Below are 44,596 nucleotides of genomic sequence, written 5' to 3'. Positions count from 1 at the left end.
CCGGCGAAGACCTGGGCGAAGACCGGGAGCCGGGTGAGCAGGTCGCGGCCCTGGGTGATCAGCGTGCAGGCCCGGCCCCGGCTGATCCCCAACTCCGCGCCGAGCTCGGCGGCGACCAGTTCCCAGTCATCGACGATCAGATCGTCGAACCCATGCCCCAACTCGGCCATCCGGGCCAGGGCGAACCGGCCCGCCGCGAGCACCTTCGCCGCCACCGCGGTGCGTTCGGCGAGCAGCTGACCGCGCGCGGCATCGAGGTGGTCAGCGACCACCATCCCCGGTCCTTCGAACTGGTGTTCGATCACCTCTCCGAGGTTACTCCGCACCTCTGACACGTCGGCCCGCCAAACGTCGCCTACGCCAACCCGTCCAAGAACTCCTGCACCGCCGCGGCCATCAGCTCTGGTGCGGTCATCATGGCGAAATGAGAGTGCTCGGCCCACACCACGCGCCGCGCGGCAGGTAGCGCCGCGCCCAACGCTTCCATCCCGTCGGGCAGCGGAGCCCAGCTCTGACCGCCCTGCATCAGCAACACCGGAACATCGATCGCTGCCCAGCGATCCACGCGTGCGTCGTCACCGGCCATCGCCTCCAGATCGGCAAGCGCGCTCATCGCCGCGACGGGGTCATCCGGAATGGGCGGCCCGTCGGCCAGTACGTCGGCGGGGATCTGCGCCGCCTCGCGCAGAAACAGTTCCAGGGCATCGGCGTACCGCACCGTGGTGAAAAGTCGCTGATAGCTGTCGATCACGGCCGTCAGATGCGGACCCGTCATCAGCACCGGCGGCTCGAACAACGCCAGCGAGGCGATGCGGCTGCTGTCGGCCAGTGCCGCATGCAACGCCACGGTCGCCCCGTAGGACGCCCCGACGACGTGAGCTCGGCCGACGGACTCGAGCACCGCCTGCAGATCGCCGGCCTCCGCGCCGAAACTGTTCGGTGCCGGACCGACCCCGCTGGGTGGATGGTTGCGCCGGGCGTAGCGGATCAGCTGATAGCCGCTGAGGCGGCCGGCGATATCAGCCCACGAATTCAGATCGCCGTTGGATCCGTGGACGAAGACGACCGGCGGCCCCGATCCCGTCACCTCGGCGACGAGTTCGGTGCCGTCCGGTCCTGCCAGTGTGGTGCTCACAGGCACCGATTGTTCAGGAAACAGCGTCTCGGATCGACCGGCGGGCCACCGCGATGCGGGCCTCGACGGCTTCGCGGACCGATACGGCGGTGGCGTTGAACTCGCTCCACTCCTGGTCGATCACGTCACGGACGTCACCGCGCCTGCCGACGGTGACGGCCACCTCGAACACGCCGTCCACCGCCGAGGACACCAGCTCGCCCTGGCCGCGCACCGTTGCTGCGGCCACCTCTGCGGCACCGACGATCACGGCGTTCGGCAACGGTGCCTGCTGATTGACAAAGGCACCGACAGCGGTGCGGATTCGGCTGCCCGCCATCAGGACCGCCTCCTGGACGGCCTCGTTGGTCTCGCCGAGCGCGGCGGGCAGCGTGGCGCCGCTGCGGATCGCCGCGATCACCTTGGCGGGCGACTCCGCCACCGCAGCGGCGGCGTCGGTGGTGGCCTCGATCAGGTGGGTGCTCAGATCCTGGCCCGCGTCGAGTTGCCGCTCGAGGACATCGCCGGCGTGACGACCGGTGTCGGATTCGGCCACCGGAACGATCTCGGCGTCGATGAAGGTATCTGCGGTGGATTCGGTGTTCTCGGGGGTGACGGTGTCGGTCATGGGAGGCCATTCAACGCCGCACAGCCGACAGCGCGGTGGCGTCGAGGTGACCGCCGGATGACGCTGACGGATCAGTCAGCTGACGCGGTTACACCCAGTACGGGACGCGCGCACGGTACTGCCGCATCGCGAACGCCGCACAGAGCCAACCCACCGCCGTACACGCCAGCACGACGATCCAATGTCGCAGCTCCTGATCGGCACCGAGCAGCGGTGCGCGGACGATGTCGACGTAGTGCAGCAACGGATTGAACTCGATGATCTTCGCCCAGCCGCCGGCACCCTGCCTGCGCAGCGTCTCGTCGTTCCAGATGATCGGGGTCATGTAGAACAGCAGCTGCGCGAGGCTGAAGAGCAACGGGCTGATATCGCGGTACCGGGTCGCGAGAATGCCGAAAACGATTGCCACCCATACGCAGTTCAGCACGATAAGGAACAGCGCGGGAATGAACGTCAGATCGGTCCACTTCCACGGTTGCGGGAAGATGATCGCGATGATCACGAAGATGATGATGTTGTGCGCGAACAGCAGGACCTGGCGCCACACCAACCGGTAGACATGCACGCTCAGTGGCGTCGGAAGCTGTTTGATCAGACCCTCGTTGGCGACGAACACGTCGGCGCCCTCGATGATCGCCGCATTGATCAGGTTCCAGATGATCAGGCCGAGAGTCACATACGGCAGATGCTCGGACAGTTCGAGATTGAACAGCTTGGAGTACAGGCCGCCGAGGGCCAGCGCCATGGTCCCGGTGGCGATGGTGATCCAGAACGGGCCGAGCACCGAACGCCGATAGCGCTGCTTGATGTCCTGCCACCCGAGATGCAGCCACAGTTCGCGCTTGCCGAACCCGCCCCGCAGATCACCCCAGGCGCGCGCCATCGTCTTGGACTGGGCCGCCGCGTCGACGATCGTCATGCGCCCCGCCTCTCCGCCTCAGCCTGATATCTCGAAAACTTCTCGTGCCTGCCCAGTTTGCGCAGCCGCAGCCACTCCCGCAGAGCCGCCGGATCGCGCCGGGTCACCAGGAAGAACCACCCGAAACGCACCCATTCCTGGGGTATCAGTCGGCGTAACCCGCGCTGCGCCTGCAGGTAACCGCGGTTGCGGTAGGTGAAGAACCGCTTCACGGCGTCATCGGGATACTGCGTGTGCATGCGTCCGCCCAGGATCGGCTTGAATTCGTCGGCGCCGTCCGGATGCAGATACGACGCGTCCAAACAGGTGCCGAATGGCAGACCGGACAACACCAGTCGGCGGTGCACATCGGTCTCGTCGCCGCGGATGAACAATCTCAGGTCGGGCACCCCGACCGATTCCAGTGTGCTGGCGGCGAACAGGGCGCCGTTGAACAGTGACGCGATGCCCGGCAGCAGGTCGTCAGAGGCGTCGACCTTCAGTTCCGCCACATGCCTGCGCCATGCCACGCCCCGGCGCAGCGGGAACGCCAGCCGAGAGGGATCGCCGAGATCGCACACCATCGGCGATACCGCGGCGAGCGCATGCTTGTCGGCGCAGACGAGCAGCGTCGCCAGCACGGAGTCGTCGGCAGGTCGGCCGTCGTCATCGGCCAGCCAGACCCAGTCGGCGCCGAGCGCCAGCGCGTGCAGCATGCCGAGCGCGAAACCACCTGCACCACCCAGGTTTCGGCGGGAGCCGAGATATGTCGTCGGTATCGGTTGGGTGGCCACCAACTCGGCGACCGCCGGATCGTCGTCGTTGTCGACGACGATCAGATGGTCGGGCTTGCGACTCTGACCGGACACCGCCGTCAGCGATACCGTGAGGGCCTCGACGCGGCGGTGGGTGACGATGACCGCGACAACACGTTGCTGAGTCGCGGCGTCAGCCATGTCGTTCGTTCTCCTCGAGCACCTCACGTACGTGCCGGGCCGCATCGGGGCCCTCGTAGGCGCCGACGACCTCCTCGATCCCGCCGGTCATCCGGATGGTGCCGTGATCGACCCACATCGCCGTCTTGCACAGCTGGGCCAGGAACTCGTTGGAGTGGCTGGCGAACACCAGGATTCCCGACCGCGCGACCAGGCTCTGCAGCCGGGTGCGGGCCTTCTTCATGAACTCCGCGTCGACCGCGCCGATCCCCTCGTCGAGCAGCAGGATCTCCGGGTCGATGCTGGTGACCACACCCATCGCCAGCCGTACCCGCATACCGGTGGAGTAGGTGCGCAGCGGCATGGACAAGTAGTCGCCGAGCTCGGTGAAGTCGGCGATCTCATCGACCTTGGCCAGCATCTGCTTGCGGGTCTGACCGAGGAACAGGCCACGGATGATGATGTTCTCGAAACCGGAGATCTCCGGGTCCATGCCGACGCCGAGATCGAACACCGGGGCCACCCGTCCGCGTACCGTCGCCGACCCGCGGGTGGGTTCGTAGATGCCCGACAGCAACCGCAGCAGCGTCGACTTTCCGGCACCGTTGTGCCCGACGAGGCCGACGCGGTCACCCATCTGCAGGGACATCGTGATATCGCGCAGCGCCTCGATGACCACGACATTGGCGTCGTTACGGCCGATGGTGCCGCCGGCTTTGCCGAGGAAGGCCTTTTTCAGGGACCGCGATTTGGCATCGAAGATCGGGAACTCCACCCACGCGTTCTGAGTGGAGATGAATGGACTGTCGGTCACGGGCGGCTACAGGTACTGCCCGGTGCCCGGGTGCGTCGGTCCGCGTTGCCCCTGCGGCGCCATTCCGGGAGGCAGCTGACGCATCTGCTCCAGCTGCGCGCGGGCCGCCATCTGCTGGGCGAACAGCGCGGTCTGGATCCCGTGGAACAGGCCCTCCAGCCAGCCGACCAGCTGGGCCTGGGCGATCCGCAGCTCGGCATCGGAGGGCACCGAGTCGTCGCTGAACGGCAGCGTCAGGCGCTCGAGTTCTTCCCGCAGCTCCGGCGCCAGGCCCTCCTCGAGCTCGCGGATGCTGCTGCTGTGGATCTGGGCCAGCTTGCTGCGGCTGGCCTCGTCGAGCGGAGCCGCCCGCACCTCTTCGAGTAGCTGCTTGATCATGGTGCCGATGCGCATGACCTTGGCCGGTTGCTCGATCAGGTCGGTCAAGGCCTTGTCCTCGTCCGCGCCCGACGGGGCATCGTCGCCGGTGAGGATCTCGACGTTGTCGTCATCGCCGGAGTGGATCGTCATAGTGTCCGACACTAGTCCTTTCCGGTCCCGGTGAATCGGCCCGGCCATACCGGAGTTGCTCCCGCACATACCAGCAACAACGGGGGTGATTGGCACCACGGGCCGCGCACGGCCTGCATTAGTATGGCTGCCGAAGTGATCCGGGCCGGGTCCCTGCAACGCGGCAGGCCCCGTAACCCGATGTGTGTCCGTCTGTGCGATTCACGGACGTTCTAAGGTGGCTGACATGGTCTATGACGTTGCCCGGGTGCGGGGGTTGCACCCGTCGTTGGGCGACGGCTGGGTACATCTGGACGCCCAGAACGGGATGCTGCTACCGGATTCGGTGGCCACCACCGTGTCGACGGCGTTCCGAGGTTCCAAGCCCATCACCACCGGACCGCACCCGTCGGCCCGCCGCAGCGCGACGGTCCTGGCCGCCGCCCGGCAGGCCATCGCCGATTTCGTCGGTGCCGATCCGGACGGTGTGGTGCTCGGCGCCGACCGGGCCGTCCTGCTGACCACCCTGGCCGACGCCGCATCGGTCAAGGTCGGGCTGGGCTATGAGATCGTTCTTTCCCGGCTCGACGACGAGGCCAATATCGCCCCCTGGCTGCGTGCGGCCAACCGGTACGGCGCCAAGGTCAAGTGGGCCGAGGTCGATATCGAGACCGGTGAGCTGCCCACCTATCAGTGGGAGAGCCTGATCACCGCGCCGACCAAACTGGTCGCGCTCACCTCGGCGTCGGCGACGCTGGGAACCGTCACCGATCTGACTCCGGTCACCAAGCTCGTCCACGAGAACAGCGGACTGGTGATCGTCGATCATTCGGCCGCCGCGCCCTACCGGCTCATCGACATCGACGACATCGACGCCGATGTGGTGGCGCTCAACGCCGTCGCCTGGGGTGGCCCGCCGATCGGCGCGCTGGTCTTCCGCGACCCGGCCGTCATCGACCAGTTCAGTTCGGTCTCCCTTGATCCGGATGCCACCGGCCCGGCCCGGTTGGAGACAGGAATCCATCAGTTCGGGCTGCTCGGCGGCGTGGTGGCGAGCATCGAGTACCTGGCGAACCTGGACGAGGGTGCCACCGGTTCGCGCCGGGAGCGCCTCGCGGTGTCGATGGAATCCTCGGCCGCCTACCTGGACCGTCTGTTCGGTTACCTGCTGTCCTCGCTGCGGTCGTTGCCGCTGGTGATGGTGCTCGGAAATCCGGTCGAGCGGATCCCGGTGCTCAGCCTTGCGGTCGACGGGGTGCCCGCCGAGCGCGTGATGCAGCGGCTGGCAGACAACGGCGTGCTGGTGAGCCGGAGCAAGCACTCGCGGGTGCTGGAGGCTTTCGGCGTCAACGATATCGGCGGTGCGATCAGCGTCGGGTTGTCGCACTACAGCACCGCGGCCGAGGTCGACCAGCTGGTCCGGGTGCTGGCCTCGCTGGGCTAGCTGTCGTCGGACACCTTCAGTAGCACCTTGCCGGCGACATCGCCGGAGGACAGCAACGCATGTGCTTTGGCGGCGTCCTGGACGGGTAGCTCCGCACCGATCAGCGGGCGGACCCGGCCGGCCGCGACCATCGGCCAGACGTTCTCGGTGACCTGCGCGACGATCGCGCCCTTTCCGTCCGGGCCGTCCACCGGACGGGAACGCAGCGCGGTGGCCAATACACCGGCGCGTTTGCCGAGCAGTTTGGCGATGTTCAGTTCGGCCTTGATGCCGCCCTGCATCCCGATGATGACCAGCCGTCCACCGGGCGCCAGCGCATCGATGTTCCGGTCCAGGTACTTGGCGCCCATGATGTCGAAGATGACGTCTGCGCCGCCGGCTGCGGACACCCGCTCGACGAAGTCCTCGTCGCGGTAGTTGATCGCGATCTCGGCGCCCAGTTCGGTGCACAGCGCCAACTTCTCGGCCGAGCCGGCCGTCACGGCCACCCGCACGCCGAGTTCGCGCGCGACCTGGATGGCGTGTGTGCCGATGCCGCTGCCGCCGCCGTGTATCAGCAACAGTGCACCCGGGGTCAGGTGTGCGGTCATCATCAGGTTGGACCACACCGTGCAGGCGACCTCGGGCAGCGCGGCTGCCTCGTGCAACCCGATACCGTCGGGCACCGGCAGCAACTGCGCGGCGGGCACCGCGACGTACTCGGCATACCCGCCACCCGCCAGCAAAGCGCACACCCGTTGACCGATGGTCCACCCGCGTACCGCGTCGCCGATCTCGGTGATGGTGCCGGAGACTTCGAGGCCGAGGATGTCGCTGGCACCCGGCGGCGGCGGGTAGTTGCCCGCGGCCTGCAGCAGGTCGGCTCTGTTGACTCCGGCCGCGGCCACGCGGATCACTACTTCACCCGCTTGAGCTGCGACATCAGGAACTTCTTGCCATGTCATACGTTCGGGTGAAACAACTGAAACGGCCTTCATTGAAGCTAGGCTACGCTGCCGTGCGAACGTAGGATTGGGCGATGGAAGCGTTGATGGGGGGGCGTACGGCGAGCTCGATGCCGGGCCTGGATATCGCCGAGCAGAAATCGTGGCAAAACTTTCTGGACTCGGCATTGCGGCTGTACGCAACATTGAACCGGTCGTTGGCCGACAGTCACGGACTGACGCTCAACGACGTGCGATTGCTCGACATCCTGGACAGTTCCGACAGTGGTTCGGCGCGGATGGGGGATCTCGCCGAAGGACTGATGTCACTGCCCAGTCGGGTCACCAGGCAGATCCACCGGCTGGAGAAGCTGAACCTCGTCAACCGGGTCGCCAGCCCGGACGACCGGCGCGGGGTGCTGGCGACCATCACCGACGAGGGCCGTGCCCTGCTGGCCGACGCCATGCAGACCTACGGCTCAGAGGTGCGCAGCCACTATCTGAACCGGTTGTCGCGCTCACAGATCACCGCGATGGGCGAGAATTGCCGGCGTATCAGCGCCGGTCTACAGGCCGATGGGCGGGCCGCGAAGCTCGGACGGGTGTAGACCGCTTAGGCTGTCGGACGGTGGCGTGGCAGAGCGGCCTAATGCACTCGCCTTGAAAGCGAGAGACGGCTAACACCGTCCGGGGGTTCAAATCCCTCCGCCACCGCCAAAAGGCTATGAGCTCGGTGGCGTCGGTGATCCCATGGGGCGACCGTAGTTGAGTTCGACCTGTGGGCGTAGCTCCAGGTCTTGGGCTTGTTTCTGCGCTTGCGATATCCATTTCTGGGTCACCATGGGCAGGTAGTAGGTGGCTGGTGAGCCCAGGACGTACTTGACGTTTCGATCGACGTACACCTGATTGTTCGGGTCGTTGAGCCCGATCATGCCGTAGTCCAGGTGTACAGCCTTGAGCTCTCCCTTCCCGCCGACGGAATTGGCCGCGTCTCGGTTTTTGTCTGCCGGGGAGCCGCTGATGAGGGGGTTCGGGCAGTCCGACCAGTAGTCGTATTGGCGGGAGATCACGGTCACGTTGTATCGGGTGTCGTCGGGAAAGCCCGGGCCGGTGAAGCCACCGGGGGCGTCATAGCTGTGGTAGATGAATTTGCATACCTTCTTGTCGGGCTCGGTGGGAGTGGGTGCGGGGACACGTGTGCACCCGTTGAACCTATGCTCTGGGTCGCCGGTGAGGATGAATTGCACTGTGGCGGGATCGATATCGCTTGTCGGGCCGTAGCGGCGTAGCCAATCGTCTTGGACTTGCGCTCCCTCGCTGTGGCCTAGGACGATCTTGGGGCCGGCAGTAGAGTGCAGCAGATCGTCGAGAAGGTCGGCACCCTTGTGAACGTTGGCAGCTGCGGGAAAGTTGTTGTACGGCACTTTGACTGTGGTGTTGGGTGCGGCGAAGAGTTCACCGCGTAACCAGTTGCCCGGCAGCGGGAAAAATGCCGGCGCCAACGTGAGGACCGTCGCTCCAGCAGGTTCCGCGTGCGCCGATATCGGCGATAATAGGCACATGCCGAACGCCACGGACATTGCGATCGAGGCCGTTTGGCGTAGCCGTCTGGTAACCCTCATGTGAAGCTCCCTCCCCAGGATGAATCGAGATTCGAGAGCAACAGTGGCCTGCCGACCTTTCGCCTGCGGCATGTAGATGTCGAATCGCGATATCCCAGGATCTCCCCAGTGGGTCGCCGTCACATCACCGTTGGCGCAATCGATGTCGACGTGAGACCGGATCGATGCCACGCCATCCATCGTCAACTGCGCGGTGTGAATGGACGGAAAGTATGGTGGCAAAGGCCACCGCGGCGGCCGTGTTCGCACGGTCGACCATTCGCTGAATGGTCGAAAATTGTTCTACCGCTGCCATTTTGCCAAGTTCTCGCCAGAAATCAGCTAACGACTGAGAATCTCGTACGCCGCGGCAATGAGTTCGGCATTACCCGGTGCCGTCGACCCATCGGGTAGCAGCACGGTGTCCTCCAACCCGACGCGGGTTTGAACTCCCCGCGCGCCGGCGTGCGCGAGCAGCGGCCAGCAGCTGGCGTCGAGGCCGTGCAGCAGCGCCGGCGCGTGTGACCCGGCCCGGCTCACACGCTCCAACACATCGTCGGCGGTCTCGATATCGCCGTCGGGCCCCAGCTCGACCATGACCCGTAGGCAGCGGGCAGCCAGGGGCGAATCCGCCCAGGACTCCGCTGCTGCGGCGTGGAAGATCCCGGCCTCCACCCCGATACCCCGGCTGAGCAATAACTGCGCCAGTTCTTCGGCGCCGGGTTCATCCCAGTTGACCGAGGCGAAATCTGGCAACACTGTCCAGGCCTCCACGGTGCGCAACCGCCGCTGCGGATCGGGCAGCGCCCAGAACCCGGTCGTCACGCCCAGTGGCAGGCCCGGCACCGCCTGGCGCACGGCGCTCACGGCCGCGGCGACAATCGCCGGTTCCAGCGAATCCACGCCGTCGGCGGTCTTGGGGTGGAGGTGTACGGCCTTGGCGCCGGCACTTTGCGCGGCGACGGCGGCGGCGGCCAGCTGCGCGGGTGAGACCGGGAGCCCGGCGTGCTCGTCGGGGGTGCGGGCGCCATTGATGCAGGCTTTGATGTACGGGGTCGAGGCCATACGTCATTTTGGCGGGTTCATCCCGAGACGCGTTTCGTCTCGGAAGTGACCGAAAGACTTCTCATCCGCTCCGCCACGAGCGTCTCCTGTGTGCCGGACCATATTGACGCGAGCGCAGCATGCATGTCATGGTCTTCGGGAATGATCTTGATGTGTGCTCGGCAATGTCTGATCCGCCGAGTTGATCATCAGATGACCAGTTCAGTCATTTGTCGGGAGCCTTGACGATGCAGTCAGCTATAACCAGCGGATTGCTGTGGTTGATTGCGGCAACCTTGGTGGCCGGAGCCGTCGGTGCCGTGATCGGCGCCGCGCCTCGGCGGTCCGGCTCCCGGGCTCCGCGCGCCTGCCCGTGTACCCGAGGTGACTGCTCCTCATGCCCGGCGCGGTGGTCGCTGTGACACCGGGCCGCTCGGAGCGCGGCGCACTCACCCAAGGCTGAACTGCCGCGGCCCGCTGCTGGCTAGGCTGTCGCGCATGTGCACCCGAGTGATCTGGCCGGACGCCGACGGAGCCGTCCTGGTGGGACGGAACATGGACTTCCACAAGGACCTGATGACCAACCTGTGGAAGCAGCCGCGCGGGGTCACCCGTGACGACGGCGTCACCGGCAAGCTCACCTGGACCTCGAAGTACGGCAGCGTCATCGCCACGGCCTTCGACATCATCTCCGTCGACGGTCTCAACGAGGCCGGTCTGGCCGGCCACGTGCTGTGGCTGGCGGAATCCACCTACGGACAACCCGATTCCGGGCGCACACAGCTCAGCCAGGCGATCTGGTTGCAGTACTTCCTGGACAACTTCGCCACGGTCGCCGATGCGGTGGCCTGGATCGCCGAGTCCGATGTGCAGGTCGTACAGATGGACGACCCCACGGGTGGGGTACCGCCGGCCATCCATCTGGCCCTCGACGATGCCACCGGCGATTCGGCGATCATCGAGTACATCGACGGCAAGGCGAAGGTCTATCACGACCGCGCGTACCGCGTGATGACGAACTCGCCGACCTTCGACCAGCAGCTCGAACTGGTCAAGGCGTTCACCGGACTGGGCGGAAGCGAGCCGCTGCCCGGCTCCACCGAGGCCGCCGCCCGCTTCGCGAGGGCAAGTTACTACGCGAGCCGCCTTCCGCAACCGGCCGGTCAGGTCGAGGCGATCGCGGCGATGCTGTCGGTGATCCGCAACGCCGCCCAGCCCTTCCGGGTCCCGGACCCGGGTAAACCCGATGCGTCGCAGACGATCTGGCAGGTGGTGTTGGATCTGACCAGGAAGCGCTATGTCTATGAGTCGACCACCCGACCCAATATCGTCTGGGTGGATCTGGCCGATCTCGACTTCAGTGCAGGCAGCCCGCAGCTCAAGCTCGACCTGATCGGTGAGCTCGCGGTGCAGGGTGGCATCGCGGGCAACGTCTCGCACAGGTTCGAGGACAAGGGTCCGATGACGTTCTTGTCCATGCAGCTGCTGGATCAGCTGAAGGGCTCGGCTACTCCCCGGTGAATTGAGGGGCGCGCTTGCCGAACATCGCGGTGACTGCCTCGCCGAGATCCTTGGACGGCAGGAACGCCGAATTCCACGCCGCCACATAGCGCAGGCTCTCCGAGACCCGGGCGATGCGCTGTTGGTCCAGGACGTCCTTGACGCCGTGCACGGTCAGCGGTGGGTTGGCGGCGATCTCGGCGGCGGTGGCGTGCGCGGCGGCCAGGGACGCGTCGGCATCGGCGTGCACATCGTTGACCAGTCCGATCTTCTCGGCGCGCGCGGCGTCGATGTCCTTGCCGGTCAACGCGAGTTCGCGCAGATGCCCGTCGGACACGATCAATGGAAGCCGGGCCAGCGAGCCCACATCGGCGACGATCGCGAGCTTGACCTCACGGACCGAGAACTTGGCATCGGCACTGGCATAACGGATGTCGACCGCACTGATCAGGTCGACCCCGCCGCCGATGCACCAACCGTGCACCGAGGCGATGGTGGGGGTGCGGCAATCGGCGACCGCGCTGATGGCCTGCTGCATTGTCAGGATCGTCTTGTGGAACTCATGCCGGGCCTTGGCGCCGGCATCCAGCCCGGGCAGGGTGGCACCCATCGCCGCGAGGTCAAGCCCGTAGCTGAAGTTCTTGCCGGACCCGGTGAGCACGATTGCGCGAACCTCGGGGTCGGCGTCCAGGGTGGCGAATACCTCGGGCATCTCGGCCCAGAAGGCGGGCCCCATCGCGTTGCCCTTGCCGGGGCCGATCAGTGTCACTCGGGCGACGTGATCAGCGATGTCCACGGTCACGGATTCGTAAGCCATGCGTGCAGGCTAACCCCGGGTGCGGATGCCTAGGGGACGGGGCCACCCAGCAGCACTTCACGCACTGTGCTGCCGGTCAGGAACTGGCACACCGCATCGGCGAGCGACGTGGCGATCTCGATGTTGTCCGGGCCCAGGATCGACTGCTCGCCCTTGAGGATCGCGTTGACGACGGCCTTCTGGTTGGCCTCGTCGAGCTGGTTGTAATCCGCGCACGTCATCGTCAGGGCATCGGGTGGCGGCGGGACATCGGGGACGTTGGAGCCTCGGGTGGGGAATCCCGGGATGGTGATATCGGGCAGGCCGGGAATCTCCGGCAGACCAGGGATGACCGGCGGACGGGCACTGGTCGTGGTGGTCAGCGGCGGACCGGGCTCGGTGGTCATCGCGACGGTGCCCTCGGTGGTGCGTCCGCAGCCGGCCAGCAGCCCCAGCGCGATCAGCGCACTGCCCGCCACCTTCGTCGCCCGCCTGGTCGCCCGCGTCACGACCGCTCACCTCGGATCCACTGCTGGGCGAACGCGAGGAACGCGTCGTTCTCGTGCGGTGCGGCCACCGTCACCCGGACGCCGTCCTGGCCGTAGGGCCGGACCAGGAGCCGATTGTCGGCGGCGGCGTTGGTGAAATCGTCCGTGCGCCCCGGGATGACCAACCAGACGAAGTTGGCCTGCGAAGGCGGCAGTTCATAGCCCATCTCCCGCAGTGCCGCGCTCACCCTTGCCCGTTCGGCCACCACCGCGTCGGTGCGGGCCAGTAGTTCGTCGGCGGCGTCCAGCGATGCGATGGCCGCGGCCTGGGAGATGGTCGTGGCGGTGAACGGCACGTACACCTTGCCCAGCGCGGTGACGATATCCGGGTCGGCGACGGCATAGCCGATGCGCAGGCCCGCCAGCCCGTAGGCCTTCGAGAAGGTGCGCAGCACAACCACATTCGGGTAACGCTTGACAAGGCCGAGGCTGTCGGGCAGCAGGCCGTCGCGGATGTACTCGACGTAGGCCTCGTCGATGACGATCAGGATGTCCGAGCGGACGGCGGCCACGAAGGCCTCCAGCGCGTCAGGGTCGACGACGGTCGAGGTCGGGTTGTTCGGATTGCACACGAAGATCAACCGGGTGCGGTCGGTGACGGCGGCCAGCATGGCGTCCAGATCGTGGGTCTGGTCCTTCAGCGGCACCGGCACCGGCGTCGCACCCGCGGTGCGGATCTGCAGCGGGTAGATCTCGAAGCTGCGCCAACCGAAGATCACCTCGTCGCCGACGGTCGAGGTGATCTGGACGAGCTGCTGACACAGGCTCACCGACCCGGCGCCCACCGAGATGTTCTCCGGGGCGAATGCCCCATCGTCCACGTGCTTGGCCAACCGCTCACGCAGATCGAGGTAACCGTTGTCGGGATAGCGGTTGATACCGGCGGCGGCGGCGCTGATCGCATCCAGCACACCGGGCAGCGGACCGTCGACTGTTTCGTTGCTGGCGATCTTGATGGCGCCGGGCACCGTGCGACCGGGGGTGTAGGCGGGGAGGTCGGCCAACTCGGGTCGCAGACGGGCGGTCACCCAGCCATTCTAGGGGTGCGCGTACTCGCGCTTTGCCTTCCGCCGTGCAGCCTGTGTAATCTGTGCGCTCGGCGGTTCCGGGGGTCCGGTACCCTCAGATCGTTCAGGAGGCGTGCCAGAGCGGCCGAATGGGACTCACTGCTAATGAGTTGTCCCCCTTACCGGGGACCGGAGGTTCAAATCCTCTCGCCTCCGCCGAGTTTGACCAGCAGTACCGAATTGAATAGCACGACCAGGCGCCCGTAGCTCAACGGATAGAGCATCTGACTACGGATCAGAAGGTTAGGGGTTCGAATCCCTTCGGGCGCACTCAGGCAGTATGCAGGCATGTGTTCTCCGCATCTGGAACGTTGGATCGAGTTCATGACCGACCACGACCCCGCGGTCCTCGACGACCAGCTCGCCGACGATGCCGTCTTCTACTCCCCGGCGGTGTTCACCCCACAACGGGGCAAGGCGCTGACCGCCACGTATCTGAACGCCGCGGCACAGCTTTTCGGGGGTACCGACTTCCGCTATGTCGAGCAGTGGGAGAGCGACCGTTCGGCCATCCTCGCGTTCCAGGCCACCGTCGACGGTGTGACGGTCGACGGTATCGACATGATCCACTGGAACGACGAGGGCAAGATCGCGTCCTTCAAGGTGATGATCCGACCGCTGAAGGGGCTGCAGGCCGTCATACCGCGGATGGCGGAGCTTCTTGGGCAGGCCCGGTGATACCGCGCTCGGTCACCGGCAACTCCTCGGCGTAGACCGCCTCGCCGAAGTATGTGCCCTGGGCCACCGCGCAACCGTAACCGCGCAGCAGCTCTGCGGTATCGGCGTCGGCGACCCCTTCGGCGACGCTGGTGATGCCAAGGGTGTGGGCGAGCGCGACGATGGAGTGCACGATGGCCGCCGCCCTGGTGTTGCTCAGCATCGGCGACACGAAGTGCCGATCCAGTTTCAGCTCGTCGACCGGGAGGTCGCGCAGGTAGCTCATGGTGGCGTAGCCGCTGCCGAAATCGTCGATGGACACCCGGAATCCGGCCGCCCGAAGCTGTTCGATGACGTTGCGTGCCTGCCGCACATTGGCCAGCAGGTAATGCTCGGTGATCTCGATCGTCATCGACGTCGGGGTCAATCCGTGCCGGGCCAGCACCGCGCCGATGCGTTCGGGCAGCGTGGCGTCGTCGAACGACGGTGCGAACAGGTTGACCGACACCGGAATCTCCCGACCACCGAGCCGATGCCAGGCCGCCGCGTCGCGGGCGGCCTGCTCCACCACCAGGTCGGTCATCGCTCCCATCAATCCGCTGCGGCGTATCAGCGGCAGGAACTGGTTCGGGGTGAGAACCCCGAGTTCAGGATGTGGCCAACGCACCAGTGCCTCGACACCGATCATCTCGCCCGTGGCCAGGGATATCTGCGGTTGATAGGCCAGGCGCAGCGCCCCACTGTCGACGACCCGGCGCAACTGTCCGAGCAGGGTGATCTCCGGCACCATCCGGGTCGGCGCGGTGTCCTCCTCCCAGCGGGTGCCGGCGTCGGCGAGTTCCATTCCGGCGGTGTACACCTGCACGCCGCCGATGCCGGAGCGCTTCGCCACGTACATCGCGATATCGGCCTGCCGAAGAAGTTCCTCGGTGCCGACGGGAACATCGTCGGTCCGGCTCGCCACGGCCAGGCCGATGCTGGGTCGGATGTACACCTCGTGCCCACCGAGATCGAACACCTCGTCGAAGGCGTGGACCACCGCCGCGGCAACCTCTTCAGCAGATGGCGAACCGTCCTCGATGATGACCGCGAACTCGTCACCACCGAGACGTGCCACCGTCTGGCCGGAAGGCAGACAGGCCACCAACCGTCCGGCGATATCGCGCAGCAACTCGTCTCCGGAATGGTGACCCAGGTTGTCGTTGACGAGCTTGAAGTCGTCGAGGTCCAGCGAGAGCACCGCAGTGGGGCGTCCGCCGCGGCGTTGCCCGGCGACGGCCTGTTCGAGTCGGTCGGTGAACAGCAGCCGGTTGGCCAGTCCGGTCAGCGGGTCCTGGAACGCGTGGGCGGCCACCTCGTCGAGCAGGCGGCGGTTTTCCACCAGGACCGTCAGTTGCCGGATCAGTGCCGATATCACCAGGATCGTCGAGCCGAGCAGCACCGGCCGGATGTCGGGGTCGGGCCACAGGTGTGCCACCGCCGCGATGACCGCGAAGGGCATGGGCGCGTAGGGCAGCCAGATGATGGTCATCGGTGACGGGCGGGGGTCGTCGCGGCGCGGTGTCCGGATGTCCTGGGCCGACATATAGGCGCCGGCCGAGACCATCAGCAGCCCGGTCACCTTGCTGATGATCGGGAACACGCTGGTGGCGTCGACGTCGTCGTGTATCTGGACGTACAGCTCGGCGACCTCCCCGAGGGCGATGGCGGCCAGTCCGGTGGTGAACAGACCGAGCACCTGACGCCGCCCGGGGCGAACGACGGTCAGCACCAACATCGACAGCGTCACCATGGTGAGCGCTGAGATGGGGTAGACGGCAGTGAGCACGGCGTCCACGGTGCTGCGCTCACCGATGGTGAAGAGGCGGTCGAGCACCGCCACCCACACCACCACGAACAGCGCCGACGCGATCACCAGACCGTCCATCAACTGACGGAACATCGACAGCGGGTCCGTGGTGGTGCGCAGCAGCCACACCACCACCACCGACAGCGGCAGCGCGAGGTATCCGATATCGGCGATAGAGGGGAACGGTGGCGCCTGGTGGAGGAGCACCTCGTAGTAGGCATCGACGGTACTTCCGAGGACCCAACCGAGGAAGCCGACGGTCATCGCCGACCATGCCAGCCGGATGCTGCCGCGGCCGGATATGGCCGCGGCAACCGTACACGCGCACGTTGCTGCACAGAACGCAACGAAGCCGAGCGACCCGACGGTTGCCGTTACCTGCGGTCCGCCCCAACCGAGAATCAACCAGCAAACGAACAGCAGGTAAACCGCCACACCTGTGGCGTAACCGAAGTTCGTTCTGGAAGTGGGCATTACATGCAGTTTAGAGCGAGTTTTGGCTGTTGAGACGGCATTTCGTGGCAGTCCCTCCAGCAACTCGCTTCACGCGCGTTGCGCTACCCTCGTACCGGTGCGGCTGCTGCTGATCTCAGACACCCATCTGCCCTCCCGCGCCCGCGATATGCCTGCCGAGGTGTGGGCCGCGGTCGAGGTGGCCGATGTCGTGTTCCATGCCGGGGACTGGATCGAGGTCGAGCTGTTGGACCGGTTGTCCGACCGGGCACGGCAGCTGATCGCGTGCTGGGGCAACAACGACGGCGACGAGTTGCGGGCGCGTTTGCCGGAACGCGCCGATATCGTCCTGGACGGATTGCACTTCACCGTGACGCACGAGACCGGTGCGGCGGCCGGTCGGGACAATCGCATGGCGCGCGCCTATCCCGATACCGACGTCCTGGTGTTCGGACACAGCCACATCCCCTGGGATACCACCGTCGACAGGCCGGGCGGCGGGACGCTGCGGTTGCTCAATCCCGGCTCACCCACCGACCGTCGACGGCAGCCGCACTGCACCTATATGACGGCCGAACTGGCCGACGGTGTGCTGGGCCCGGTCGAACTGCACAAACTGGTTCGATAGCGCTCGCACGCCGCTACTGCGTGGCAGTCTCACGGGCATGAACTCCAAGCCGCCCAGCGATCTCATCGCCGCCGCCAACCGCGCGCACCGGGACACCCTGCCCTTCGAGGACAACCGCGATTTCGCGGACGCCGACCGCGGCTTCATCGGCGCGCTGGAACCCGGTGTGGTCACCGGAGCCGGTGGGAAGGTCGTGTGGGACAACGACAGTTACGGGTTCCTGGCGGCCGATGCGCCCGACAGCGTGCACCCCAGCCTGTGGCGGCAATCCCAACTCTGTATCAAGCAGGGGCTCTACGAAGTGGTCGAGGGCATCTACCAGGTGCGCGGGCTCGACCTGTCCAACATCAGCTTCATCGAGGGCGACACCGGGGTCATCGTCATCGACCCGTTGGTGTCGACCGAAACCGCTGCGGCAGCCCTGGCGCTCTACCGTGCGCACCGCGGCGAGCGCGTCGTCACCGCGGTCATCTACACCCACAGTCACGTCGACCACTTCGGCGGCGTGCTCGGGGTGACCAGCCAGGCCGACGTCGACGCCGGCCGCGTCCAGGTGCTGGCGCCGGAGGGGTTTGTCGAACACGCCGTGCAGGAGAACGTGTACGCCGGCACGGCGATGACCCGCCGGGCGGCCTACATGTACGGCGCGGTGCTGGCGCGGGGGCCACAGGGCCAGGTGGGGTGTGGTCTCGGGCAGGCGCCCTCGCTCGGCGAGGTGGCCCTGATCGTTCCCACCATCGACGTGCGCAGCACCGGCGAGACCCACACCGTCGACGGTGTGCAGATCGAGTTCCAGATGGCACCGGGCACCGAGGCCCCCGCCGAGATGCATTTCTACTTCCCGCAGTTCCGCGCGCTGTGCATGGCCGAGAATGCCACCCACAATCTGCACAACCTGCTCACCCTGCGCGGCGCCCTGGTGCGCGATCCGCACGGTTGGGCCGGGTACTTGACCGAGGCCATCGACTCCTTCGGCGACCGCACCGACGTCGTCTTCGCATCCCACCACTGGCCCACCTGGGGGCGCGAGAACATCGTGGAATACCTTTCGCTACAACGAGATCTGTACTCCTATCTGCACGACCAGACGTTGCGACAGCTGAATAAGGGGTTCACCGGTATCGAGATCGCCGAGACGTTCCAGCTGCCGCCTGCGCTGGAGAAGGCGTGGCACACGCACGGTTACTACGGTTCGGTCAGCCACAACGTCAAGGCGGTCTACCAGCGTTACATGGGTTGGTTCGACGGTAACCCGGCCCGGCTCTGGCAGCACCCGCCCGAGGCCGCCGCCCCGCGCTATGTCGAGGCGATGGGTGGGTTGGACCGGGTGGTCGACATCGCGCGTACCGCTTTCGAGTCCGGAGATTATCGTTGGGCGGCAACCCTTCTGGACCATGCCATCTTCGCCGATGAACACCATGCGGCGGCGCGCGAACTGTATGCCGACACCCTGGAGCAGTTGGCCTACGGTGCCGAAAACGCGGTATGGCGGAACTTTTTCCTCTCCGGGGCAACCGAATTGCGCGAGGGCAACTTCGGCACCCCGACCACCACGACGGCGCCCACCATGCTGGCCCAGCTGACCCCGGAACAGATCTTCGACACCCTGGCCATCAACATCGACGGACCGCGCGCCTGGGATCTGGACCTGACGCTGGACGTGACGTTCGTCGACCTGGGCGCCGATTACCGGCTGACATTGCGCAACGGGGTGCTGGTGTACCGGCGCGTTGCGGCCGACCCGGCGACCGCAACTGCCACCGTCACCTTCGCGACCAAGGCCAGGCTGCTGGCCTTCGCCGCCGGCGACCGCGACTCGCCGGGGGTGGAGTTCACCGGCGACGCCGGGGCGCTGGGCACCCTGCTCGGGGTGCTCGACCGACCGGACCCGAACTTCGACATCATCACCCCATAGCCGTCACCGGGTGGTCGGGGCCGGGTGACGGTCGGTCGGATCGTCGACGGTCGCCCGCCATATGGTGTCACGGTGCAACTGCTTCTGGTCCGGCACGCGCTGCCGTTACGCAGCGAGCCCGGTGCGGGTTCCGATCCCGATCTGTCCGCCGACGGTATCGCCCAGGCGGCGCGACTGCCCGAGGCGCTGAACCGTTTCCCGATCAGCCGGCTGGTCAGCAGCCCGCAGCGGCGCGCGCAGCAGACCGCACGGCCGGTGGCCGACGCGCTAGGGCTGGGTATCGACATCGACGAGCGACTCGCCGAGTACGACTACGGGTTGTCGCACTACACGCCGATCGAACAGGCCTCCGAGGAGGATCTGCAGCGGTTGATCAACGGCCAGCTACCCGGTGACGTCGATCCCGACGCATTCCAGGCCAGGATCTGGGCGGGCATCGAGGACATCATCGCCGGCTCGGACCACGACGACACCGTCGCCCTCTTCAGCCACGGTGGCGTCATCAACGCAGTGGTGCACCGGGTCATGAAGACCGAGCGGTTGTTATCGGTCCAGGTGGACTATGCCGGCGTCACCCGGGTGCTGTCCTCGCGCAGCGGCCGACTGTCGGTGGCGGCGATCAACAGCACCGAACACGTATGGGATCTGCTGCCGCGAAATGCGCAGTGGTAAACATTTCGCGTGACCAATCTTGACGGCCTGGACCTGGACGCCCTTGATCGCCACCTCCGTGCCGAGGGCATCGCCCGCGCCGGTGAGCTGCGCGCCGAACTGCTCTCCGGTGGACGGTCGAATCTGACCTTCCGGGTCTGGGATGACGAGTCCGCCTGGGTGCTGCGCCGTCCGCCGCTGCACGGTCTGACCCCGTCCGCCCACGATATGGCCCGCGAGTACAAAGTGGTCGCCGCGCTGGCCGGGACCGCCGTGCCGGTTGCCCGTGCGGTCACCATGCGCAATGACGACTCGGTGCTGGGCGCACCGTTCCAGATGGTCGAGAATGTCGACGGCAACGTGGTCCGTAGCGCGGCGGAACTGGAGGCGCTGCAGCAGACCGGCGGAGCCGGCGTGATCGACGGCTGTGTGACGTCGTTGATCACGGCGCTGGCCGATCTGCACGCCGTCGACCCCGAGGCTGTCGGGCTCGGTGACTTCGGCCGTGCCGAGGGCTATCTGGAACGGCAGGTGCGCCGGTGGGGGTCGCAATGGGAGCATGTCCGCCTCGCCGACGACACCCGTGACGGCGATGTCACCCGACTGCATTCGGCTCTGGCGGAACGCATTCCGGTCAGCCCGCGGGCGTCCATCGTGCACGGGGACTACCGCATAGACAACACCATTCTGGACGCTTCGGATCCCACAGTGGTGCGGGCTGTGCTGGACTGGGAGTTGTCCACACTCGGTGATCCGCTCTCGGATGCAGCCTTGATGTGTGTGTACCGCAACCCCAATTTCGACGATGTCCTCGGGATGCGCGCGGCATGGACGTCACCGCTGCTGCCGTCGGCCGACGAGCTCGCGCAGCGGTATGCGGTGGCCAGCGGCCAGGAACTGCAGAACTGGGATTTCTACATGGCTTTGGCCTACTTCAAGATCGCCATCATCGCCGCGGGCATCGACTTCCGTGCCAGGGAGAGCGGCGATACCCACGGCGGTGTCGGTGCGGCCGTGGGTCCGCTGCTGGCCGAAGGACTGAAACTTATCTAGGTCACGCGCCTGGCGGCTTTGAGGTTCTTTCGGGCCGCGATGCGCAGCTGCACGATGCGCGCCGCGCCCACCAGGACCGCGAGCAACCCGCCGCCGACCGCGGCGAGCAGCAGCGCCACCCCCAGAGGCAGCGTCCAGTTCCAGCCGAGGAAGTGGAAGGTGCCCTGATCGGTGTTCTGGGCGATGAAGATCAGCAACACGATCAGCACCAGGAAACCGATGATCAGCGAGGTCCACAGGGCTGCCGCCCTGGTGAATTTGACGTTGTCCTCGGGAGGCGGGACCGGCTCCGATGCGCCAACGGGTTGGTGCGCCTGCTCTGGTTCGTATGGCAGTGCGTTCGGGTCGGTCGTCATGGTCTTATCTTGCCCCTTACGCGGCGTTGGCAAACCACCTCACGGTGAACCAAAGCGCGGCATGTCGTGCCGACGCCGGTTAATGTCGAAGGAATTGCCAGGCGTCACACAGCCACCTGAGGGGACGGTATGCGCTGCAGGAAACGGTTCGCTGTCTTCATCGCAGCATTGCTCACCCTGGTGAGTGCCGGTTGCGGAAGTTCCAATCCACTCGGCGGTGGACAGATATCGGGGGATCTGAAGACCATCGCGGTCGGCTCGGCCGATTTCACCGAGTCGAAGATCATCGCCGAGATATACGCACAGGCGCTGGAGGCCAACGGCTTCGCCATCAGCCGGCAGTTCGGCATCGGCAGCCGGGAGACCTACATCCCGGCCGTGCAGGACCACTCGATCGATCTGATCCCGGAGTACACCGGCAATCTGCTGCAGTACTTCGACAAGGATGCAACCGCCACCACCTCCGATGAGGTGCTGCTGGGATTGTTGCGCGCCCTTCCCGGTGATCTGGCGATCCTCTACCCGTCGCCGGCCGAGGACAAGGACACCCTCGCGGTGTCCGAGACCATCGCCAGGGAATGGAATCTCAAGACCATCGCCGATCTGGCGGCCCGCTCGCCCGAGGTGAAAGTCGGTGGGCCGTCGGAGTTTCAGACCCGCCAGACCGGCTTGGTGGGATTGCAGCAGAAGTACGGACTCGACATCGCGCCCGCCAACTTCGTCGCCATCAGTGACGGGGGCGGGCCGGCGACGGTGCAGGCGTTGACAAACGGCACCGTCACCGCGGCCAATATCTTCAGCACCTCGCCGGCGATCGAGAAGAACAACCTCGTGGTGCTCGAAGATCCGGAGAACGTCTTCCTGGCCGCCAATGTGGTGCCGCTGGTGGCCTCGCAGAAGATGTCGAACGAGCTCAAGACGGTCCTCGATGCCGTCAGTGCCAAGCTCAGCACCGAGGCCCTGATCGAATTGAACGGATCGGTGGAGGGGAATTCGGGTGTCGACCCCGACGAGGCCGCGCAGAAGTGGATCGCCGACAACGGATTCGACCAACCCCTGCCGGGGAAGTGAGTGAGCCGATGATCACCTTCACCTCCGTCACCAAGACCTATGCCGACGGCACCGTCGCGGTCGACAATCTGACCCTCGACATCCCCGAGGGCACGCTCGCCGCCTTCGTCGGGCCGTCCGGGTGCGGCAAGACCACCTCCATGCGGATGATCAACCGGATGATCGATCCCACCTCGGGAACGCTCACGGTCAATGGGGAAGACGTCACCAAGGTCGATCCGGTGAAGTTGCGACTGGGCATCGGATACGTCATCCAGAGCGCCGGCCTGATGCCGCATCAGCGGGTGGTGGACAACGTCGCCTGCGTCCCGGTGCTCAAGGGGCAGTCGCGACGTGAGGCACGCAAGGCCGCGCTGGGTGTACTGGAACGTGTCGGGCTGGATCCCAAACTGGCGCAACGCTATCCGGCGCAGCTTTCCGGTGGTCAGCAGCAGCGCGTCGGGGTGGCCCGGGCGCTGGCCGCCGACCCGCCGATCTTGCTGATGGACGAGCCGTTCAGCGCGGTCGACCCCGTCGTGCGTGAGGAATTGCAGACCGAGATCCTGCGGCTGCAGAGCGAGCTGCGCAAGACCATCGTCTTCGTCACCCACGATATCGACGAGGCGCTCAAACTCGGGGACAAGGTCGCGGTGTTCGGTCGCGGGGGCGTCCTGCAGCAGTTCGATCCGCCCCAGCGCCTGTTGTCCAATCCGGCAAACGATTTCGTCGCGGGGTTCGTCGGCGCCGACCGCGGCTACCGCGGTCTGCAGTTCCTGCGCCACAACGGCCTGCCAATGCACGATATCCAGCACGTCGGTGAACCCGGCATCGACGCACTCGATCTCGGACCGGGTGAATGGGTGCTGGTGACCAAACCCGGTGGCGAGCCGTACGGGTGGATCAACGCCGAGGGGGTGGACCTGCACCGCGGCGGGAGTTCGCTCTATGACAGCACCATCGCGGGCGGCTCGCTGTTCCGGCCGGACGGCACATTGCGGTTGGCGCTGGACGCGGCGCTGTCGTCACCGGCGGCCCTCGGCGTCGCGGTGGACGAGAACGACCAGGTGCTCGGCGGAATCCGTGCCGAGGATGTGTTGGCCGCGATCGACGATGAGCGCAAACGGCGGACCGGGTAGATGCAGTATCTGCTCACCCACCTCGACAACGCGTGGACGCTGACGCTGATCCATCTGCGGCTGTCCCTGGTGCCGATCGTGCTCGGATTGCTGATCGCGGTGCCCCTCGGTGCGCTGGTGCAGCGCACCACCGTGCTGCGCCGGGTCAGTACCGTCACCGCCAGCATCATCTTCACCATCCCGTCGCTGGCGCTCTTCGTCGTGCTACCGCTGATCATTCCGACCCGCATCCTCGACGAGGCCAACGTCATCGTGGCGCTGACCCTGTACACGACCGCCCTGCTGGTCCGTGCGGTGCCCGAGGCGCTGGACGCCGTCCCGCCCGCGGTGCGCGACGCGGCCACCGCCGTCGGTTACCGACCGTTCACCCGGGTGGTGAAAGTCGAACTCCCGCTGTCCATCCCGATCCTCGTCGCCAGCCTGCGGGTGGTCGCGGTGACCAACATCTCGATGGTGTCGGTGGGTTCGGTGATCGGTATCGGCGGACTGGGCACCTGGTTCACCGAGGGGTACCAGGCCAACAAGAGCGGCCAGATCATCGCGGGCATCATCGCGATCTTCGTCCTTGCGGTGGTGGTCGACACCCTGATCCTGTTGGCGGGCAAGGCGATCACCCCGTGGACTCGAGCGAAGGCCGGTGCGGTATGAACTTCCTGCACGAGGCGCTGGCTTTCATCTTCACGGCGCAGAACTGGACGGGCCCTGCCGGTCTCGGAATCAGGATCGTCGAGCACCTGCAGTACACCGGTATCGCGGTGGTGTTCTCGGCGTTGATCGCGGTTCCGGTCGGCCTGATCATCGGACATACCGGGCGTGGGACCTTCCTGGTGGTCACCGGAGTCAATGCGCTGCGCGCCCTGCCAACCCTCGGCGTGCTGCTGCTCGGGGTGCTGTTGTGGGGGCTCGGGCTCATTCCCCCGACGGTCGCGCTGATGCTGCTGGGCATCCCGCCGCTGCTCGCGGGTACGTACTCGGGGATCGCTGCCGTCGAACCGTCGGTGGTCGACGCCGCGCGGGCGATGGGGATGACCGAACGCCAGGTGCTGTTCCGGGTCGAGGTGCCCAACGCACTCCCGCTCATCGTCGGCGGTCTGCGCACCGCGACGCTGCAGATCGTGGCGACCGCCACGGTGGCCGCCTATGCCAGCCTCGGCGGCCTGGGCCGGTACCTGATCGACGGGATCAAGGTTCGAGAGTTCTATCTGGCGCTGGTGGGTGCGCTGATGGTTACGCTGCTGGCGCTGATGCTCGACGCGCTGCTGGCCGCCGCCGTGTGGTTGTCCCAGCCCGGCGCCGACCGGTTCGCCAGGTCGACCGATCTGCCCCAGCCTCTGCTCGACGACGAGGTGGCATTGGAATCCTCCAACGTGGCTACGGAGCCCGGGGGCCGTCGCATACGGTAGGAGGGTGACTGAACCAGCCGAAGCGTGGCCGGCGATCCTGACGTGGCGAGCACACGATGTGCCGCGGATGGAGTCGGTGCGGATACAGCTTTCCGGTAATCGGATCAAGGCGTACGGCCGCATCGTGTCGGCTGCCACGTCAACCGATCCTGCCTTCAGCGCCTCCTATGACCTGGTGACCGACGAAGTGGGTGCCACCAAGCGGCTGTCACTGACGATGACGCTGGCCGAGCGCGAACGCCAGCTTTCCATCGCCAGGGACGAGGAGGGCATGTGGCTGGTCCGCGATCACCAGAACCAGACCAGCCGCGCCGCGTTCGACGGAGCGCTCGATGTGGACGTGGTGTTCAGCCCGTTCTTCAACGCGCTCCCGATCCGGCGCAACGAACTGCACAAGGGCGGCCCCGAGTCGCTGACCCTGCCGGTGGTCTATGTGCGGCTGCCGGAGCTCAGCGTGGAGCTGGAGAACATCACCTACACGCGTGAGGCGGATGGGTTCGGACTGAAATCGCCGGTCGCCGAGACCACCGTCACCGTCGACGAGGACGGCTTCATCCTCGACTACCCAGGACTGGCAGCGCGGATCTGATCACTCCGCCGGCCCGTCCGGCGGCGGCCAGTTCGTCCCGCCACTGCGGGGCGCCGATGGTGACATGCAGGATGTCGGGCCTACGGAAACTGTCGTAGCGGACCCGGGCCGCATGGCCGGCCTCGACCAGCTCGGCGACCGAAGTGTGGGTGCGCAGGTGGTCACGGGCATCGGTGAGCAGTTCGATGGCCCGGTCCAGGCCGGTCGCCAGATGGTCGGCATTGGCCTCGCACATGGCGCGCACCAGATCCGGCGCGGTCGCCGCGACCCGGGTGCCGTCCCGGAACGATCCGGCGGCGAGCGCGAACGCCAGCGGAACATCGGCAGCGGCCACGGCGAGCGTCTCGGCCAACAGATGCGGCAGATGCGAGATGGCGGCCGCGGCGGCGTCGTGCTCGTCGGACCGCGCAGGCACCACCACCGCACCGCAGTCCAGGGCCAGCCGCATGACCTGATCGAAGACGGCCGGGTCGACATCGTCGTCGACGCTGATCACCCACGGGGCACCGACGAAAAGGGCTGCGTCGCCCGCGGACCAGCCAGAGTGCGCGGTGCCGGTCATCGGGTGCCCACCCACGAAACGCGATCGCAGACCGGCCTTCTCCACCGCCGGGAGCACCGCGCCCTTGACGCTGATCACATCGGTCAGCGCGCAGCCCGGGGCGACGGAGCGGATGTGGTCGAGCATTCCGGCCAGTGCCGGCATGGGCACGGCAAGCACGATCAGCGCATCGGTGTCCGCGGCACGCGTGAGGGCATCATCGAGAGTGGTGGTGGCATCGAATCCGTCGGCCTGGGCAGCGCTCACCCCGTCGATCGAGCGGTTGTACCCGAACACGGTGCGACCCGCCGCAGTGGCGGCCCGTATCACCGAGCCGCCGATCAGTCCAAGGCCCAGCACGCATACCGGTGTGTCGGTCACCGCTCTAGGTTGGCACATGGTTGATGGGGACTGGCTGTGACCGCTGGTCAAGCACTTGGTGGACGACTAGCGTAAGCGGCCATGGGAGCACAGCGGGCCACCGCACAACAGGCAGCCGACCTGCCGGGCGGGTTCGGCGTCGCGGTCGTCCGAGAGGACGGCAAGTGGCGGTGTACGGCCCTGCGCAGGACGGCGCTGAACAGCCTGACCGCGGCCGAGACCGAGTTGCGTGAGCTGCGAAGTGCCGGTGCGGTGTTCGGATTGCTCGACGTCGACGAGGAGTTTCTGATCATCCTGCGGCCCGCCCCGGCGGGCACCCGCTTGCTGCTTTCCGACGCCACCGCTGCGCTGGACTACGACATCGCCGCCGAGGTCCTCGACACCCTCGATGCCGATATCGACGACGAGGACCTGGAGGACACCGACCCGTTCGAGGAGGGCGATCTCGGGCTGCTCGCCGATATCGGCCTGCCCGAGGGCGTGCTCGGGGTGATCATCGCCGACGAGGAATCCGAGATCGAGGAGCAGATCACCGCGATCGCCGAGCGGATGGGCTTCGCCGACGAACTGTCCGCGGTGCTGGACAAACTGGGTCGGTGAGCTCCGACAGCGAGCTGATCCGGCAGGCGCTGGAGGCGGCCCGGCTGGCCGGGCCCGACGATATCCCGATCGGGGCGGTGGTGTTCGGCCCCGACGGGACGGAGTTGGCCCGCGCGGCCAATGCGCGCGAGGTCCTGCGTGATCCCACCGCGCATGCGGAGATCCTGGCGATGCGTGCGGCGGCTCAGGTGCTGGGCGACGGCTGGCGGCTGACCGATTGCACGCTGGCGGTCACGGTGGAGCCGTGCACGATGTGCGCGGGCGCGCTGGTGATGGCGCGGGTCGGCCGGTTGGTGTTCGGGGCGTGGGAGCCCAAGACCGGCGCGGTGGGGTCGCTGTGGGATGTGGTGCGCGACCGGCGGCTGACGCACCGTCCGCAGGTGCGCGGCGGGGTGTTGGAACGTGAATGCGCGGCGCCGTTGGAGGAGTTCTTCGCGCGGCATCGCTGAGCTGCTTCGGCACGCGATTAGGGCTCACGGCGACTGCCCGGTAAGCTTCCCGCCGGTGGCGTGTCCGAGCGGCCTAAGGAGCACGCCTCGAAAGCGTGTGACGGGTAACCCCCGTCCGAGGGTTCAAATCCCTCCGCCACCGCCATAGCCCCGATCCTGCTGACGCAGGTGAGGGGCTGTTTTCATGCTCGAGGTCGTGTCGCACCGCCTCGATGTCATCGTCGGACTCCAACGGAAACCGGCTCGACGGGCAGGCCCGCCCACTGCGGGAACTGGTCGGCGATCAGTCTGCCCACCGTGAGCGGCGAGACCGTCAGCTGGCCGGGGTGCACGCTCAGACGGCGACGGCGACGGTGGTGGGCACCGACCGCCCGAGCACCACGCCGTAGGCGGTGCCATCGGGCGTGCTGATCGGCAGCGTCGACCCGGGTACCAGATCGTCACCGTTGTCGGTGTCACCGTCGAACCAATCGTTGAACCACTCGGCGCTGAGCTGCCAGACCGCCGGCGGGTTCTGCGGCTGCGGGAATCCGGCCAGCACCGAGGCCAGGAACTGCACGATCGGGTTGCCGCCACGCATCGAGTCCATGTGGACACCGCCGGCGAGCACGACACCGTTGAACCGGCCGGGCCGCGCCGCGTTCAGCGATTCGTTGATATTGCTGATGAAGTTGAACAGGTTGGGCGGGGCGCCGATCTCACGGACCGGGATGTAACGTCCGGTGGCGTCCTCATAGGCCTGCAGCTTGGCCAACGCATCCGGCATGACCGAACCGGTGGGCACGCCGTCCAGGGTGATCACCCCGACGAGATCGTCGGCGGCGCCCTTGTCCATCAGGTATCCGGCGACGGCGCCGACGAGCTGACCACCGGCGGAATGCCCCGCCAGACCGAACTTCTGGGGCAGCACACCCACGTAACCGGCGTCGCGGGCACTGTCATTGAGGGCGGTCCGGTCGCCGACGAACAGCTCGGCGATGTTGTTCCACATGCCCGCGCCGTTGAGCCACGCGTCATCGTCGGCGAAGAAGTTCGACGAGAGCGTGGGCGTGACGACGATGCTGTTGGTGCGGACCGCCAACTCCGCGGCGGTGTAGCTGTACATCGGTGCCAGCGCGAAGAAACCATGCTGCAACAGGATCAACCGGTCCGGCTGCTGCGCACCCTCGGGCACGTCGGGGAAGTACCAGTTAGCCTGCACGCGTTGGCCATTGGCGAGCAGGATGGTGGATGTGCGCACCGTGACCGGGCTGTTGACCGGAACCGCCGGTGGGCCGGTCAGCAATGCCTCGAGCGCCTGGATGGTGTTGAACACCAGCGACCCGACGCCCTTGATGAGATTTTCGGTCAGGCCCTGCAGCCAGCGCAGCAGGTTGGGCGCCGAGGGGGCGAAGGCGCGTTCGGCGGGCGGCTGCTCGACCACGACCGCCATGGATACGGCCGGGGTCTCCGTCACCCGTGCCGTCGTGCCGTCGCGGTCGTGGCTGCGGTCGGCCGTCACGGCGGCCTCGGTCACCAACGGATCCGAAGGCTCGGTCTTCGAGGTGGTGCCGGTCTCGTTCTCGGCGGATGTGCTGTTCTCGGCATCCACGACGACGGGGGTGCTGATGCTCGGTATCGCGGCGGTCGGTCGGGTCTTCTTCCCGAGAACGGTCTCGGCCTCGCCGGCGCGGCTCGGGGGTGTCTTCTCGTGCTCGTCGGGGGCGGCCCCATGCTCGGACTCGAGTTCGGGCTGCAGTTCCGGTTCGGTCTCGTGCTCGGATCCGGTCTCATGCCCGGTGCCCGGTGTCGTACTGCCGGCTCTGTCGTCGGTCTCGGTGCCGATAGTGGTGTCGGTCTTGTCGGTCGACGTCGACTCGGCGGCAGACTCCGACGTGGTGTCGGTCTTGGTGCGCGGCGTACTGTCGTTGACCGGGCTCGATGCCGACCCGCGGCCCGCCCCGTCGGACGTATCGTCGGCCACTGCGACGCCGGCGCCGGCAAGCACCGCGGCCGACACCCCCGCCGACAACAGGCCGGCACTCACCCACGCCGAAAGCCGATCCATGAAGACCCCTGACCCTGTGCTCACCGAACCGTCTCGAATATTGACACTGGCGACAGCGTAACCGAGCAGTTTCGAGCAACGGCCATACTCGAAGATCGACGAAGGGAATCACCCCATGAGGGCTGTCAGTTGTAAAGCCGGCGAATTGTCGGTGATCGAGATGCCGGCACCGCGACCTGCCGCCGGTCAGTTGCTGCTCGACGTGCGTCGTTGCGGAATCTGCGGGTCCGACATCCATGCCAAGGATCACGCCGACGAACTGACCGAGGTCATGGCCGCCGTCGGATATCCGGATTTCATGAACAGTTCCACGCCGGTCGTACTCGGCCACGAATTCTGCGGCACGGTCGTGGAAAAGGGTCGCGGAGTTGCCAAGGAATTCAAGTCCGGCACCACCGTGGTGTCCTTCCCACTGGTGCGCGCGGCGGGCGGTGTGCACCTGACCGGACTCTCACCACTGGCCCCCGGCGGTTACGCAGAACAGGTGCTCGCCGAGGCATCGATGACGTTCGTGGTGCCCAACGGTTTGGATGTCGACACCGCGGCCCTCACCGAGCCGATGGCTGTCGCGCTGCATGCCGTACGACGCAGCGACATCAGCCGCCGCGACACTGCCGTCGTCATCGGCTGCGGCCCGGTCGGCCTGGCCGTGATCTGTCACCTGAAGGCCAAGGGGGTAGGCACGATCATCGCCAGTGACTTCTCCCCGGGCCGCCGTGCCTTGGCCGCCAAATGCGGGGCCCACGTGGTGGTGGACCCGGCCGTCGAGTCGCCCTATGAACGTTTCGACCGGCAGAAGGACGTGATCACCGCGGCGCCGCAGTTGTACGAACTGGGTGTCGGGTCGATGGAGAAGCTGCGCAAGGTGCCGGGCTGGTCGCATCTCTACCGGCTCGCGGAGTCGTTCGGCGCGGCCGGGCCGAAACGTCCGGTGGTGTTCGAGTGCGTGGGTGTGCCGGGAATGATCGACGGTGTGCTGGCGGCCGCGCCGGTGCAATCTCGGGTGGTCGTCGTCGGTGTGTGCATGGGCGAGGACCGTTTTCGTCCGACGTTGGCCATCGGCAAAGAGATCGACGTGCGCTTCGTGTTCGGCTACACACCGCTGGAATTTCACGACACCCTCAACCTGTTGGCGGAGGGCAAGGTCGATGCGTCGGCGCTGGTGACCGGGACCGTCGGTCTCGACGGAGTCGAGGCGGCCTTCAACGCGCTGGGTGATCCGGAATCGCACGCCAAGATTCTCATCGACCCCACCAGTTCGGCAGTCGAACCCGGTTAGTCGGATCGTCGAAATCTGTTCACGGCCAGTTTGTTCGGGCGGGACCGGTCCGTAGTCGCGGGTGTGCCAGAGTGGACTCACCATGCGTGGCACCAAACGAAAACGTCTCCGGCTCAGTGATCCGCTGTCGTTGTCGTTCGAGATGCACCGAAGGGTGTTGCTGGCCAGGCTGAATCGTCGACATCGTCGTCAAGCCGCCTCGGCCCCGGCGTCACGTTCGTCCTGATCGACGGCAGATCCATCGTCGACGACGGCGTCCGGGACATCGGGCTCGGCGTCAGAAGGCGGCGTACTGACGGCGATCCGGTCGACGATCTCGGCGCCGCTCTCTGGGTCGTCGCGGTCGTCACCGCGATCGGTGTCCTCCAGCAACGATGTGCGCCTACCGTTTTCGGCCGGAGCCGCGAGGTCATCGACATCGGTATCGATACTGTGAATATCGGGTGGTTGTACTTCCGAGCGCGGCGGGGACGGTGTCACCTCGGTCCGGCTCACAGCCGGCGGACGGCTGCCGGTCAGGTTCTCCAGCCCCTCGCGTAGCGCACCGGGAATCGCGTGCAGTGCCTCGACGATCTTCGGCATCGGTGTGATGAGTGAAAAAGGTTGATGGACATCCGGATTGAGATTTTCACGGTCCGTGTAGGCCATGTCGACAAGCACCCTCAGCAGCGGTTCGACGGCGCCGATCAGGCGTTCGGCCAACGGGGACTGCCCGAGGAAGCGCGCGATGTCGCGAAGGGGTCCGAACAGCGGCAGGTGTTCGTTGGGAACCAGGATGTAGCGGTCCACGACACCGCCCGGCTTGGCGACCTCCTTGGTGAGTACTGTCGGCGAATCCAGATCGACAGGGTCGTAGAACGGGTCGGGATGGGCGTAGCCCGCGGCCAGCAGGGTATTCAGCAGCGCGAGCGGATTGAAATAGGCGGGGAAGTCGGCGTACGTGTCGTACTCCATGGTCACGTAGGTCGTCCCGTACGCCGAGGGGGCCGCGATACCCATCGCCGGGATCATGCCGGGGATCCCGAGGAATGGAAATCGGGCCAGGATGCCGCCGTTGGGTATGAAGGGGGCCGCGATCTCCAGAAAGCTGAGGTCGCCGGGGGATGGTGCGGTCGCGGCCGCGTTGAGATCCCGCTTGATCTGCTCGGCGAGCAGCGTTCCCTCCGAGTATCCGGCGATGATCACCGGACCCGTCGTCGCGGCCAGATGGTCCAGCAGGACCGGCATGCCCACCCGCACGCTGTCGATCATGTTCAACGATGCCGGGTAATGGCAGGGGATGTAGATGTGGTCCGGCGGCCCGATCTTTCCGCGCAGCTTATCCGGGATGCGTGCGCCGGCAGGGTCGTCACGGCCACCGATGCCGATGACCGTGGCACTCGGCGCGACGGCATACCGCACCGATACCCGCGCGGTGATCACGCCGGTGAACAGCCACGACGAGAGCAGGATTACGGTGAGCAACGCCAGTGGCGTGCGAAAAAATCTCCCCATGCATCCCCCGACGCATCATCCATAAAACGATGTGCGGGGGACGTTACTCGCGGAGGGCTCGTGTGGACGGAATTCTGTCGAACTTCTTTAAGCGCGATTAGAGTCAGCGACCATGAAGGCGATTCTGGCGACTGCTGCGGCCGCAGCGATGGGTCTCGGTGTTCTGTCGGCGGCGCCGGCCTCGGCGGACACGGTGGCCTATCTGGTCAACGTGCATGTCCGGCCGGGCTACAACTTTCCCAATGCCGAGGCCGCCATCGGCTACGGCAACACCATCTGTGACCGGGTCGCCGCCAAGATGCCGTATGCCGAACTGGTCAACCAGCTCAAGGCCGATTTCCACACCACCGACTACTACCAGGCCGGGTACCTGATCAACCAGGCCGTCAACGAACTGTGCCCCGCGCAGATCTGGCAGTTGCGCCAATCCGCCGCCGGTTACACCGGGCAGTGAAAAGAACGGTGGCGCCCCATTTCGGGACGCCACCGTCGTCTGTGTCGGTTCCCGCTCAGGGGCAGGTGACCGTGATCTCGAACGGCTTGCTGATCTGATTCATGGGGTTGGCCATGTCGATTCCGGTGGCGGTGCCACTGATGGTGTAGGTCTTGTCGGCCTTGGTTGCGGTGGCCTCACCGCCGGCACCCTGCGTGAATCCGAGGGTGACGCCGTTGACGTTGCCCAACCCGACCGAGCTGACGCTGGTCCCGTCCTCGCTGACGACCGCGGCGATGCCGGTGAGACCCTCCCCGATGGCGATGTTCATGTTCCCACCGCTGGCAGCGCACACCACTGAACCCTGCACGGCCTGGTCCTGACCGTCGATGGTGACCTTGGTGGCACCGGATTCCGCCGCCGCCGAGGATTCCGGCGGGGCGGTGGTGGCCGCCGCCGATGTGCTTGCCGCCGCACTCGTCTCCGAGGCGGTCGACTCAGATGATGACTTGTTGTCCGAGGAACAGCCGGACAGACCGGCGATGACGAGCGCTGCGCCCCCGACGGCCACTACGAACCCACGCTTCACCACGAATCTCCTTCAGTTGTGCGATCGATCAAGATCGCCCGATGATCCACGTGCAGTATGGAGCGCGGAACGGCCGATGAAACCCGATTACCAGAAAATCCCCGCGGTTCGGCCGGCTCAGCACGCGACGCGGAGCGTGAACTTTCCGTCCGTGGTGAAGCTGGCGGCGTCGGTGCGGAAACCGGTCGCGGTACCCGTGATGACGAAGGTGGGGCCGATCATGCTGACCTCGGCGTCCGGTTCGCCGAGCCCGGAGTTGTAGTTGCCGGTGAATCCGGCAAGGTTGCGGATCGCCACCGACTGAGCCGATAGCTCGTCGCCGCCGGAGACCAGGGCGCTCACCCCGGCGTCGGGGTCACCGGTCTGGATATCGGTCGAGAATCCCTGCGATGCGCACCGCACCTGATGGGTGGTGCCCCCGTCGCGTCCGTCGATCGTGATGTGAGCGGTGCCCGCCGGCAGCCCGCCTTCGGGTACCGGGGCGGCCGGGCTCTCGGAGGAGCAGGAGGCGCAGGCGGCAGCCAGCGCGGATGCCACGGCCAGGACGAGCCAGGGTTTCCTCATGGGAGTGAATCTAGCGGCGGCGCGGGACCGGACACAGCCGCTTGATTGAATGTCCGGATGTTCTTCGAAGTGCAGGCCGAGCTGCCTGGGCGTCCCGGACGCGTCGGCACCATCCACACGCCGCACGGTGATATCCAGACACCGGCCTTCATCGCGGTGGGTACCCAGGCAACCGTCAAGGCGGTGTTGCCCGAAACGATGAAAGAGATTGGTGCCCAGGCGGTTCTGGCGAACGCCTACCACCTCTACCTGCAACCGGGCCCGGATGTTGTCGATGAGGCCGGCGGCTTGGGCGCGTTCATGAACTGGCCGGGACCGACGTTCACCGACAGCGGTGGGTTTCAGGTGCTGTCGCTTGGCGTGGGGTTCAAGAAGGTGCTGTCGATGGACGCCACTCGGGTGCAGGCCGACGACATCATCGCCGAGGGGAAGGAGCGGTTGGCGCACGTCGACGAGGACGGTGTGACATTCCGTTCCCATCTCGACGGGTCGACGCACCGTTTCACCCCCGAGGTCTCCATCGGTATCCAGCATCAGCTCGGTGCCGACATCATCTTCGCCTTCGACGAGTTGACCACCCTGGTCAACACCCGCAGCTATCAGGAGCAATCGGTGCGGCGCACCCACCGATGGGCCGAGCGCTGCCTGGCCGAGCACCATCGACTCACCGAGGTGCGTCACGACAAGCCCTACCAGGCGCTGTTTGGTGTGGTGCAGGGCGCGCAGTACGAGGATCTGCGGCGCCAGGCCACCCGTGACCTGGTCCGCATCGGTGAGGGCACCGGCCCGGCGGAGGGGCTGAGCTTCGACGGATACGGCATCGGCGGGGCGTTGGAGAAGCAGAATCTGGCCACCATCGTCGAGTGGGTGACCAGCGAGTTGCCTGCCGACAAGCCGAGGCATCTGCTGGGCATCAGCGAGCCCGACGACCTGTTCGCGGCAGTGGCCGCCGGCGCGGACACCTTCGACTGCGTATCGCCTTCCCGGGTCGCGCGTAATGCCGCGGTCTACTCGGTGCACGGGCGTTACAACATCACCGGAGCTCGGTACAAACGCGACTTCACTCCGATCGACGCCGAATGTGACTGCTACACCTGCGCGCACTACACCCGCGCGTACATCCACCACCTGTTCAAGGCCAAGGAGATGCTGGCGTCCACGTTGTGCACGATCCACAACGAGCGGTTCACCATCCGCCTGGTCGACCAGATCAGGGCGGCAATCCTGGCCGGAGAGTTCGACGAACTGCGCGCCGAGGTTTTGGGCCGCTATTACGGCTCGAAGTGAGGGTGCCCGGCTTCGCTTTCCGTAGCCATATTGAATGCTGACGATGAAATCGGTGTAAAACTACGCGAGAAACCCACTATTTCGTCGGCATCACCCCCGTAGGGTGAGGCAATGCGAATTCTCTTGGTGGGCGCCGGGGGCGTGGGTTCGGCGTTCTGTGCCATCGCCGCACGACGGGACTTCTTCGAGCAGATCGTGGTCGCCGACTATGACCTGGCGCGCGCCGAGCAGGCCGCCGGCTCGGTCGGTGACCCGCGCTTCAGCGCGGCACGGGTCGACGCGACCTCGGCCGATGCGGTCGCCGAGCTGGTCCGTGCGCACGGCATCACCCATGTGATGAACGCCGTCGACCCGCGGTTCGTCATGCCGATCTTCAACGGTGCGCATGCCGGCGGGGCGGACTACCTGGACATGGCCATGAGCCTGTCGGTGCGCCATCCCGACAAGCCCTACGAGCTGACCGGGGTCAAGCTGGGCGACGAGCAGTTCGCGGCCGAGCAGCAGTGGCGCGACGCCGGCCGGCTGGCGCTCGTCGGCATCGGTGTCGAGCCGGGTCTTTCGGATGTCTTCGCCCGCTACGCCGCCGACCACCTGTTCTCCGATATCGACGAACTGGGTACCCGCGACGGATCCAACCTGACCGTCGACGGCTATGACTTCGCGCCGTCGTTCTCGATCTGGACCACCATCGAGGAGTGTCTGAACCCGCCGGTCATCTGGGAGGCGGACAAGGGCTGGTTTGTCACCGAACCCTTCAGTGAGCCTGAGGTTTTCGACTTCCCGGACGGTATCGGACCCGTGGAATGCGTCAACGTCGAGCACGAGGAGGTGCTGCTGATGCCGCGCTGGGTGGACTGCAAGCGCGCCACCTTCAAATACGGCCTCGGCGAAGAGTTCATCGACGTCCTCAAGACATTGCACAAACTCGGCCTGGACCGCACCGAGAAGGTGCGCGTCGGTTCGACGAACGGCCCCGTCGAGGTGTCTCCGCGCGATGTCGTCGCCGCCTGCCTGCCCAACCCCGCCGATCTGGGACCCAAGATGAAGGGCAAGACCTGCGCAGGGTTGTGGGTCACGGGCATAGGTAAGGACGGCCAACCGCGGTCGACCTACCTGTACCACGTCGTCGACAACGAATGGTCGATGGCCGAGTACGGCCATCAATGTGTGGTGTGGCAGACGGCCGTCAATCCCGTAGTCGCACTCGAGCTGCTGGCCAACGGCGTCTGGAGTGGAAGCGGGGTGCTCGGTCCCGAGGCGTTCGACTCCGTGCCGTTCCTGGAGCTGTTGACCGCCTACGGCTCCCCCTGGGGCCAGAAGGAGCTGTAACCTTCCGTTTCCCGGCGAGCGTGCGCGTCTGCACCCCAACACGCCGGGTTGACAGATGAGTTCGCGCACGTTCGCCGGGAAGAAAACGTAGCGTCGGGGAATGCCAGAAGAGCTCACCGCCGAGCAGGCCGCCGCGCGGCTGAAGTCCGCCGACACTCTCGGGATCCCGCTGGGGCCCGGCCAACCGCCTACCTTCCTGCAGGCGTTGGGTGAACGCGAGGACTGGACCGACCTACGGGTCTACGGTGCACTACTCGCGGTGCTGACCGAATTGTTCTCCCGGGACGGGGTGCACTACCTGTCCGGGTTCTTCGGCCCGTTGGAACGCGCGTTGCGTGACAGCGGGGCCGCTGTGGACTTCGCGCCTGCCGACTTCCGGCGCTTCGGCCCGCTCATGCAACGGCAGTCGCCGCGCGTGATGACGACCGTCTGCGCACCGCCGGATTCCGGGGGCTGGTGCTCGCTGTCATTGCACGCCGGTGGCACCGTGGACGAATTACGCCGCGCCGGAGCAGATCCCGCCAGGTTACTGATCGTCGAGGCATCGTCGAAGTTCCCGCGGACCTTCGGTCTCGGGGACATCCGGCACGCGCTGCACGTCGACGAGATCGACATCCTGATCGCCTCGGACGCTGAACCGCTTGCCCTACCCGGCGGCGATGCCGAACCCACCGACGTGGACCGGGCGATCGCCCAACACGCCGTCGCCTACATGCCGAGCGGGGTGACGCTGCAGACCGGTATCGGCAGCATTCCCAACCAGATCGCGACCTTGCTCGCCGAGGGTGACGGCGACGGGTACGGCCTGCACAGCGAGATGTTCACCGACGGCTGCATGAAACTGCACCGGGCCGGCAAGATCGCCAACACCCGCAAGGGGCAGTACGACGGGGTGAGTGTGACGACGTTCGCCTTCGGGTCGCCAGATCTCTACGCCTGGCTCGACGACAACCGCGATGTGGCATTCCTGCCGGTCGAGATCGTGAACTCGCCGGAGGTGATCGCGGAGAACAACCGGATGGTCACCATCAACGGTGCGCTGGCCATCGACATCCAGGGCCAGGTGGTCGCCGACACCATCAACGGCAGCCAGTTCAGCGGGATCGGCGGCGCCGAGGACTTCGTCGCCGGTGCCGGGCTGGAACTCTCGGACCGCTCACTGATCTGCCTGCCCGCCACATACGAGAAGGACGGTCGCTTGCAGTCGCGGATCGTGCAGTGGTTCGGAGCCGGTGCGGTGATCACCACGCCCCGCCATCACGTGGACGTCATCGTCACCGAGTACGGCACCGCCGAGTTGGAAGGCCTGACGGTGCGGGAGCGTGGTGAGGCGCTGGCCGCGATCGCGCACCCCGACTTCCGTGATGACCTGGTGCGGGCTGCCGAACGGGCGGCGGGCGGTCGCTCGCCGGTCGTCAGATTCGTCTGAGTACCTGTTCGACCAACAGGCTGTGAGTTGACCAAAGGGCGATACGAAACCCTTTGGCGGCGTGGGCTACAGCGGATTCAGGATCCGGTTGAGGAACTGGCGGGTGCGTTCCTCCTTCGGGTCGCCGATCACCGCTGCGGGCGGGCCCTGTTCCAAGATGATGCCCTGGTCGGTGAACAGCACCTGATCGGAAACCTGTTTGGCGAACTGGATCTCGTGGGTGACGATGACCAGTGTCCAGCCATGGTCGGCGAGGTCCTTGATCACCGAGAGCACCTCGCCCACCAACTCGGGGTCAAGTGCCGAGGTGGGTTCGTCGAACAGGACGACCTTCGGTTTGAGCGCCAGTGCCCGCGCGATCCCGACGCGCTGTTGCTGGCCACCGGAGAGCTGGAACGGATACTGGTCGGCCTTGGCCGCCAGACCCACCTGCTCCAACAGGGCGACGGCCTCGGCGACAGCCTCCTCTTTCGGCCGCTTCTGCACGATCACCGGTCCCTCGATCACGTTCTGCAGAACCGTCTTGTGCGGGAACAGATTGTGGCCCTGGAAGACGAAGCCGCTGCGCGACTGGAAGCGCCGCACCTCGGGTTTGGGTGTGGGCGTCGAGAAGTCGATCTCGACATCGTCGACGCGGATCACCCCGGCGTCGGCCCGGTCCAGGGCATTCAGTGTCCGCAACAGCGTGGTTTTGCCCGAACCGGAGGGGCCGATGATCGCCGTGGCGGTACCCGTGGCCACCTTGAAGGACACCCCACGCAGCACCTGGTTGTGACCGAACGCCTTCTCGACGCCGGTCGCCTCGATTGTGTATTCGGTCATCGCGCCACATGCCTTTCCAATCGGTGTTCCAGCCGGGCCTGGCCGAAGGACAACACCAGGCAGATCACCCAGTAGTAGATGGCCGCGGTGCCGTACAGCGCGAAGAACTCGAACGTCGGGGCCGCTACGATCTGGGCCTGCCGCAACAGTTCTGTCACGAGGATCGTCGAGGCCAGCGAGGTGTCCTTCACCAGCGATATCAAGGTGTTCGACAGCGGCGGCACCGCAACGCGGGCGGCCTGGGGCAGGATGATCCGCCGCAGCGCACCCGTGTAGTTGTAGCCGATGGTTTCGGCCGCCTCCCACTGTCCCTTCGGCACGCTCAAGATCGCCGAGCGGATGATCTCGGCCGCATAGCCGCCGACATTGAGGCTGAAGGCGATCACCGCCGCAGGAAACGGGTCGATCTTCACCCCGAATTCGGGCAGCGCGTAGAAAACTATGAACAGCTGCACCAGCAGCGGGGTGCCGCGGATGATCGAGATGTAGAAACGGGCGATGTTGCTCAACACCACATTCGACGACAATCGCGCCAGCGCCACACCCAGCGCGATCACCAGGCCGATCGCGAAGCTGATGATGGTCAGCGGGATCGTCATGGTCAGCGCGGCCTTGGCCAGCGGCCACAAGTTGTCGAGGATCAAATCCCATGCCGAACGCGCCTGGGGCGCAGGTTGATCGGTGGACTGGGGCGCTTCCTGTGCACTGCCGGTTGCGTCGGCCTTCAGGTACTTCTGGGAGATTTCGGTGAGCGTGCCGTCGGCTCGGAGCTCGTCGAGTGCGCCGTTGAGTTCGGGTAGCAGGCCGCTGTTCTTGCGGGCTGCGAAGCCCTGCTCGCTCTTCTCGCCGACGGTGCCGGCGATCTTGACGCTCTTGTCGCCGGTCTCGGCCAGGTAGGCGTAGACGGCGATGCTGTCGTTGACGACGACATCGACGCGCCCCTGGTTGAGCAGGGTGATGGCCTGGGTGAAGCCTTCGACCGCCTCGACATTGGCGCCGGCGTCACGCGCGATCTGCGACCAGTTGCTGGTCGCATTCTCGGCCGCTGTCTTACCCCGGATGTCGTCAAGGGTTGTGATCGAATTGTCGTCCGCCCTGGTGACGATGACGCCTTCGCCGACGGTATAGGGTTGGGACAGGTCGTATTTGGCCTGCCGTTCGGGGTTGATGGTGACCTGGTTGGCGACGATGTCGAAGCGGTTGGCTTCCAGCGCGGCGAAGATCGAGTCCCACGGCGTCTCGACGAATTCGACCTTCACACCCAGTTTTTCGCCGACGGCCTTGGCGACGTCGACGTCGTAGCCGACGAGCTCACCGGTCTTGGGGTCGTGGTAACTGAACGGTGAGTACACCCCCTCGGTGCCGACACGCAGCACCCCGGCCGCCTGGATGGGGTTCTCGCCTGCGTCACCGGAGGAGCCGCAGCCGACGATACCGGCGATGACGAGTGCGCCGAGAAGGAGGGCGAGCAGGACCCGCCGGAGGTTTCCGAACACGGCCGGACGGTAGCAACGCTCTCCCGTCGGGTACAGGGTTTCGCTCACATCGGGCGGTATACCCACGGTGAGCGGGGTAACCCCGCGGGATCGAACTCGGCGAGCATTTCGGGGAGAGTGCGGCCGCGGTACCCCAGCGAATCGGCTATGAGGGCCAGTGCATGCTCGACGCCTATCTCGGCGAGGGTCACTGCACCGTCCCGTTTGGCGAGCCGTTTGCCCCCGGTGTTGAGCACCAGCGGAACATGGGCGTAGCTCAGCGGTGGGTAGCCGAGCAGGTCCGCCAGATACGCCTGCCGAGGTGACGAGGACAGCAAATCGTCCCCACGAACCACCTGATCGATGCCGCCGGCGGCATCGTCCACGACGACCGCGAGGTTGTAGGCGGTCACGCCGTCCCCGCGACGTAAGACGAAATCATCCACCACTCCGGTGAACTCGCCGTGCAACAGGTCGGTGACGGTGAACGGGGCGTTGTCGCTGCGTAGGCGCAGCGCGGGCGGGCGATCGTGATCTGGCGGGCCCAGGCGATCGCGACAAGTTCCGGGGTAGGCACCCTCCGGTGCGTGCGGGGCGCGTGGCGCAGCGAGAATATCTTTTCTGCTGCAATAGCATTCGTAGACCAACCCGCGGTGGCGCAGATCATCGATCACGGCGTCGTAGCGGTCGGCGTGCGCGGTCTGGAACTCGACCGGTTCATCAGCGGTGATGCCGATGGCCGCCAAGTCGGCAAGCTGGCGGGTGGCCACCTCGGCGAACGTCCGATCATCGAGATCTTCGACCCTGATCAGGAACCTACGCTCGGTGCTGCGGGCGAACAGCCACGCCAGCACCGCAGTCCGCAGGTTGCCGATGTGCAGGTCAGCCGACGGGCTCGGCGCGAACCGGCCCGCGCCGGGTGGGCGTGTCACGCCAGCAATGTAACGCCTGTCCACGCCTGTTCCACACATGCCGCCCAACGCCGGCCCGGCACCTGCACGGCCGAGTCGGCCGCAAACGCACTCGAGATCACCAGATCGGGCTGCTCGTGGGCGAGCAGTCGCAGGCTGTTCTGTAGGGCCTTCGCGTCGCTGAAACCGGGAAAGTATCCGGCCGCCCAGGCACCATCCGCGCCGAGGAAGATGGTGTCGCCCGTGAACAGATAGCTCTGGCCGTTGGCCCCTGGCACCAGATAGCAGATGCTGCCGGGGGTGTGGCCGGGAGTCGGGATCACCTCGATCCCGTTGTCATCGACATGGCGATCGGCTAGTGCGATGTCGATGGTGGTGTGCGCGCCGATATCGGTCTGTTCGACGGCCGGGGCGTGCAGGACGGCGCCGAAGCGTGACTTGATCAGGGCCAGCTGTGGGCCGGCCTCGTCTCGGTGGGACAGGTATTGGTGGGCAACGCCGCCGAGCGCGGCCATCTCGTCGAAGTCGGCGTCGGTCGCGGTGCTGTAGAAAAGCACATTTCCGGTCGTCGCTCCGGTCCACAGATAGGCGTGGGTGGTTAGTCCGGGAAAAGGGTTGTCGACCCTGGTTTCCCAGAGGTCGCTGCGGATCTGGCGCATGATGGATCCTCCTGGTGATTCGTCGTGACGATGGCACCAGCCTGCAACCTGAACTATGGTTGAGGTCAATGCGCTATCTGCCGCCGCCCATGGCCAGAAGCCGAGACACCGTCACAAACCGGTAGCCGGAATCGATCAGCCGATCGATGATCAGCGGTAACGCGGCCCTGGACTCGGATCGGCTGTCGACCAAGACGTGCAGCAGGACGATGGATCCCGGCCGCACCGATCGCACCGTCTGCTCGACGATGGCATCCCTGTCCGGGTTGCCCGCCGAGTCGGGCGCCACGTCCCACATCACCGTGACCCGGTCGCGTTCGGCCAGATAACGGGGCAGCGTCCAGAGCTTCTTTCCGTATGGTGGCCGAAAGGTCAACGGACCGTCGTACCCGGCCTGCAGGATCGCCTCGTCGGTACGTTCGATCTCGTCGGACACCGTCTTCTCGGATAACAACACCATCCGGCGATGTGAATAGGAGTGGTTACCGATCTCGTGCCCGGCATTCGCTATCGCCGTGACATGTTCGCGATGACGATGCGACTCCGCCCCGTTCAGGTAGAACGTCGCCGGCACATTCCTGGACGAAAGTAGCTCCAGCACCTCGGGTGTGTGATCGGTGGGGCCATCATCGAAGGTCAACGCGATCACTCTGGCATCGGTGTCGACCCTGCTGACAAGATGTCCCGCGAGTTGGAATGTCCTGGCGTTCATCAAAGTGTACGTGCCGAGTGACACCGTCAATGTCGTCACCAAAACCGCTATGGCCCAGGTGATTTTGCGCATTGTCAACCCAATCCTGGCACGATGTCCGCGAGGCGGAAGCTTGTTGGAGCCTCGAGTTGCTGGAACGTGCACGACCGCGGATCCCGGTCCGGCCGCCAGCGGCCGAATTGGGCGGTGTGCCGAAATCGTCTTCCCTCCATATGGTCGTATTTGGCCTCGACCACCCGCTCGGGTCGCAACGGGGTGAATGACAAGCTCTTGTCCGGGTTCCAGCGCGAGTTCGCCGTACGGCGAACGGTCGGCTCGACCGGGATATGTGCCGCCCAGTTCCATGGGTGTTCGTCGAATGTGGTGACCAGTGGCTGCAGTTCGTCGAACAACTCACGGCGGCGCGCCATCGTGAACGCCCCGATCACACCGACGGATGCCAGCGAGCCACCAGCGTCGTAGAGCCCGAGCATCAGTGAGCCGATGGCGTTGTCGTCGGATTTGTGCAGTCGGTATCCGGCCACCACGCAGTCCGCCGTGCGAGCGTGCTTGACCTTGAACATGACTCGCTTGTCCGGTTGGTAGATGCCGTCGAGTGGTTTTGCGATCAACCCGTCCAGACCGGCGCCCTCGAAGTCGGTGAACCAGCGGGCCGCGGTGTCTTCGTCGGTGGTCGCCGGGGTGAGGTGGAAGGTGGGTCCGCAGCCGGTCAACGCCGCGGTCAATGCCGATCGTCGCCCGCTGAAGGGCTGCCCGGTCAGGTCGTCGTCACCGAGTGCGAGCATGTCGAAGGCGATGAACGCGGCCGGGGTCTCGGTCGCCAGCTTGATCACTCGCGACGCCGCGGGATGCAGCCGCAACTGCAGTGCTTCGAAATCGAGCCCGTCGTCGCCGGCGATGACGATCTCGCCGTCGAGAACGCACCGTGGCGGCAACTCTGCGCGGGCCGCGGCGACGAGTTCGGGAAAGTAGCGTGTGAGTGGCCGTTCGTTGCGGCTGCCCAGCTCCACCTCATCGCCGTCACGGAACAGGATGGACCGGAAGCCGTCCCATTTCGGTTCATACGATGCACCGTGCGGTATCTCGCGGACGGGTTTGGCCAGCATCGGCGAGACGGGTGGCATGACGGGAAGTCTCATCGTTGTCGACGATAGCGCCTGTGCGGATAGCAGTTGCGCGGCAGCCGCATTCGGCGTAGTATCGAACACAAGTTCGAATGCAAAGTATCCAGGGTCCGTTTGAGTTGGGGGCCTGCACCGCGACTGTTGTCGCCGAGGGGTTCGACGGTCCTGCAATGGGCCGGTCTGAGCCAATAGTCAAAGCCTTAGATGAACTTGCCTGCCCCATCAGAATCTTCGTGGAAGCCTGGGTATCGGCATGGACGCCACCTATCTCGACGCGTTTGCTGACGCTTTGATCGACGAGCTTGTTCCGGTGTCGCCGGAGGATGATGTCGGGCCGAGTCTGGGGCGGTTGGTGGATTGTCCGCGCCCGGTGGTCGATGACGAGGTCTTGCTGGCGGTACTGGCCGCGGCGGTGGCGGCGCGGAATCTGTTGGATGTCTTGATCGCCTCGGCGGTGGCCGCCGCTGAGCGGGTGGGTGTGCCGGGGCGGCGGCATCTACGCACGGGCACCGATCTGCTGCGCCTGGTGGGGATGGCCCCGGGTGCGGCGGCGCGGGCGGTGCGGGTGGGCCGGATGGCACCTGTGCTGCCGGCGCTGACGACCGCGCAGCGGTTGGGTGGGATCGGTATCGAGTTCGCCGACGCCGTCGGCAAAGGAGTCACGCATATCGAATCGCGGGTGGCGTTGTCCGTTGACGATCGGGCGGCGGTGGTGACCAAACTGATGGTGCAGACCACCCCGGCTGAGGTGGCGGCGAAGGCCCGCGCGATCGCCCTCGACCGGACCGCGGCGCTACCGGTCGAGCAGCGTGTGGTGCCGGTCGCCGAGGACACCACGTTGAATGAGATGACCGTGGTGCAGAACGGCGAGGGCCGGTTCGAGGTCACCCTCGATCTGGACATAGGGACTGGGGAAGAGCTGTGTGCGGC

Annotated in this window: 46 protein-coding genes, 4 tRNA genes and 1 pseudogene; 25 read left to right on the top strand and 26 right to left on the bottom strand. The window is 66.1% G+C overall.

Going from position 1 to position 44,596, the window contains the following annotated elements:
* The 7 genes from IC40_RS0125780 to IC40_RS0125750 all read right to left on the bottom strand — a co-directional run.
* Window positions 1-305: DUF222 domain-containing protein (locus IC40_RS0125780; protein WP_030137537.1), on the bottom strand; the 305-nt coding region annotated here is incomplete at its 3' end.
* Between the two features lie 50 nt (window positions 306-355).
* Window positions 356-1,135 (bottom strand): alpha/beta fold hydrolase, encoded by a 780-nt coding sequence (locus tag IC40_RS0125775; protein WP_030137536.1) that lies wholly within the window; start codon window positions 1,133-1,135, stop codon window positions 356-358.
* 13 nt (window positions 1,136-1,148) lie between these two features.
* Window positions 1,149-1,742, bottom strand: coding sequence for a hypothetical protein (locus IC40_RS0125770; protein WP_030137535.1), 594 nt, complete (start codon window positions 1,740-1,742; stop codon window positions 1,149-1,151).
* An 88-nt stretch (window positions 1,743-1,830) separates the two neighbouring features.
* On the bottom strand, window positions 1,831-2,661 hold the full coding sequence (wzm, locus tag IC40_RS0125765) for a galactan export ABC transporter permease subunit Wzm/RfbD (protein WP_030137534.1): 831 nt from the start codon (window positions 2,659-2,661) through the stop codon (window positions 1,831-1,833).
* Window positions 2,658-3,596 carry a galactofuranosyltransferase GlfT1 gene (glfT1, locus tag IC40_RS0125760; protein WP_030137533.1) on the bottom strand — a complete coding sequence of 313 codons (939 nt, stop codon included), beginning with the start codon at window positions 3,594-3,596 and terminating at the stop codon, window positions 2,658-2,660. The genes wzm and glfT1 overlap by 4 nt, the downstream gene beginning before the upstream one ends.
* Window positions 3,589-4,389, bottom strand: a complete 801-nt coding sequence (wzt, locus tag IC40_RS0125755; protein ID WP_019510908.1) for a galactan export ABC transporter ATP-binding subunit Wzt/RfbE — start codon at window positions 4,387-4,389, stop codon at window positions 3,589-3,591. Before wzt ends, glfT1 begins: the two co-directional genes overlap by 8 nt.
* 6 nt (window positions 4,390-4,395) lie before the next feature.
* Window positions 4,396-4,899 carry a bacterial proteasome activator family protein gene (locus IC40_RS0125750; RefSeq protein ID WP_030137532.1) on the bottom strand — a complete coding sequence of 168 codons (504 nt, stop codon included), beginning with the start codon at window positions 4,897-4,899 and terminating at the stop codon, window positions 4,396-4,398.
* Window positions 4,900-5,125: 226 nt separating this feature from the next.
* Between IC40_RS0125750 and IC40_RS0125745 the strand changes: the two genes are divergently transcribed.
* Window positions 5,126-6,322 carry a cysteine desulfurase-like protein gene (locus IC40_RS0125745; protein ID WP_030137531.1) on the top strand — a complete coding sequence of 399 codons (1,197 nt, stop codon included), beginning with the start codon at window positions 5,126-5,128 and terminating at the stop codon, window positions 6,320-6,322.
* Here IC40_RS0125745 and IC40_RS0125740 read toward each other — a convergent pair.
* On the bottom strand, window positions 6,319-7,299 hold the full coding sequence (locus IC40_RS0125740; RefSeq protein ID WP_030137530.1) for an NAD(P)H-quinone oxidoreductase: 981 nt from the start codon (window positions 7,297-7,299) through the stop codon (window positions 6,319-6,321). The genes IC40_RS0125745 and IC40_RS0125740 overlap by 4 nt on opposite strands.
* 41 nt (window positions 7,300-7,340) lie before the next feature.
* On the opposite strand from IC40_RS0125740, the gene IC40_RS0125735 reads away from it, so the two are divergent.
* Window positions 7,341-7,853, top strand: coding sequence for a MarR family winged helix-turn-helix transcriptional regulator (locus IC40_RS0125735; protein WP_030137529.1), 513 nt, complete (start codon window positions 7,341-7,343; stop codon window positions 7,851-7,853).
* Between the two features lie 19 nt (window positions 7,854-7,872).
* Window positions 7,873-7,962, top strand: a tRNA-Ser gene (locus tag IC40_RS0125730).
* 5 nt (window positions 7,963-7,967) lie between these two features.
* Here IC40_RS0125730 and IC40_RS0125725 read toward each other — a convergent pair.
* Together IC40_RS0125725 and IC40_RS0125720 are read right to left on the bottom strand one after the other, a co-directional pair.
* The gene (locus tag IC40_RS0125725) at window positions 7,968-9,038 is read right to left on the bottom strand and encodes a PE-PPE domain-containing protein (protein ID WP_234411547.1); all 1,071 of its coding nucleotides are present in this window, start codon (window positions 9,036-9,038) and stop codon (window positions 7,968-7,970) included.
* Between the two features lie 150 nt (window positions 9,039-9,188).
* Window positions 9,189-9,911 (bottom strand): 3-keto-5-aminohexanoate cleavage protein, encoded by a 723-nt coding sequence (locus IC40_RS0125720; RefSeq protein WP_030137527.1) that lies wholly within the window; start codon window positions 9,909-9,911, stop codon window positions 9,189-9,191.
* A 477-nt stretch (window positions 9,912-10,388) separates the two neighbouring features.
* On the opposite strand from IC40_RS0125720, the gene IC40_RS0125715 reads away from it, so the two are divergent.
* A complete protein-coding gene (locus tag IC40_RS0125715; RefSeq protein WP_030137526.1) occupies window positions 10,389-11,411 on the top strand; it encodes a bile salt hydrolase in 1,023 nt (340 codons plus the stop codon).
* Here the strand turns inward: IC40_RS0125715 and IC40_RS0125710 are convergent.
* From IC40_RS0125710 to hisC, 3 genes are read right to left on the bottom strand one after another with little or no spacing between them, the layout of a single operon-like run.
* Window positions 11,398-12,207, bottom strand: a complete 810-nt coding sequence (locus tag IC40_RS0125710) for a crotonase/enoyl-CoA hydratase family protein (RefSeq protein ID WP_030137525.1) — start codon at window positions 12,205-12,207, stop codon at window positions 11,398-11,400. The genes IC40_RS0125715 and IC40_RS0125710 overlap by 14 nt on opposite strands.
* A 29-nt stretch (window positions 12,208-12,236) precedes the next feature.
* A complete protein-coding gene (locus tag IC40_RS0125705) occupies window positions 12,237-12,695 on the bottom strand; it encodes a DUF3558 domain-containing protein (RefSeq protein WP_030137524.1) in 459 nt (152 codons plus the stop codon).
* Window positions 12,692-13,762: a histidinol-phosphate transaminase gene (hisC, locus tag IC40_RS0125700; RefSeq protein WP_030137523.1), complete on the bottom strand. Its 1,071-nt coding sequence runs from the start codon at window positions 13,760-13,762 to the stop codon at window positions 12,692-12,694. Before hisC ends, IC40_RS0125705 begins: the two co-directional genes overlap by 4 nt.
* Before the next feature lie 106 nt (window positions 13,763-13,868).
* On the opposite strand from hisC, the gene IC40_RS0125695 reads away from it, so the two are divergent.
* From IC40_RS0125695 to IC40_RS0125680, 3 genes are all read left to right on the top strand, one after another.
* Window positions 13,869-13,957 (top strand) — tRNA-Ser (locus IC40_RS0125695).
* Window positions 13,958-13,998: 41 nt separating this feature from the next.
* Window positions 13,999-14,071: transfer RNA gene (locus tag IC40_RS0125685), tRNA-Arg, on the top strand.
* Between the two features lie 18 nt (window positions 14,072-14,089).
* Window positions 14,090-14,479: a nuclear transport factor 2 family protein gene (locus IC40_RS0125680; protein ID WP_030137522.1), complete on the top strand. Its 390-nt coding sequence runs from the start codon at window positions 14,090-14,092 to the stop codon at window positions 14,477-14,479.
* Here the strand turns inward: IC40_RS0125680 and IC40_RS0125675 are convergent.
* Window positions 14,439-16,781, bottom strand: a complete 2,343-nt coding sequence (locus tag IC40_RS0125675; protein WP_036464660.1) for a putative bifunctional diguanylate cyclase/phosphodiesterase — start codon at window positions 16,779-16,781, stop codon at window positions 14,439-14,441. The two genes, IC40_RS0125680 and IC40_RS0125675, sit on opposite strands and share 41 nt — an antisense overlap.
* A 97-nt stretch (window positions 16,782-16,878) precedes the next feature.
* Here IC40_RS0125675 and IC40_RS0125670 point away from each other — a divergent pair, with 97 nt between their 5' ends.
* From IC40_RS0125670 to IC40_RS0125655, 4 genes are all read left to right on the top strand, one after another.
* The gene (locus tag IC40_RS0125670) at window positions 16,879-17,388 is read left to right on the top strand and encodes a metallophosphoesterase family protein (protein WP_030137520.1); all 510 of its coding nucleotides are present in this window, start codon (window positions 16,879-16,881) and stop codon (window positions 17,386-17,388) included.
* A 37-nt stretch (window positions 17,389-17,425) separates the two neighbouring features.
* Window positions 17,426-19,303 (top strand): alkyl/aryl-sulfatase, encoded by a 1,878-nt coding sequence (locus IC40_RS0125665; protein WP_030137519.1) that lies wholly within the window; start codon window positions 17,426-17,428, stop codon window positions 19,301-19,303.
* A gap of 72 nt (window positions 19,304-19,375) precedes the next feature.
* A complete protein-coding gene (locus IC40_RS0125660) occupies window positions 19,376-19,975 on the top strand; it encodes a histidine phosphatase family protein (protein WP_030137518.1) in 600 nt (199 codons plus the stop codon).
* 9 nt (window positions 19,976-19,984) lie between these two features.
* Complete coding sequence (locus tag IC40_RS0125655; protein WP_030137517.1) at window positions 19,985-21,007, top strand: phosphotransferase family protein; 1,023 nt, start codon at window positions 19,985-19,987, stop codon at window positions 21,005-21,007.
* Here IC40_RS0125655 and IC40_RS0125650 read toward each other — a convergent pair.
* Window positions 21,004-21,363, bottom strand: a complete 360-nt coding sequence (locus IC40_RS0125650) for a LapA family protein (RefSeq protein ID WP_030137516.1) — start codon at window positions 21,361-21,363, stop codon at window positions 21,004-21,006. The two genes, IC40_RS0125655 and IC40_RS0125650, sit on opposite strands and share 4 nt — an antisense overlap.
* Before the next feature lie 129 nt (window positions 21,364-21,492).
* On the opposite strand from IC40_RS0125650, the gene IC40_RS0125645 reads away from it, so the two are divergent.
* Genes IC40_RS0125645 through IC40_RS0125625 form a run of 5 tightly spaced genes read left to right on the top strand, consistent with a single transcriptional unit; the run spans window position 21,493 to window position 25,541 of the window.
* Window positions 21,493-22,434: an ABC transporter substrate-binding protein gene (locus IC40_RS0125645; protein WP_030137515.1), complete on the top strand. Its 942-nt coding sequence runs from the start codon at window positions 21,493-21,495 to the stop codon at window positions 22,432-22,434.
* An 8-nt stretch (window positions 22,435-22,442) separates the two neighbouring features.
* The gene (locus IC40_RS0125640) at window positions 22,443-23,549 is read left to right on the top strand and encodes an ABC transporter ATP-binding protein (RefSeq protein WP_030137514.1); all 1,107 of its coding nucleotides are present in this window, start codon (window positions 22,443-22,445) and stop codon (window positions 23,547-23,549) included.
* Window positions 23,550-24,197: an ABC transporter permease gene (locus IC40_RS0125635; protein WP_030137513.1), complete on the top strand. Its 648-nt coding sequence runs from the start codon at window positions 23,550-23,552 to the stop codon at window positions 24,195-24,197.
* Window positions 24,194-24,952 carry an ABC transporter permease gene (locus IC40_RS0125630; protein ID WP_030137512.1) on the top strand — a complete coding sequence of 253 codons (759 nt, stop codon included), beginning with the start codon at window positions 24,194-24,196 and terminating at the stop codon, window positions 24,950-24,952. Before IC40_RS0125635 ends, IC40_RS0125630 begins: the two co-directional genes overlap by 4 nt.
* Before the next feature lie 4 nt (window positions 24,953-24,956).
* Entirely contained in the window at window positions 24,957-25,541 is a 585-nt protein-coding gene (locus tag IC40_RS0125625; RefSeq protein ID WP_030137511.1) for a putative glycolipid-binding domain-containing protein, read from the top strand.
* Here IC40_RS0125625 and IC40_RS0125620 read toward each other — a convergent pair.
* Window positions 25,504-26,481 carry a prephenate dehydrogenase gene (locus IC40_RS0125620; protein WP_030137510.1) on the bottom strand — a complete coding sequence of 326 codons (978 nt, stop codon included), beginning with the start codon at window positions 26,479-26,481 and terminating at the stop codon, window positions 25,504-25,506. The two genes, IC40_RS0125625 and IC40_RS0125620, sit on opposite strands and share 38 nt — an antisense overlap.
* A 63-nt stretch (window positions 26,482-26,544) precedes the next feature.
* Here IC40_RS0125620 and IC40_RS0125615 point away from each other — a divergent pair, with 63 nt between their 5' ends.
* From IC40_RS0125615 to IC40_RS0125605, 3 genes are all read left to right on the top strand, one after another.
* Complete coding sequence (locus IC40_RS0125615) at window positions 26,545-27,063, top strand: tRNA adenosine deaminase-associated protein (RefSeq protein WP_030137509.1); 519 nt, start codon at window positions 26,545-26,547, stop codon at window positions 27,061-27,063.
* Window positions 27,060-27,512 carry a nucleoside deaminase gene (locus tag IC40_RS0125610; RefSeq protein WP_030137508.1) on the top strand — a complete coding sequence of 151 codons (453 nt, stop codon included), beginning with the start codon at window positions 27,060-27,062 and terminating at the stop codon, window positions 27,510-27,512. Before IC40_RS0125615 ends, IC40_RS0125610 begins: the two co-directional genes overlap by 4 nt.
* Window positions 27,513-27,566: 54 nt before the next feature.
* Window positions 27,567-27,657: transfer RNA gene (locus IC40_RS0125605), tRNA-Ser, on the top strand.
* 189 nt (window positions 27,658-27,846) lie between these two features.
* Here IC40_RS0125605 and IC40_RS0125600 read toward each other — a convergent pair.
* On the bottom strand, window positions 27,847-29,559 hold the full coding sequence (locus IC40_RS0125600) for an alpha/beta hydrolase (RefSeq protein ID WP_030137507.1): 1,713 nt from the start codon (window positions 29,557-29,559) through the stop codon (window positions 27,847-27,849).
* A 115-nt stretch (window positions 29,560-29,674) separates the two neighbouring features.
* Between IC40_RS0125600 and IC40_RS0125595 the strand changes: the two genes are divergently transcribed.
* Window positions 29,675-30,838, top strand: a complete 1,164-nt coding sequence (locus tag IC40_RS0125595; RefSeq protein WP_030137506.1) for a zinc-binding dehydrogenase — start codon at window positions 29,675-29,677, stop codon at window positions 30,836-30,838.
* Window positions 30,839-31,027: 189 nt separating this feature from the next.
* On the opposite strand, the gene IC40_RS0125590 is transcribed toward IC40_RS0125595, so the two are convergent.
* Complete coding sequence (locus IC40_RS0125590) at window positions 31,028-32,332, bottom strand: PE-PPE domain-containing protein (protein WP_051644440.1); 1,305 nt, start codon at window positions 32,330-32,332, stop codon at window positions 31,028-31,030.
* Window positions 32,333-32,444: 112 nt separating this feature from the next.
* Here IC40_RS0125590 and IC40_RS0125585 point away from each other — a divergent pair, with 112 nt between their 5' ends.
* Window positions 32,445-32,786: a DUF732 domain-containing protein gene (locus IC40_RS0125585; protein ID WP_030137504.1), complete on the top strand. Its 342-nt coding sequence runs from the start codon at window positions 32,445-32,447 to the stop codon at window positions 32,784-32,786.
* A 55-nt stretch (window positions 32,787-32,841) separates the two neighbouring features.
* Here the strand turns inward: IC40_RS0125585 and IC40_RS0125580 are convergent, their stop codons facing one another.
* Window positions 32,842-33,354: a lipoprotein LpqH gene (locus tag IC40_RS0125580; protein ID WP_030137503.1), complete on the bottom strand. Its 513-nt coding sequence runs from the start codon at window positions 33,352-33,354 to the stop codon at window positions 32,842-32,844.
* A 117-nt stretch (window positions 33,355-33,471) separates the two neighbouring features.
* Window positions 33,472-33,918: a lipoprotein LpqH gene (locus IC40_RS0125575; protein ID WP_030137502.1), complete on the bottom strand. Its 447-nt coding sequence runs from the start codon at window positions 33,916-33,918 to the stop codon at window positions 33,472-33,474.
* Window positions 33,919-33,975: 57 nt separating this feature from the next.
* Here IC40_RS0125575 and tgt point away from each other — a divergent pair, with 57 nt between their 5' ends.
* From tgt to IC40_RS0125560, 3 genes are all read left to right on the top strand, one after another.
* Window positions 33,976-35,205, top strand: coding sequence for a tRNA guanosine(34) transglycosylase Tgt (gene tgt, locus IC40_RS0125570; protein WP_030137501.1), 1,230 nt, complete (start codon window positions 33,976-33,978; stop codon window positions 35,203-35,205).
* A gap of 111 nt (window positions 35,206-35,316) precedes the next feature.
* On the top strand, window positions 35,317-36,534 hold the full coding sequence (locus IC40_RS0125565) for a saccharopine dehydrogenase family protein (protein WP_030137500.1): 1,218 nt from the start codon (window positions 35,317-35,319) through the stop codon (window positions 36,532-36,534).
* 100 nt (window positions 36,535-36,634) lie between these two features.
* Entirely contained in the window at window positions 36,635-37,963 is a 1,329-nt protein-coding gene (locus IC40_RS0125560) for an acetyl-CoA hydrolase/transferase family protein (protein WP_030137499.1), read from the top strand.
* Between the two features lie 66 nt (window positions 37,964-38,029).
* On the opposite strand, the gene IC40_RS0125555 is transcribed toward IC40_RS0125560, so the two are convergent.
* The 6 genes from IC40_RS0125555 to IC40_RS0125525 form a co-directional block, all read right to left on the bottom strand.
* Complete coding sequence (locus IC40_RS0125555) at window positions 38,030-38,785, bottom strand: amino acid ABC transporter ATP-binding protein (protein WP_030137498.1); 756 nt, start codon at window positions 38,783-38,785, stop codon at window positions 38,030-38,032.
* Window positions 38,782-40,281 carry an ABC transporter permease subunit gene (locus tag IC40_RS27425; RefSeq protein WP_110783305.1) on the bottom strand — a complete coding sequence of 500 codons (1,500 nt, stop codon included), beginning with the start codon at window positions 40,279-40,281 and terminating at the stop codon, window positions 38,782-38,784. Before IC40_RS27425 ends, IC40_RS0125555 begins: the two co-directional genes overlap by 4 nt.
* 44 nt (window positions 40,282-40,325) lie before the next feature.
* Complete coding sequence (gluQRS, locus tag IC40_RS0125540) at window positions 40,326-41,231, bottom strand: tRNA glutamyl-Q(34) synthetase GluQRS (RefSeq protein ID WP_110783262.1); 906 nt, start codon at window positions 41,229-41,231, stop codon at window positions 40,326-40,328.
* The gene (locus IC40_RS0125535; protein WP_030137496.1) at window positions 41,189-41,830 is read right to left on the bottom strand and encodes an MBL fold metallo-hydrolase; all 642 of its coding nucleotides are present in this window, start codon (window positions 41,828-41,830) and stop codon (window positions 41,189-41,191) included. Before IC40_RS0125535 ends, gluQRS begins: the two co-directional genes overlap by 43 nt.
* 73 nt (window positions 41,831-41,903) lie before the next feature.
* Window positions 41,904-42,614 (bottom strand): polysaccharide deacetylase family protein, encoded by a 711-nt coding sequence (locus tag IC40_RS0125530; RefSeq protein ID WP_030137495.1) that lies wholly within the window; start codon window positions 42,612-42,614, stop codon window positions 41,904-41,906.
* A 2-nt stretch (window positions 42,615-42,616) separates the two neighbouring features.
* A complete protein-coding gene (locus tag IC40_RS0125525; protein WP_036470847.1) occupies window positions 42,617-43,681 on the bottom strand; it encodes an ATP-dependent DNA ligase in 1,065 nt (354 codons plus the stop codon).
* A gap of 238 nt (window positions 43,682-43,919) precedes the next feature.
* Here IC40_RS0125525 and IC40_RS26695 point away from each other — a divergent pair.
* Window positions 43,920-44,596: pseudogene (locus IC40_RS26695) on the top strand (HNH endonuclease); the annotation flags it as partial.

This window comes from Mycolicibacterium neoaurum ATCC 25795 (genome assembly GCF_000691525.1).
Lineage (GTDB): Bacteria > Actinomycetota > Actinomycetes > Mycobacteriales > Mycobacteriaceae > Mycobacterium > Mycobacterium neoaurum.
This window is presented reverse-complemented; position numbering and strand designations above follow the sequence as displayed.

Coding starts and splice junctions, on each gene's coding strand:
- IC40_RS0125645 (WP_030137515.1), top strand. CDS start 21,493: ATGCGCTGCAGGAAACGGTTCGCTGTCTTCATCGCAGCATTGCTCACC.
- gluQRS (WP_110783262.1), bottom strand. CDS start 41,231: ATGTGTGGAACAGGCGTGGACAGGCGTTACATTGCTGGCGTGACACGC.
- IC40_RS0125585 (WP_030137504.1), top strand. CDS start 32,445: ATGAAGGCGATTCTGGCGACTGCTGCGGCCGCAGCGATGGGTCTCGGT.
- IC40_RS0125590 (WP_051644440.1), bottom strand. CDS start 32,332: ATGGGGAGATTTTTTCGCACGCCACTGGCGTTGCTCACCGTAATCCTG.
- IC40_RS0125735 (WP_030137529.1), top strand. CDS start 7,341: ATGGAAGCGTTGATGGGGGGGCGTACGGCGAGCTCGATGCCGGGCCTG.
- IC40_RS0125560 (WP_030137499.1), top strand. CDS start 36,635: ATGCCAGAAGAGCTCACCGCCGAGCAGGCCGCCGCGCGGCTGAAGTCC.
- IC40_RS0125615 (WP_030137509.1), top strand. CDS start 26,545: ATGGGAGCACAGCGGGCCACCGCACAACAGGCAGCCGACCTGCCGGGC.
- IC40_RS0125675 (WP_036464660.1), bottom strand. CDS start 16,781: ATGCCCACTTCCAGAACGAACTTCGGTTACGCCACAGGTGTGGCGGTT.
- IC40_RS0125715 (WP_030137526.1), top strand. CDS start 10,389: ATGTGCACCCGAGTGATCTGGCCGGACGCCGACGGAGCCGTCCTGGTG.
- IC40_RS0125635 (WP_030137513.1), top strand. CDS start 23,550: ATGCAGTATCTGCTCACCCACCTCGACAACGCGTGGACGCTGACGCTG.
- IC40_RS0125640 (WP_030137514.1), top strand. CDS start 22,443: ATGATCACCTTCACCTCCGTCACCAAGACCTATGCCGACGGCACCGTC.
- IC40_RS0125665 (WP_030137519.1), top strand. CDS start 17,426: ATGAACTCCAAGCCGCCCAGCGATCTCATCGCCGCCGCCAACCGCGCG.
- IC40_RS0125555 (WP_030137498.1), bottom strand. CDS start 38,785: ATGACCGAATACACAATCGAGGCGACCGGCGTCGAGAAGGCGTTCGGT.
- IC40_RS0125575 (WP_030137502.1), bottom strand. CDS start 33,918: ATGAGGAAACCCTGGCTCGTCCTGGCCGTGGCATCCGCGCTGGCTGCC.
- IC40_RS0125595 (WP_030137506.1), top strand. CDS start 29,675: ATGAGGGCTGTCAGTTGTAAAGCCGGCGAATTGTCGGTGATCGAGATG.
- IC40_RS0125530 (WP_030137495.1), bottom strand. CDS start 42,614: ATGCGCAAAATCACCTGGGCCATAGCGGTTTTGGTGACGACATTGACG.
- IC40_RS0125740 (WP_030137530.1), bottom strand. CDS start 7,299: ATGAAGGCCGTTTCAGTTGTTTCACCCGAACGTATGACATGGCAAGAA.
- IC40_RS0125750 (WP_030137532.1), bottom strand. CDS start 4,899: ATGACGATCCACTCCGGCGATGACGACAACGTCGAGATCCTCACCGGC.
- IC40_RS0125600 (WP_030137507.1), bottom strand. CDS start 29,559: ATGGATCGGCTTTCGGCGTGGGTGAGTGCCGGCCTGTTGTCGGCGGGG.
- IC40_RS0125630 (WP_030137512.1), top strand. CDS start 24,194: ATGAACTTCCTGCACGAGGCGCTGGCTTTCATCTTCACGGCGCAGAAC.
- IC40_RS0125650 (WP_030137516.1), bottom strand. CDS start 21,363: ATGACGACCGACCCGAACGCACTGCCATACGAACCAGAGCAGGCGCAC.
- tgt (WP_030137501.1), top strand. CDS start 33,976: ATGTTCTTCGAAGTGCAGGCCGAGCTGCCTGGGCGTCCCGGACGCGTC.
- IC40_RS0125745 (WP_030137531.1), top strand. CDS start 5,126: ATGGTCTATGACGTTGCCCGGGTGCGGGGGTTGCACCCGTCGTTGGGC.
- IC40_RS0125535 (WP_030137496.1), bottom strand. CDS start 41,830: ATGCGCCAGATCCGCAGCGACCTCTGGGAAACCAGGGTCGACAACCCT.
- IC40_RS0125525 (WP_036470847.1), bottom strand. CDS start 43,681: ATGAGACTTCCCGTCATGCCACCCGTCTCGCCGATGCTGGCCAAACCC.
- IC40_RS0125770 (WP_030137535.1), bottom strand. CDS start 1,742: ATGACCGACACCGTCACCCCCGAGAACACCGAATCCACCGCAGATACC.
- IC40_RS0125565 (WP_030137500.1), top strand. CDS start 35,317: ATGCGAATTCTCTTGGTGGGCGCCGGGGGCGTGGGTTCGGCGTTCTGT.
- wzm (WP_030137534.1), bottom strand. CDS start 2,661: ATGACGATCGTCGACGCGGCGGCCCAGTCCAAGACGATGGCGCGCGCC.
- IC40_RS0125710 (WP_030137525.1), bottom strand. CDS start 12,207: ATGGCTTACGAATCCGTGACCGTGGACATCGCTGATCACGTCGCCCGA.
- IC40_RS0125620 (WP_030137510.1), bottom strand. CDS start 26,481: ATGTGCCAACCTAGAGCGGTGACCGACACACCGGTATGCGTGCTGGGC.
- IC40_RS0125680 (WP_030137522.1), top strand. CDS start 14,090: ATGTGTTCTCCGCATCTGGAACGTTGGATCGAGTTCATGACCGACCAC.
- IC40_RS0125720 (WP_030137527.1), bottom strand. CDS start 9,911: ATGGCCTCGACCCCGTACATCAAAGCCTGCATCAATGGCGCCCGCACC.
- glfT1 (WP_030137533.1), bottom strand. CDS start 3,596: ATGGCTGACGCCGCGACTCAGCAACGTGTTGTCGCGGTCATCGTCACC.